Source organism: Stieleria maiorica, from assembly GCF_008035925.1.
Classification (GTDB): domain Bacteria; phylum Planctomycetota; class Planctomycetia; order Pirellulales; family Pirellulaceae; genus Stieleria; species Stieleria maiorica.
In genome coordinates this window covers 3,709,745-3,767,415 of sequence record NZ_CP036264.1, presented here as the reverse complement: position 1 = coordinate 3,767,415, position 57,671 = coordinate 3,709,745, and the positions used below count along the sequence as shown (strand labels likewise).

Sequence of the window (57,671 nt, the reverse complement as noted above, 5' to 3'; positions counted from 1 at the left end):
TGAACACGCCATCAGGCAAATCAAAGGCATCACGATCAACTTCATCAAAGCCCGTTTTCTCATGTGAATCTCCAGCAACGTTGGCGGGGGGAAAAAATGCAGTCGCAGATTCTACTTGATGGGACGTGAGTGGTGGCCAAGCGGCCGATCGCGATCAATCGGCTTGCGGAGCGGTCGCGAGAGTGAAGCGAAAGACGGCGCCGAACTCCGGTCCGTTGCTCGCTTGCAAGGTCCCCCCGTGAGCTTTCACGATGGTGGTGCTGATGGCCAAGCCCAATCCGAGTGCATTGGTTTTGGTGGAGCAAAACGCTTCGAAGATCGGGACGTTACCGGGCGGCAAACCGGCCCCATTGTCGGCGACCGTCACGGCCACGCGGTCGCCCTGTTTTTCCGTCGAGATGCGCACCACGGGATCGCCGACGGATCGGTTCTGGACTGCATCGAAGGCGTTTTTGATCAGATTGACCAGAACCTGTTGGATGTGCACGTTGTCGGCTTTGACCGGTGGCAACCGCGGGGCGGGGGTGTATTCGACGCGGATGCCGGCGACTTGCGCATCGTGTTTGGTCAGCATCAGCGCCGACTGGATGATTTCGTCAAGATCGAGGGTGGTTTTGTTGATCGGTTCCCGAGACACAAAGCTGCGTAACCGGGTCAAGATTTCGCCGGCGAATTGCGCGGTGGAGGTGATCTTGTCGAGCCACTGGTGCAATCGATCGCGGTCGATGGCTCCCTCGGCGGCGACGAGATTCCCGCAGGCTTTGCCAAAGTTTTGGATCGCGTACAGGGGTTGATTTAACTCGTGTGCCAGTCCGCCGACCATCTCGCCCATCGTGGAAACCCGGGCGACATGTGCCAGTTCGGATTCCAGCCGCTTGAGTGATTCTTCGGCGCGCTTCTTTTCGGTCACGTCGGTGACGCTTCCGCGGATAATGGTGCGTCCACCTTCTTCGAGCGATAGCAACCGGATTTCGCACGGGATTTCATTGCCCAGTGCATCGCGGTGGGTCCATTCGAAGATCGGCGTTTCACCGGCGCAAGCTTTTGAAATGACTTCGCGACTCTTTTCGGCCGACAACTGGCCATCGGCTTGAACAACGGGGCTGATATCCAGCGGCCCCATTTTCAGCAACTTTTCGGCGGGATACTTGTACAGTTTCTCCGCCGCCTCATTGACCATCACAAAGTGCCCGGTTTTGGTGTCCAGCAAGACGACGGCCTCGGGGGCGTGCTGAATCAGCCGGCGAAAACGCTCCTCGCTTTGGATCAGGGACTGTTCAACCCGCTTGAGTTCGCTGATGTCCTGGGCCAATCCGATGGTGCCGATGATCTTTCCGGACGGGTCACGAAGCGGTTCCACGTAGACTTGGAAAACAAGCCCGGCCCATTCAACGACCGACGTGCCGGAGATCCCTTGGAGTGCGCGGATGTGGATCGCGATCGGACCAAAGTTCTCATCATCGATTTGAAAGTACTCGAATAGTGTTTGCCCGACGGATTGGCCCGGCTTCTGATTCAGACTCTTCAGCCCGGCACCGGTGGAATGCGTGAAGCGAAGATCCAGGTCGGTGGTCCACAGCACCGCCGGCAACTGTTCGGTCAGCACCCGCAACCGAGTTCTACTGGCATGCTGAGAGGCCTCGGCGATCGATCGTTCGATTTCGATTGCGGTCCGATCGCCGAACAGCGCGATGATTTCGCGAATGTCCCCGCGATCCTCCATCGGTTTGTCATCCATCACCGCCAGCACCCCCACGACGTCTCCGGCCGATCCGACCAGCGGCGTGGCCAAATAACTTTCGGCATGAAACTCAGCCAACGTGGCGTCATTGGGGAAACGCCGTCGGACGTGATCGGCACAGAATTCCATCGACCGATTGATCACGGTGTTTTGGGTCGGGGACCCGGCGAGTGAATAAACGAAGTTTTCGGCCAAATGCCCGTCGGACCAAAAGGCGATGGTCCGCGCTTGATTGGGATGCTCTTGATCGATGCAGGCGACAAACACGTATCGAAAACTGAAGGACTGGGAAATGTAGCGAACCAGGGCTTGGAAAAACGCCAGCCCCGTCGACCGCGACGTACCGACGGTGATCATCCGCATCGCGTTTTGAAAGTGCTGCATGTGGCTCTCAGCACGCACACGCCCGGTCACGTCGTGGGGCAGCGAGACGACGGCGACGATCTCACCGTGGTCATTGCGTCGAACGGTGTTAAACCATTCGCAATTCAGGACCGTCCCGTCTTTGCGATAGTTGCGATTGAAGCAGGTGTTGAAATCGACATGCCCTTCCAGCAACTCGCGATTCGCCTGTTGGACCAGCGTGATGTCCCGTTCGTGCACCAGGCGAAACTCGTCCCAGCGTTTCCCCAAAACCTCCTCGGCCTTCCAGCCGAAAATCTGTTCCGCCTGTGTGGTCCAGCGGCTGATGGCGTCGTTTGCGTCCCATTCGATCAAGCCCACATCGGCGCGGCCGGGATCGCGTGGCGCAATCCCGATCGATGCAGACGCGTCCGCCGAATGCCTCTCCTCCTCCGCCGCTCGCTCGGGCGGATCGGACTGGTCCAGTCGCGCGAGTTTCGCCTGTATCTCAGCGAGTTGAGCCAGCAATTCACTGCGAGTCTCCTCGACTCTGGGCATCTCCGATTCTCCCGTCGATTCGTGATTCAGCCGCTGTTGAGGCGGAATGATGGCGTTGGCACATCGGCCGGTTCAGGCGAGTGGCCCGGCCGGGTGCGCTGGGCCGGCATTTTAGATGATTCGCCGCCGCATCGCGACGCAGCAGGCGAGGGAATCGCGGCGGCGTTTTTTTCGCTCAAATCGGATCCATCTTCGCTTGGTAGCGGCACCCTCAGCCACCGTGTCCAGTTAGAATCGGACGCTTCTTCGTCGGGCGAATTCTTCGATTGATCCCGATCGGATTGCCCGCTGTTCCTCCCCGCCTTTCCTCTTTCCCCCGCCGGTCACGCCATGCCCCATCGCCTTGTTCGGTTTCTTGTCCTCGTCCTCGCCATCGTGTCCGGCACAATCGCCGTCGCCGACGAGCGTCCCAATATCCTTTGGCTGACCTGTGAAGACAACAACGTCAATTGGGTCGGATGCTATGGCAATCCCCACGCCGACACGCCCAATATCGATGCCCTGGCGGCCGAAGGGTTTCAGTACATGCATTGTTACGCCAACGCGCCGGTGTGTGCACCGTCACGCAGCACGTGGATCACTGGCGTCCATGCGTTGTCGATGGGAACGCACCCGATGCGAAGCCGCTATCCGATCCCCCACGATCGGATCCGGTACTACCCGGACCTGTTGAAGGACGCCGGGTATTACGTCGGCAACGATAAAAAGACGGACTACAACATCGGCGGCCGCGACGACAAAAGTGCTTGGGACACCGACAAGACCGATTGGGACCAGCTGAAGCAACGGCAACCATTCTTTATGGTCATCAACAGCACCAAGTCGCACGAGTCCAGGGCATTCGGCGACGTCAACCACACCACGCACAGCCCCGATGACGTACGGCTGGCGAAATACCATCCCGACATTCCGGACATCCGCAAAAACTACGCACACTACCACGACCAGATGAAGAAGATGGATGCCGACATCGGGCTGGCGCTGAAGCGGCTGGAGGAGTCCGGGTTGGCCGAAAACACCATCGTGATTCACAACTCGGACCACGGCGGCGTGATCGCCCGCAGCAAACGGTTCTTGTTCAACAGCGGAACGCATTGCCCGTTGATCGTCCGCATCCCGGAGAAATTCAAACATCTACGTCCCGCCCAGCCCGGCACCAAGATCGACGATCTGGTCAGCTTCATCGACATGACCAAGACTTGGTTGGACATCTGCGGTGCGGAGAAGCCCGATTATTTGCAGGGCAAGGTGTTCTTGGGTCCGAACAAGGAGTCGCGAGAGTACCACGTCAGTTTCCGCACCCGGATGGACGAACGCTGTGATAACGTCCGAGCGATCCGCGACCGTCGTTTCTTGTACATCCGCAATTACATGCCCTACGCCCCCTGGGGACAGCATCTGAATTATTTGTGGATCATGCGTGCGACCCAGGCGTGGGAGGAGCATCATCGCGCCGGCAAAACCGACGCGGTGACCGGCCGTTTCTTCGGAACCAAGCCGATGGAGGAACTGTATGACACCTCGGTCGATCCGGACAACGTTCACAATTTGATCGACGATCCCCGCTATGCCGAGGACGCGAAACGATTGAGCAAGGCCTTGGACCGCTGGCAATTGGAACACTTTGATGCCGGTTTGCTACCCGAGAGCGAAATCGTCCGTCGCAGTGAAGCGAGCGGAAAGACGATTTTTGACATGGTGCGGACCCCGTCCCTGTACGATCTTCCCGCACTGCAGCAGGCGTCCGCGCGGGCTCTTGAGCAGAATCCAGACAACCTGGGACGCTTGTACGAAGACCTGCGGGCGAAAGACTCCGGCGTTCGCTACTGGGCGATCGTCGGATGTTTCAACCTGCAGGAATCGGCGCCGCTGGACATGTCGGAAATTCGGCCGGCATTGCAAGATGAATCACATCATGTCCGTGCGATGGCGGCCTGGATCCTGTACCGAGACGGGGACAAAGCGGCCGCCCAAGCATGCTGGAACCAGTTGTTACGCGAGAGCTCTTATGCCTCGTTAAAGGTGTTCAACATCATCGATTGGATCGGGGACGGGATCGAACCCTACACCGAATCGATGAAGTTGTGCAAATTTGACCACGGCGGCTACGTTGATCGGATGAAAGAGTACATGGACGTGGCGGACAAGCCGGAAAAGAACAAGCGGGCCAAGTAGGGCGAGTCGTCGACTGCGGCGGAATCACGACCGACGCATCCAATTTCATTTCAAAGAGAACCATGGCGATGTTCAAGCATTCCACGTTGCAACGGTTTACGATCGGCGCGATCCTCACCCTGGGCTTGGCGATTCCATTTTGGGATTCGCTTGGAGCCGCCGAACCGGCGGCCTCGCGGCCCAACATCGTCTTGATCATGGCAGACGACCTCGGGTTTTCAGATCTGGGGTGTTACGGAAGTGAAATCGAAACACCGACGCTAGACGGTTTGGCCCAAAACGGGTTGCGGTTTCGCCAGTTCTACAACACCGCCAAATGCCACTCTTCGCGAATCTGCCTGCTGTCAGGGCTGTACTGCCAGCAAGCCGGGAATGAAGCGATGGACAACGCCGTCACGTTGGCGGAAGTTTTGAATCAAGCAGGTTACTTCACGGCGATGTCCGGAAAATGGCACTTGAAAAAGGAGCCGACCGACCGCGGATTCCAACGCTATTTCGGACACCTCAGCGGAGCGACCAACTTCTTCACCGGCGATCAGACGTTTCGCATCAACGGTGAACCTTTCAACGACTTCGGCAAAGACTTTTACACCACCGATGCCGACACGGATTACGCGATCAAGTTTGTCGACGAAGCGACCGCCAGCGACAAACCGTTTTTTCTGTATGTGGCCTACAACGCACCGCACTATCCGCTGCACGTCAAACGCAAGGATTTTGAAAAATATCGGACACGCTATCGCGATGGTTGGGACACGATCCGCAAGCAACGCTACGCGCGACAGATCGAAAGCGGATTGATCGACCCGAGATTTGCGCTCAGCAATCGTCCTGACTACATTCCCGCATGGGAGGAACTCAGCGAGGCGGACAAATTGTGGGAACAGGAACGGATGGCGGCATTCGCCGGCATGGTGGATTGCCTGGACCAGAACATCGGTCGGTTGGTCAATCATCTGAAATCCGCCGGCCAGTTCGAGAACACGCTGTTCATGTTTTGCAGCGACAACGGGGCTTGTCCGTTCGAGCGGACGCGGGGCAAGGAACTGCGCCCCTGGGATCCGGATTCGTACTGGTGCTATGACACCGGCTGGGCCCACGTGGGGAACACTCCCTTCCGCTGGTACAAGCAGAATCAACATGAAGGCGGGATCTCGTCTCCGCTGATTGTGCACTGGCCAGCCGGATTGCAGACCGATCCGGGATCTTTCACCGACCAGCCCGGTCACCTGATCGATTTCATGCCGACGTTGATCGATGTCGCCGGCGCACAGTACCCGAGCGAATTCGAAGGCCGCCGGATCACGCCGGTGCAAGGGAAGTCCCTGCTGCCCATCCTGAAGGGACAAGAACGAACACCGCACCCTTGGATGTATTTCATGTTTTCCAAGAACCGGGCGATCCGGCAAGGCGATTGGAAGATCGTCTCGGCAAACGGCGGCAAGTGGGAACTGTATGACATCAGCAAAGACCGCTCCGAGCTGAACGATCTGCGCGGTGAGTATCCGGAAAAGGCGAAGGAGTTGATCGCGCTGTGGCACGAGGTCGCCGAGGAGGTTGACCACCTGCCGGCAAAGCAACGGGGAAAGGTGACCGGCAAACCGCCCCAACCGATGAACAGTTACCGCGCCGACATGAAGGCGGCAAAATAGTTCTTGGTCTCATCACCGTGATTTCGAAGGTCGCCAACGGCTTTCGGGGCCTCGGTCCCCCAAGTAAATGGAAGTCGATTGGACGCGATGGGGCTTGCGCGAACCGGTCTTGCTGAATACAGTTGTTCTGGACCGAGACGAACCAACACGAAAGGGTGTTTGATGAAGGCCGGATGCTGCAACCAGTTGTCGAGAGTTCTGGGTTTGACTGTCTGCTTCAGCCTCCTTCCACAGGGTCTAAGGGGGCAGAAGGTTTCCGAAACGCCGGCACAGGTCACGGTAGAGCTTGCGGCGAATGAAACACCGATGCTTGAAGCTCAGCAGCGGGAAGCCGATTGGATTCGCAGCGACGATCCTCGCGCCGCCGTTCTCGGATACTCGTCACGTGCCGTCGAGGGCTGGCCGGTCCGTGTTAGTGAAACACTTTTGAATTCGCACCCGGAAGCGACCGAACGTGCGCTCGAATTGTTGGGCGAACAACTGCGGACGGTCAAACAATTGCTACCGGAATCAGCGGTGTCTCGTTTGATCAACGTTCCGATCTGGTTCTCACCCAAGTACAAGGGGTTCGGTCCGACCGGGGAGTATCACCCGGGGGCGGGCTGGTTGGCCAGGCAAGGCCGGCACCCCAAGCTTCATCGTTGTGTCGAATTCACGAACATCCCGCAGTTTCAACGGGAAGTCGAGCGAATGCCCGTGCTGGTGATCCACGAACTCGCGCACGCCTATCACGACCAAGTGCTCGGGTTTGACAACGCGGAAATCCGTGCGAGGTACGACGTCGCCAAGAGGAGCGGCCGCTACGACGCGGTCCGGCGAGGTAACGGCAAGACGGAGAAGGCCTACGCGATGACAAACGACCGCGAGTACTTTGCGGAGACCTCGGAAGCGTTTTTCGGACGCAATGATTTTTACCCGTTTGACCGCAGCGAGCTTGAAGCACACGATCCCAGGATGGCGGCGTTGCTAAGACAGTTGTGGGATGACCACTGACCGATTGAAAAAGACCAAATCATGCTGCATCGCTCGCTGATTTCTACCCTCTGTCTGGTTGCCGTTTTGAGCCTCGGGGTACCGGTCCCTGTCCGGGCAGCCCCACCCAACGTTTTGTTCATCGCCGTCGACGATTTGAATGATTGGATCGGATGCATGGGCGGGCATCCCCAAGCGGCGACTCCGAATTTAGATCGGCTGGCCGAAGTCAGCATGTTGTTTACCAACTCGCATTGTCCCGCGCCGGCATGTAATCCGTCGCGGACCGCGATCATGACGGGGATTTCGCCGCATGTTTCCGGGCTTTACGACAATCGCCAAAAGATGCGCGAGTTGTTGCCCGATGCCGAACTGCTGCCGAAGTACTTCTCGCGGCATGGTTATTGGTCCGCCGGATCGGGCAAGTTACTGCACTACTTCATCGATCAACAATCCTGGGATCAGTATTACCCGCCCAAGGAAACCGAAGATCCGTTTCCGCGTACGCTGTATCCGGAAAAGCGGCCCGTCAGTCTGCCGGTCGGTGGTCCCTGGCAGTACCGCGAAACGGATTGGGGGCCGTTGGATGTGACGGACGAGGAATTTGGTGGAGACTATTTGGTATCAAAGTGGGTTGGCGAGCAACTGGGCAAACAGCACGACAAACCGTTCTTTCTGGCCTGCGGCATCTATCGTCCTCACGAGCCGTGGTTCGTCCCCAAGAAATACTTTGATCAATTTCCGCTCGATGACATTCAATTGCCGCCGGGTTACCGGGAAGACGACTTGGATGATTTGCCCCCGGAGGGAAAGCGACGCGGACCGAATCGATACTTCGGGCATATTCTGAAACACGGTCAATGGAAGCAGGGCGTTCAGGGGTACCTCACTTCGATCGCCTTCGCCGATGCGATGGTCGGCCGCGTGATCGATGCGCTCGAACGCGGACCGAACAGGGACAACACGATTGTCGTTTTATGGAGTGACCACGGTTGGCATTTGGGTGAAAAACAGCATTGGCAAAAGTACACTGCGTGGCGCGCCTGCACGCGTGTCCCGCTGATGATCCGGGTTCCTCCGGGGACGACGGGCCTGACGGCAGGGACTCCCCCGAACACGATCTGTGACGCCCCGGTCAACTTGCTGTCCCTGTATCCGACGCTGACCGAGTTGGCCGGACTGCCGCCGAAAGAGTCCAACCATGGTCCGTCATTGCTACCGCTGTTGGAAAATCCCGCGGCCGAGTGGCCACACGTCTCGATCACCTATTTGAATCGACCGGGGAACTATGGACTGAGCGAGCGACGATGGCGTTTCATTCAATATGACAACGGGGATCACGAACTGTACGATACCCGAAACGATCGCTACGAGTGGAACAACTTGGCGTCCGAGCCCGAGCATGCGGCACGGATCGCCCGGATGCGTGCGTCGGCTCCCGCGGAGTTCGCCGAGTATGTCGCGCCGAGTGACGAGGCGCTGCAGAAGTTGGCGTGGCACGCCGCAACGGAGTCCGGCGCACCGCCGTCAAAGCCAGACGGCAATCGATTCGATGTCGTGTTTACCAACCGTCGCGACCAGCCGGTGAAAGTGTTTTGGATGGATCGCCGGGGAACCCCCAAGTCCTTCGGGACGCTGGAGTCCGGCTGGCGAAAGCCGCTGCAAACACGCCCCGGCGCGGTGTGGTTGATCACCGACACGAACGAGCACCCGCTGGGATACTTCGTCGTCGGCGACCGAACGGCCCATGCCGTGATCGACGCAGAGTAGCGGGAGTTCGCCCACGGCCTGCTGATTGACTCGCTGGTCAGTGCCACTTTGCACAAGAACCATCGTGAATCGCCGGCCAAACGTAGCTACCTTCGCCAGAAGGTGGATCTCCGGGGTTTTCTACGCTCGCATCGAGCGTAGCTACGTTAAAGTTTTCCACGCTCTGGCGAGCGTAGCTACGTCAAAGTGGCGCTGTCCAGCTAGTCCGCAGCGCGAGCATGGGACAAGACGGATCCACTCACTTGCGATTCGTACTCGCATGGTCCATTTCATTCATCGAAAACGATTGAATCAACTGGGCACCGCGGCGGGCGGACACTCAGCCCAATCGCCGTGCGGTTGCGCGGAGCATCACGCGGAAGTGATCGTCGAGCCAGGTTTGGCCAGCGGCCCACGTCAGTTTCGTCTTCAACGAATCGTCATCCAATTCCGTAATCCGCGTCTCGGTTGCCTGAAGTGCTTTGGCGATCGCGAGCAGGTAGAGCACCGCCGCGACAGGTTTGGGTAGCGGACCATCGGGGGCCGCCCCACTCGATTTTGCAAACTGTTTGACGGCAACCAGATCCTGTGGTGAAGGCCGCTGCGACATCAGCAACGTGTCGATCGAGATCGGCGTCGAATTCGTCTCAGCCGGATCCGTTGAATGTTCGGAGCTCGCTAACTCGGAGACGTCAACGTGCAACTGGTGCTGAAAGATCGAACGGTATTCGTCTGGTCGCCACAATTCGCCCTCGTGATCGAGCTGAAAAAGCTGCGAGAGCGTTTTCGGGTTGGGTTCCATCAGCGTTCCCATAGTGCAGTTGGACGGCGTGACGAGAGAGGAGTGGCGAGTCCGTGAGGCGTAAGGCCTGATCACGCTCGCGACAGGATTTCCTGAAGGTCCACTAATTCCTGTTCGATCTCCTGGTCATTGTGAACATATTGGCTGATCACCAAACGCAGCGATCGCGCGAACATTCGCTTTGCGGTCATCAACGTATTCGAGGCCTGTGTTGGTGAACGAAACTCGAATTGGTCGACGATCGCTTGGTAGCTGATCGGCGGGGCGTTCTCGTAGATCGGCGCGAGGACTCGACCGTAGAAGACCTGCCACAACGTGTCCCGACTGCTGAGGCGACAATCTTGCTTCATGCGATCGGCGGCTTCCCACAGGACGGATCGTGCCCATTGAACGTCAAACGCGTTGCCGATACCAGCCGCCGCCGACGAACCGACGCCGATTTCGTGGTCGGGGATTGGAAACGCGTAATCGGCGGCACGTTTTTTGGCCCGACGCTTTGCCAGTTCGTTCTTGGCGTAGTTGTCCAACGAGTGGATCAATAGGCTTCGGAAACGTCCACGCGACGGCTCGGCGACCGCCAGCAAGTCGCGTTCGAGAATCTTGTATTCGATGAATCCCTGGACCAGGTCATCGGCGTCACTGGATTGGACCTGACGGGATTTGACGAGATGGACCTTCAGCGCGGACCAGTAGCGCGTGAGCAGTTCTTGAAGTGCCGCGGATTGTTCGACATCGTCTCGATCGCCGGCATGACGTACGATCGACCAATTGGTGGTCGGAAAGAAGTTCTGGTCTCGGAATGAATCATCGGCCATCGGGCACTTGCCGATGTGAGTGGTACGGATCGTCGCCGGGGTGTCAAAAGTGACGAATCAACGACAGCATGAATTCGCCGTCGAAGAATCGTTCGGGTTCTTCGGACAGCGGAAATGCGCCGCCGACACGCAACTTGGTATGGTAATCCAATTCGGCATGCAATCCGATGGTCAGGTTTGAGATTCCCAGATCTTGCGGCGTCCCGAAGGATGCAAAGCCGGTTCCCAGCGTGACGAAATCTCCGTCGCCGAGCGTGCTGTTGAGGTGATACTCGACAACACCTGCCAGCCCTGTCAGCCGGCCCAGTCCCAGACGCCCCCTTCCGGGACATCGACAAGATTCACGAAAAAACCAGTACCCTGCCGAGATGTCAAAATAGAAAAACGACGTCTCGTCCAGCACGCCCCGCTCGATCAATCCGCCGGTGTCTGTTTCGATGGTGTTGCCGTTGATCGGAATGTCCAGTTGAAACGACATGTGATAGAACAGGTCACCGGGGGCACCCACGACCCCGATGTACGGCAGCAGGTGAATCGAATCGTTGTCGACTTCAAATTCGACGCCCTGAAGCGGTAGTTCGCCCCGCACATCAGATCCGGTAGGAGTGTCAAACCCGATGCCCGCCGCGATCGCGCGGGTCTGGGTTTGGTGGATCAGCCGCTTGAAGATGATCGCCAGGTTACCGACGTTTCCCCCGACCAAACGATAATCCGGATCGTCGATGGTGAATCGTTCCGCGAACGGCAAACGGAATTCCACCGACGCGCGGCCCTGATCGTAGGTTTTTTCGAACCCGACGGTGAATCGATCCACGGCGTTTTCGTCCAAGACGCCGGATCGCCGTTGGTTTTGGGCGGCCGAAAAGTGGTGGTAGTTGATGAACGCACGGTCGACCGGATAGGCCTTGTTGTGATCGGCGATCTTGGCGCGACGGCTGGACGCTGCCAACGGAAGATCGTTTCGCACGATAGCCAGACCGGTGTCCACGACCGAGTCTCCGCCGACCAGGATGTCACCGAAGAATTCGGGTGTCCGTGCGAAACGGTTCATCGGACCTCGTGAGCGGGCACGCGATTGGCCGAGCAACGAATCGAGCATGCTGGTGGGCTGTGTCGTCGGTGCAAACGAAGCAAACGGCGATGGGGATGGGGGCGCAAGCGAGGGGACTGGCGCTGGTGCAACCGACTGCGACGGTGTCGCCGGTGGCTGTTCACCATCGGATGGCGACGGGATGGGGGACTGGGGCGACGGCGTGGCGGGAACCGGTGGCACCGCTTGATCGCTTCGGTCGGCACTGGTGATCGGAGCCGGTGACGACGCCGGTTCGTCGGGTTGTTGTGCCCTGATCGATGTCTCGACGCTCAGGCAAAGGAAGAGCGTGGCGAACGCGAATCTGGCCTGCAATCCGTTCATGGCAAATCCCTTCCGTTGGAGTTTGGTCCTCACAAGAAGGGTATCGGAGCCACTGAAGTGATTCGCTTCGAAATGTCAAGAATCTCTTCCGGACCACGCAGCGACACCCACATCGACGGTCATCATCGACACAGGGGGCGTGACCCGACTAATTTGACAGCGACTCGACGCGGGAATCGATTTCCTGAACGAGCTGCGTCAGGGTCGGCGATTGCGGCAATTCTTCAAGCGCATCGGTGGCCAGCCGTTGATAGTGAATCCACATCGCCGTTTCCCCCTGACCCGATGATTCCAAACGCGCAAGTTCCAGCAGGATGCGTGCGACTTCCTGCGCGGAACGGTCATCCCGCCGGGCCAGCGCGATCGCGGTGCGGCTTGCCGACCGCAGCGTCGACGCGGCGTCATCGATCTGCCCCAGCTGCTCGTAGCGGAAGGCGATCTCGAACCCGCAGTTGATCAGCATCATTTGGTACTTGTCGACATTCGGATTGATGGCCGCAACGGGAGCCATTTCGCGCATCGCACGACGGAAGCCTTCGATCGCGCCGGCGGGCTCTTCCAGCAGCCCGGCCCGCGCGAAATGGCTGCCGCTTAGCAGGTAGTGATCGTCAATGGCCCCTGGCATCTGCACCAGCTGTGAAAATGAATCGATGGCGCGATCGTAGTAGGTTCGAGCCGAATCCATCATCCCCTGCTGGGCGTAGACACCGCCAAGGGCGTAATAGCCTTTGGCGACATCACGCAGCACGCTGGGATGATCAGGGTGTTCCTGCGACAGTTGTTCACGAAGCTCTGTCGCCGCTCCCAACGCATCGAACGCCGCCGGGAGGTTTCCGCAGCGTTTGAACACGATGCCAAGATTCATGTCGGCGTTGGCCAGCAGCCGCCGATACTCGATGCTGTCGCTTTGAAGCTCGACGAGTTGTTGCCTCAGCCGTTTCGACTGGCGAAAGGAATTCAGCGACGATTCCCAGCGACCGAGGTGATACAGGCTGTCGCCACGGGCGTTGTATGAATTGGCGAGTTCCCGCAAACCGACTTGCGATTGCGGACGATCCTCCAGGCCGCGACGCTGGATTTCGATCGCCCGGTCAAAATGGTCCAGTGCGGCTTCGTGGGATTCGATTTCGGCGGTGATCAAGCCGACGCGGTAATGCGTGACGCCCATCAGGTCGGCGATCGTGGGATCATTTGCCCGCTGGACCAGAAAACGGTCGTAATACTGCAGGGCTTGACGCATCAGGTCGTGCCGCAGGGGTTTTAATCCCGGTTGATCGAGCAGGGTTTCTTCGCTGACGGTGGTGAAGAAATCGTTGACGGCGTCGAGCGCTTGTTTGAAACTCAGCTCCGAACGCTCGAACGCCGAACGGGTTTGCACCAGTGATACACTGACGGCAATGAACGCGAACACGAGACACCCCAATGCCGTCGCGGCGCTGGCGGCGATCAATCGATTGCGTCGACTCCAACGCCGCAAGCGTCCCAAGGTGCTGATCGGACGTGCCAGAATCGGAACGCCGGAAAGGTAACGATCCAGTTCGTCCGCAACGTCCCCGGCACTCTTGTAGCGGCCGGTGGGATCCTTCTCCAGACACTTCAGACAGATCGTATCAAGGTCCAAGTCGATCGCGGGATTCAACTGACGCGGTGAAACCGGTTGACGATCCATCACTTGGCGAAGCGTTTCCCAAACGGTCGCGGCCTGGAAGACGGGCCGAGCGGTGAGCATATGATAGAGCGTCGCGCCGATCGCGTAGACATCCGACCGGACCGTCACGCCGGCCGAATCACGGGCCTGTTCGGGCGACATGTACTGGGGCGTGCCCATCACATCGCCGTCGCGTGTCAGCCCGTCCTCCTGTTCGGTCAGTTTGGCCAGTCCGAAGTCCGTCACCAAGGCGCGATCTGTCTTGGCATCAATCAGGATGTTCTGCGGCTTCAAGTCGCGATGCAAGATGCCTTGCCGATGGGCTTCGTCCAACGCCCGACAAACCTGGCGGATGTAGGTCGCCGCAGGACGATTGTCGATCGGTCCGAAACGCAGGATCTCCGCCAACGAGCGGCCTTGGACGTACCGCATCGAGAGAAATTGTTGACCATTGGATTCACCGACGTCATACAGCGTCACCATGTTCTCATGGTCCAGCCGTGCCGCCGCTTGGGCTTCGGTGCGAAACCGGGTCAACGCCCGCTCACGTTGTTCGGCGGTCATGCCGGCCAGGTGCTCGGGGCGAATCACCTTCAGCGCGACAGTTCGATTGGCCGCTTTTTGACGCGCCAGATAAACAATCCCCATGCCACCCTTGCCGAGGGTTCCGATGACATCGTAGTCCCCGATTCGGTCGGGGACCGGATCGTCGTCTGGATCGGACGCAGGTGGGGCGTCGGACGTTTTGCTGAAGAAGCTGTCGGGGATCGGAGCCTCGGCATGGTGCGAGGATTCCAGCGTCTCTTCGCCAAACGACGTCTCGCCGTCCCGATGCGATGTCGCATCAGCAGGCGGGTCAATCGGCTGGTCACTGGTCATCGCTGGCGGATCCGTTATCTCAGTGCCGGTCGCTTAGTGGCCCGTCAATCGCTTGGCGTGACCGATCAAATCCGGGCGTCGTTTGGAAGGGTGACGATCTTGCTGCTGGGCGTAATCGAATTTAATTGCGGTTTCGATTTCCGGCAACATGAACAGTATACCGACTGCCGACGACAGGCCTTTGACGCCGACCCGTGCGATTTTCAAGTTGCGAAGATTTCTACCGGTATTGGCTACATTGGCGCGGGCTCGCCGGAGGGCGCCTTGCCGTGCCTGGCGAGTGCGTGATTGTTCGATCCGCTCCAGGCGGCGGGCGGCCCGCTGGTGTGCTTCCTTGGAGGCCTGAAAAAACTCATCGCTGATGTCCTTGCCAAAGCTCTTCAGCATGCTTTCACTGGCGATGCCCGATGCCGATGCCAGCGTCATCGCGGGCATCATCGACAACGCGACCAGTTTGGCGCCTTTGCCCTCGGCGACCGTCTTGGCAACGCTACAGGCGATCGAGTATCCGACACCGGCGCCCATTGCCCCCAGGAACGTCAGCCCCGCTCCGCCGGAGACGACGACAAACAGGACACTCATCGACGTTTGGACGCCGTAAGCTGCGTTGATCGACAGATTCAATTGGCGAATCACGTCGTCGTTGACGGCGTTGGCCATTTTGCGTTTCATCGCAATCCCTTTGCGATTGAGCTGGATTTCGAGTTGTTTGGTCCGCAAATAGGCCAGGGCGGCGGCGGGGCTTTCTTCCATTTTCTCGAAGAATCGACGCGAATAGATCTTCAATGCCTCTTTTCGCCGCGCCCGATACAAGTTGGCATCCAGGCTGGTCTTGGTGAGTGATCGCGGCGTCCCCCTGGCCCAAAAGTTCGCCACGTTGGCAAAGAATCCCTCGTCTTTTGCCGTTTCGATGGTCAGCACGTTGTTCATCGCGAACGCGCTGGCGGCGGTCGAGAGCAATTCGGCGACCTTCTTGCCGTCCAATATCAGGGCCATCGGCTTTTTTCCGGATTTGGAATCCTTCGAATCCTGGGGCGGTTTGGGTGTGGGCGTTCGTTTCTTGGGAGCTGTTTTCGGTGTGGGCATCGGCAGATCCTCTTCGGGGCTGGGCAGGAACGTGGTCGCAATGAGCTCGATCGGGCCGGGCTCACTGCTTCCTACCGACGTGTTGCGGCGGGCCTGCGCGATTTGAGATCGAAAACCGCAGAAAACTTTTTTGAATGACGGCGCAGGATCGGAAACGACAGTCGGTATTGGTGTCGAACGCGGGATTCTGACCCGCCCCATCGCCGATTTAACCAACGAGTTCAAATCATGAAAACTAAAATGCTCTGTCTGGCTACCGCACTCGTCGTGATGTTGCCGCGTGCCACCACTCCAGCCGCGGATGTGTTGGTCATCGTCGATTCGTCCGGCAGCATGCAAGAAACGACCCCCGAGGGAATCTCCAAAATTGATGCGGCCAAGTCGGCGTTGCTGGGATTGCCTGCCACGCTCCAGCACCACGACGTGGGTGTGATGCTGTTTGGACACCGCACGACGTCTCGACAACCGGGAGCCTGCCAAGACATCGAACTGCGGATGCCGATCGCCCCATTCGTCCAGGCGGAATACCAGTTGACCGTCGCCGCCTTGAAACCACTTGGCGCGACGCCGATCGCGAACTCGCTGCTGCTCGGTCGCGACGTCTTGTTGGCCCGCAACCGCGACACGCCAAAATCCGTCATCGTGGTCACCGACGGCAACGAAACGTGCGGCGGTGATCCGGTCGCGGTGGCCAAGTCGCTTCGCGAAGCCGGTTTCAAGATCAAGATTCATGTCGTGGGTTTCGGCGTCGATCCGCAACAGGAAACCCAGTTGCGATCCATCGCGTCAGCCGGCGGTGGGGAGTTTGTGCTCGCACGCGACGCATCGGGACTGCGGACGGCGTTGACAGAGGTCGTCCGCACGGCGCTGCGAACCACCGAAGTGCAAGAACTGGAACGCAACGAGCTTGTGGTCGACCGATTCGATTCGGAGGAATTAGGAGCACAATGGACGGTGCTTCGGCCCGACGTCGATCGATACGCGGCCATCGACGGCGAACTGTTGATTCTTTCTCAACACACCGACGACGCAAACAACAGCCCGCACGTCGGGGATTGGCACGACACCGATCAGACCAAGAACGTGGTCCAACGCACCGATCCGATTGTCGCCGACGACTACGAGGTTTCGGTGGACTTGGATTTTGCGATTTCGTCACTCGGACAGGGAGCGGCCTTACAATTGCGGGCCGATGACCGACACGTGATCGAATTGGCGTATTCCGCACATCCCTACGGAAACAACATCGAACGCAAATTCACGATGTGCAAGGTCTTGGGCGACCATGTTGCCCCGGTCTCCAACTCGCTCGCGACCGGTGTCGCCGCCGGGTCCGACTTTATGACGCTCAAGATCGTCAAACGCGGGTTTGTGTTCACCGGCTATGTCAAGGTCGCTGACCCCAAGACCGGCAAGGTGGATTGGCGTGAGGTCGGAGCACAAGCAGCCGCGGGATTCGATGCCGCCCGACCCGCGTTGATCGCCGCCAACGGTTGGCAGAACAAACCCGAGGCGACGGCCACGTTTGATAACTTTGCGGTGATCGAAAATGTCTTTCGACGAACCGTCTCGGACACGCCGCCCACCGACGCAGCCTTCTTCACCGTGTTCGACGATGTCGAGACGTTTCACGAAGAATTCGAAATCCTTGAACCGTCTGCCAGCCACATCGGCATCCAACATGGACTGAACATCGTCTCGCAATTCGGGATTCCGGGTGACGAAACCGATCCGCTAAAGAACCTGGTGTTGCTCGACCGGGAACTGCCGAGTGGGAATTATGAAATCGAGGTCCAGGCCACGACGCGGCTGACCAATCAAAACAGTGATGTCGGAATCGCCTTGTTTCAAGATCATCAATCAGCACTGTTCCTGGGCCATGCGGCCTTCGGAGGTGGCGGCTACAACTACAACCCGCAGCTGCAGTTCGAAAAAGTGCTCGGCGAGGACCGAACGGGCACGCGGCAGTCGCTGCCCCACGTTCGTGGAAAACAAGTCACGATGATCTTCAAAATCACCAAAAAGGGACGCAAGTACACCGCCGAAGTCTATGCACCCACGGAGCAGAAGGACGAAATGGAGTGGATACGTATCGGTGAACAAACACTGCTGCGATTCAAGCCGCGTCTCGGATTCTACGCCTGGAACCGATCCGAAACGACCTACGGCCGGGGCCCGGCACACGAAGTCAACATTTGCTTCGAGCGTGTGGTTGTGCGGTCGATCGACTGATTCGACGACGTGATTTTGAAATGCCAATCGACCGGCCGATTGGCTTGGGATTTGCTCCGACGTGTCATTCCGGCGGCAGCGCGGGCGGGAAACCAATCTCGCCAAATTGAAGACTGCTCGCGCTGCGTGTCTCGGCAGACCGCTATATTGAATGGAGCAAGGGGGGTAGAAGTTGCGATCATGACCAGCACACATCATTCATCCAGGCACACACAAGCCGCCGCGTCCTTAGATCAGGTCACGGGAACGGGGCAGGGGATCGGGATCGTGGAAAGTCTTTCGATCGGCTTGAACACGGTCCGTGATCTGGTATTCCACCGGATTCATCTCGACGTCGAACGCTATTTCGGAATGGACTCGATGAGCATTCCGATCTCACTGGATCAAAGTGAATACAACGCCAAGGCCGAGATCGATATTTGGCAAATCATCGAAGCGGCCGACTTCGCTGGTAACGCGGGTTTCGTCGCCGATCACAACTGGGTACGCGGTTGGTTAGGGGAACTGCGACTGGGCGGCAGTTTCGGCAACGGCCCGATCAGCCAACGGGTCAATGAGTATGCCCAACAGGACGAAGACGGTCGGCGTCGGCATTTTGCCAGCTGTCTGGAACGCGTGTATCCGGAGGCGCGGAAGTGCCCGTTGGTGCTCTATCAATTGATGCCGTCGGCGGTACGGATCGTGGTCGCGGTTGCGTTCGGTGCCACCCAGCTGGCGGCCAAGGAACGCGACCGCCAAACATTCTTGCTGCCAGGCATCTCGGACTGTGCCAGTTGCAAGGCGGGGGTGTTGGACAACGGCGAGACCTGTGTCGACTGTGGCAACCCGATCTGGAACTACAACTGGCTGTTGGCGGACGACTAGTCGTCTACGGCAGCATCATTTTCGATTGGGCCGGACAGTCGCCGTCCTCTCCGAGGTCGGCGCGGGGCAACGCTCCGCTTTTGTGATCCGCCGAGTTCGGAGAACACGGTGACACTCGGAACACATCGTCTAAAACGAAAATGGAGTTGCGGTCGACGAAGCACGAGGTGTCTTTAGCGCGGCTTGTTTGGCGGTCCGGTGATCTCGGCTTTCTCGGCGTCCGCCTCGGTGGCTCGACACGAGCGGAGAACGACGACCGATCGCGCGGCTACGGAGAATTGTCGTGACCGGAGACGTGGCCCCTGCCCGCTGTCGTAAATGTCATCGGGCGTCGCGGCGGCGGTGTTGACGGCGACTTCCCAATCAGATGACTCGTAGTGCTGGATCGAAAACGTATGCGGCCTCCAGTCGGCGTTGACCATCACGTACAAATCGATGTCGCGTTGGGATTCACCGCAAAGGAAGTAGGCGAATTGCCGGGCATCGTACGACCAGTCGACGTCCGCTCCGGTGCCGTACCAACGAACGTCCTCACGCCAAAAACGACTGCGTGCGATCGTCGGGTGTGACTTGCGAAAGGCGATCATCATGCGAAAGAAACGATGGAACACTGCATGTTCCTGCAGTCGGTCCCAGTCCAGCCAGCTGAATTTGTTGTCTTGGTTGAAGGGGTTGTTGTTGCCGTATTGGGTCTGTAAAAACTCATCACCGGCGCGAAACATCGGGGTGCCGTTGGCAAGCATCAACAGACAACAAAAGTTTTTCGCCTGTCGGATTCGCAGCTTGATGATTTCATCGCTCGCGCCCGCATCCCCCTCGACCCCACAATTCCAACTATGGTTGTCGCGGTGCCCGTCCCGATTCTGTTCACCGTTGACCCAATTGTGACGTTGGTTGTACGAAACCTGATCGTACAACGTGAATCCGTCATGCGAATTAATGTAATTGACGCTTTGGTAGGGATGGCAGGCTTCGTTCAGCGAATCGGGGAACAAGTCGTCACTGCCATACATCCGCCGGACCATCTCGGCTAACAACCCCGCATCGCCTTTGACGAAGCGGCGAACGTCGTCACGGAACCGCCCGTTCCACTGCATCCAGCGTTTGCCCGGGAATCCTTGTCCGAGTTGGTTCAGCCCCGCCGCGTCCCAGGGTTCGGCGATCAATCGCACCTTTCCCAGCACCGGGTCGGCGCGAATGGCGGCAACCAACCGCGACTGGCTTGACGAAACCGAGCCGTCGCCGCGTCGATTGAAGACCGATGCGAGGTCGAACCGAAACCCGTCGACATGGTAGTTGCGGACCCAACTGCGCATGCTGTCCAAGATCATCCGCACGGTGTGACGGTTCTTGGTATGCAGCGTGTTGCCCGTGCCCGAAAAATTGGCGAAGGGATGTGCGGGGTCACCGGTGGTGATGTAATAGCTGCTGTTGTCGATTCCCTTAAAACTGTAACAGGGACCGTGCTCGTCGCCTTCGGTCGTGTGATTGAACACCACATCCAATAGCACTTCGATGCCGGCTTGATGGAACGCGCTGACCATTTGCCGAAACTCGCGGGCGGCATTCCGCTGATGCGTGGCATATTGAGAATGCGGTGCGAAAAAATTCAGCGGCATGTAGCCCCAGAAGTTGTTTTCTTGGGGATCAAACTGAAAAACCGGCATCAGCTCCACGGCGGTGATGCCCAGTTCGACCAGGTAGGGAATCTTGTCGATCGCGCCCAAGTAAGTCCCGCGTCGCTGGGAATCGACGCCGCTGTTGGGGTTGCGAGTGAATCCACGGACATGCAATTCATAGATCACTAAGTCGTGTTCATGAAATCGAACGCGGTCGGCTTTCCAGGGAGAGGCTTCCTGTTCTTTGACGCTGGGAAGGACGCCCAGCGGTGCCTTGCCGACATTCGATCCCGGTCGGATCGCCGCCGCACGATCAAAGCTGTCGGGAAAATGGATCTCCGTCGCGTACGGATCGATCAACAGTTTCTGATCATCGAACGCGTGAAGGTCATACTTCCGACCGCCCGCGGGGCCTTGGACCTGGTAGCCGTAATAGATCGCACCGCCCAATTCCGACTCCGGAACGCGGCAATGCCAGATGCGACCGGATTTGTTGACCAAGTGGTTCAGGTCGATTCGTCGACAGGGCTGGCCGAGCTGATCGGGGGTGAACAACAGCAGCGAGACGCCGGTCGCGTGATTGGAATAGAGCGCGAAATTAAACGCCCGTTCTTCTTCCAACCAAACCACGCCCAACGGATGCGCGCTCCCCTCAATCGTAAACCAACTGGTGGGCAGATTCGTGTTGCCAATCGCTCCCACAGCGCTGCTCTCTCGTGTTCGGGCTGCCGCCATCAAGTTGCTGGTGACCTGGGAATGAAAAACGCGATGCAGACCGCGATTGATGAACTGCCCCGTCGCTTGACGACATCGCGTCGTGCAAATCCCACGCCAGGCGCCGGCCTACGACGTCGGTCATGTCGGCGGACGACTGCCAGGGCAGCAACGGAACGAGGCGGATCGGCCCATCGCAGCGGTGTGCGTCTATCGATCACGCCAAAACGACAAGGAGGAACAGACGCGCCGCTTCTTGAAACGCGGCGATCGGCAGTGTGATGAATGGTCGTGTGGACTGTGCGAAGAAGCACATGTCTGCGGTCAACTGGGCGGCTACGGGATTGTGAACAACGCGGCGATCCCCCAACGCGGTGCATTAGGAGACGCCGCTGTGAGGGAATGTTTTTGGGGGAAAAGCTGCCTTGGCATGTTGGTGGCGTCTATACTGGGCGGCCATTAACTGGTCCTACCGAGGGAAGACATCAATGAGAAAACTAAGAATTGCGGCTGGCTTGTTGCTGATTGTGTTGATGCAAGGTCCGCCGCTACATGGGGCGACCGTCAGTACGATCTTGACGCTCGATCCAGCGACCCCGACCGTCAACACACTCGATTTGGCGTTGTCGGCAGGCGGGTTTCCGATCGGCGCGTCGGTGACCGAGTTGTCGGGAACGATCAATGCTGAGATCGAGATCGATTTTGCAACCGGGGTGATCTCGTCTTTGAATTTGATCGGCGGCAATCTGATCAGCAGCGACTGGACGATGGAGAACGTGCCGACGGGCAATCCCAACGACCCGACCGAAACGATGACGTTGAATGGAGTGGGAACAACTGCGACCGCAGATACGACGCCCGCTTCGAGCGTCGTGAACGGGGGTTCGTTCACTGGCACAGAACACCTGATCCTGCTGACCGGCGGGACAGTTTCTCCTGTCAACGTCACACTCGCCGGCACCGAAATCAGCGGAGGCGGAACGGGAACGTTGACGGCGACAAAGAACGGCGATCAGTACGACCTGTTCTTTAGCATGGGAATCAGCGACACCGAAACGCTCGCCGGCGGGGACCTGGGGATCACGGGAACGATGGTGGCTCGCGGCACGGTCACGGCGATCCCCGAGCCGACCTCCGCTTTGGCACTTTCGCTCGCCGTCGCTGGAATCGTGCTACGCCGTCGGCGGAGTTGACGGCACGTTGTATCGCCGACCGGCCGCCCCATTAAATACCCAGACCCGGGCATGTAAAACACGCCCGGGTAACTGGGATCTTCTGGCCCAGGCAAGAGCCGAGAAGGTTCAATCATTCACGACGATGTCGTCACACCACGGTTTCAAGCGGTTTCGAAACCGTTGTAGGCAGCCATGCCGTGTTCACTGATGTCCAATCCGAGGGTTTCCTCTTCCAGGCTGACTCGAACACCGAGCGTGACCTTCAGGATTCCGAAGACGATCGCGGAGAACGCGAACGCGAAACCGCCGATGGCCAAGGTGCCGATCAGTTGGGTGACGAAGCTGTGGCTGGCGTCCATCGAGAAGATGCCGACGGCGACGGTGCCCCAGATGCCGCACACGCCGTGAACCGAAATTGCCCCGACCGGATCGTCGATCTTGATCTTGTCGAATCCGAGGATCGCGACGACGACCAACAGACCTGCGATCGCACCAATCACGATCGACGATTCCTCACCGACGGTGTCCGCTCCGGCCGTGATGCCGACCAGACCGGCCAGGATCCCGTTGAGTGCCATCGACACGTCAGGTTTCTTCAACAGCACGTACGATCCGACGATCGACGAAATCGCACCGGCTGCAGCTGCAAGGCTGGTGGTCACAAACACGTAGGAGACTGCTTTGGGATCCGCCGAAAGGGCCGATCCGCCGTTGAATCCGAACCAACCCAACCACAGCAGGAACACGCCGATGACGGCCAACGGCATGCTGTGACCGACGATCGGCTTGATGCCGCTTTCGGTGTACTTGCCGGTACGCGGGCCGAGCAGCAGAACACAGGCCAGAGCCGCGAAACCGCCGAACGCGTGCACGATGCTGGAACCGGCGAAGTCATAGAATCCCATTTGATCCAACCAGCCGCCGCCCCACTTCCAGCTGCCGATGATCGGATAGGCGAAACCGACCAAAAGGGTCGAGAACAGCATGAACGTCGGCAGCTTGACGCGTTCGGCAACGGCACCGGAGACGATCGTCGCGGCGGTCGCAGCGAACATCGCTTGGAAGATGAAGTCACCCCACCAGGTGTACCCGGCGTTGTAGTCGGCCGTCGTCATCGACACGTCGTTCAGCGACGCGCCGAACCAACTGCCCATCGCGAAGTAGCCGTTGAAGTCGCCGGGGTACATCGCGTTGAAGCCCCACATCGCGTACAGCAAGATACCCGTGCAGACGATCCAGACATTCTTGAAGATGATGTTGACGGCGTTCTTTTTCTGCGTCAGACCCGCTTCCAGGGTCGTGAACCCGAGGTGCATGATGAACACCAGGGCGGCGGAAATGCAGATCCACAAGTTGTTGACCGCAAACACGGCGTAGCCGTCCGATGCGACGTACTCTTCGGACGAATAGGCGCTTTCCGCGACCGCCTCTTCGGCTTGGGCCATCACCTCGGGGGTGAAGACCGCTCCTAGACACAATGCCCCCGCAAAAACCAAACCTGTGAGCAGTGGTGCTCGCAATAACTTAGACATTCGATTCCAAACCTTCTCGAAATTGGGAAATAGGTTGAGTGGTCCCGGATACGCCGGGACGCACACTCGATCGGCCAGCAACCAAGCCGCCGGAAACTCCTACCTGGGCCATCTATCACGATGCTCAAGAGTCGAAAGCGGGCTTAATGGTGTGGCATCCACATCGGTGGCACTGAGTTGGCAAGTGCTGGGCCAATGACTCGTCAGATGCCCACCTTGGTGGCGCAACGTGTTTCTGGGTAACGATTTAAAAACCCAAGAAAAAAATACAGATTGGCTCAACTTGGACAGTGCCTCCTGAACGTGCTTAGTCGCTAAGCAGAAATCCCGGAATTGCTAGTTTTGTGAGCAGGCGTGTTTTCGCCTTCCGGCGGCGTGCAACTCGACGGCCAGTCTGTGGATCGCCGTTGGCCAATTGATCTCGGTTTTCATGTGGACCTTGGGCGATGCCCAAGGCATACGGGTGTGAACGGCCCATGGCCGAACGATCCCGAGGCCGCCCCAGGGTCTGTCCCCGATCGCCCCGGGACGGCCGCCCCGGGGTCTGTCCCCGATCGTCCGGGGTCTGTCCCCGGCGGGATGGCAGGGTGGGCGGAGTGGGTGGAATTTCGAAGGTAGGTGGTCTTGGGGTCTGCCCCGGTGGTCTGTCCCCGATCGCCTGGGGTCTGTCCCCGGTGCTCTGGGGTCTGTCCCCGGTGGGATGGCAGGGGTGGGCAAAGTGAGTGGAATTTCGAAGGTAGGAAGATTGGCTAGATGCAATGGATGGTGTGATTCGTCATTTTCTTACCCCGAAATCTTCTTACCCGATCTCCGCAGCGGGCTACTGGAACAGCGGCCGCGGTGGTCTGGGGTCTGTCCCCGGTGGTCTGCCGCGGCGGTCTGGGGTCTGTCCCCGGTGGGTTGGCAGGGTGGGCGAAGTGAGTGGAATTTCGAAGGTAGGAAGATTGGCTAGATGGAATGGATGGTGTGATTCGTCATTTTCTTACCCCCCAAATCTTCTTACCCGATCTCCGCAGCGGGCTACTGGAACAGCGGCCGCTGGCGAACCGGCGGATGTCCGCTGTGCCTCCATGCCCGACCGTCACATGTTCGTCCGTGGTCGATCGCGGAATCGGATTGGTCGAGATTGGTTGATGCAGGCCCGGCGATTTCGCGCATCTCAGGCGAAGCGTATAATGCCGCGGCTTGGAACCCGCAGCTTCTTCTTATCTCCCCCCCTCCCTTTCCACTCGTCAAAACGCATGATCGGATCACTCGGTTTCTTTTTCATTGGATCGGCGTTGTATGGCGAGGTCGGTTCCCACGTGACGGGCGCCGAATCGGGTGGCAGCGGCCGGACGTTGCTGTTTCTTGCGATCGCGGTCTTTCTGATCGTGTTGAACGGCTTTTTCGTGGCCGCCGAATTCGCGCTTGTCAAAGTGCGTGTGTCGCGGATCGACCAGCTCGCTCGTGAGGGAAAGCTGTTTGCCGGGACGGCGCGCTGGCTGGCCGAGCGGTTGGACGAATCGCTGTCGGCCTGCCAACTGGGCATCACGATGGCCTCGCTGGCACTCGGCTGGGTCGGCGAACCGGCGTTTTCGAAGCTGGTCGAACCGATGCTGGGATGGGTGGGGGTGACCGATGAAGCGGTGATCAAGGTGATCGGATTCGCGATCGCGTTTTCGGTGATCACCGGGTTGCACCTGGTTGCCGGCGAACAATTCCCCAAGATCTTTGCGATCCGCCGTCCCGAACAGGTTCTGTTGTGGTGCGCGATCCCGCTGAAATTCTTCTACGCGGTGCTATATCCGTTTTTGACGATTCTGAATGTCGTCACCACGTTTCTCTTGACGTTGGTGGGCATTCGGGGAGCGTCGGATCACGAATCGGTCAGCACGGAGGAGGAGATCCGCGCGCTGCTGACCGAAGCGCATGTTCACGGCAACCTGACCCGCAGTGAACACCGGCTGATTAACAACGTGTTTGAGTTCGACGATTTGATCGTCCGGCGGGTGATGTTGCCTCGCGGGGACGTTGTCTTTTTCGACGTCAACGAACCGATTTCCAAGCTCCGTGAACTGGTGCGGACCACGATGCACACACGCTACCCGGTGTGTGATCGGTCGCTGGACAAGGTGTTGGGGGTGGTGCACATCAAGGACCTGTTGACCGTCCCCGAAACAGACGCCCAGTTCGATGTCAGAAGCATCATTCGCCCTCCCAAGAAGGTCCATGAGACGATGCCGATCAGCAAGGTGCTGCGGCACTTCCAAGCCACGCATCAATTGCTGGCGTTTGTGATCGACGAATATGGCACGATCACGGGAATCGTCACCCTGGAAAACGTGTTGGAGCGGATCGTCGGTGAAGTGGACGACGAATTCGACAACGCCGATCCAAACATCGTACCCGAGGGAAGGGACCAGTTCCTCGTCAACGGCACGACGTCAATCGATGAGGTGCGACGTCGGCTGGCAATCCCGCTGAACGAGTCCGACGAGGCCGACACGATCAGCGGCATGTTGATGGACTATCACCAAAAGATTCTCACTCAGGGTGACCGTATCGAGTTGGAAGGGGCTGTCGCGGAGGTTCTGGAGATGAAGAACGATAGCGCCACGAAAGTTCGGTTTCGACTGAATCCGCCGCAGTAGCAGGGGTGAACTGCCAATCGTCACGCCGACCGAACCGGCCCTGCCGAAGAACGCATCCGAAGCTGCGATCGAACCCGGTAGCGGACGGTGGCAATCGGATGACCGCCGGTAGAAAAATATTTTCCAGTGGCGTGCACCACGATGGGATCACGCTGAGATTTCTCGGGCCGGCCCCCAGCGTCGCCGCCGGTCATCCGTTGACGGATGCTTACCCAAGCGTTCGCAGAGTCGAGCGATCCTCACGCGGGTCGGCATTCTGGCATGGCGTATGCGTGCACAACGGTCGGACCTGTCGGCGGTGACGAAACCGCACATCGGTCGGTTGATTTAGCCCGCACGCGCAAGTCAGGGACACCAAGCCCCCTGGCTCACGTTTCGCGCCTGGCATGATCACGTCTCGGGGGAAAAGCGGAATGGTCGATCAGATTTGGACATCGGAGCGTGGCGATGGTCCGTTGGTGGCAACGGCCGTCCACGACGGGCACGCGTTGCGTGACGATGTGATGTCACACATCAAGCTGGACGATCTCGGCCGGCTACGAGAAGAAGACCCGTTCACCGGTGTTTGGACGAACTGTGTTCCCACGCGTGTGATCGGTTTGCGGTCACGGTTCGAAGTCGACTTGAATCGTCCTCGTGAGAAAGCGGTTTACCGAACCCCCGAGGACGCCTGGGGACTGACGGTTTGGAAAGACAATCCGGCCGACGAGATGTTCGCCAAATCGCTGAGCGAGTACGACGCGTTCTACCATGCGATGCACGAACTGTTGACCCGGATCGTGATCGAACAGGGCCACTTCGTGCTGTACGACTTACACACCTACAACCATCGACGTGCCGGGCCGGACGGCGAGGTTGCCGACCCCGAAGCCAATCCCCAGGTCAACATCGGCACCGGAACGATGGACCGACATCGATGGGGCCATGTGGTGGATGCGCTGATCGGTGCACTGCGAGAATTTGACTTTCCCGGCGGACGGCTGGACGTCCGGGAGAACGTCAAGTTTCGTGGCGGGAACTGGCCGCGATGGATTCATGAGACGTTTCCGACGACCGGCGTCGCGATCGCCATCGAGTTCAAAAAGTTCTTCATGGACGAGTGGACCGGTCAGCCGGACCCATCCGCCGTCGATGCCATTTCGCGTGCCCTTCAATTCTCGGTGCCGTTTGTCATGGACGCCTTAAACCGTCCTCAGCTGATTTAAAACGATGTCCACGACCACCCCCGGAATGAGAAAGATGGACGAAGCCGGCGCGAGCGATTTGCCCCGCTCCTTGATCCAGGCCGTCCGAGATCGATTGTCGCGAAACGTGCGTGTCCGCCGGACGCTACCGCACAAGGGCCGCGTGCACATCGATCGGCAAGTCCCGTTCTTGTGTGTGTACCGCCAACCGCCCGAGGACGAGGACCCCGGAACCGAGCAATTGGTGCGTGGTGAAGCGTCGTATCTGATCGGTTCGGGTGGAGCGGAATTCCATGGCGGTCTTACCGAACTGGTCGGGACGGTCGTCGAAACGTTGTCGGCAGAATTTGGTGCGTTCCTGATTGTCGAGCTCTGGTCGGCGCCCGATGGCGGCAAAGCCAACGATCCTGCAGTTCCTACGGTGTTGCCCAGCTTCACGATCCGCGCCCCCGGCACGGCCAAATTGGACAACACGGTCGAAGCGTTTCGAAAGCGTTTGCAGAAAACCAAGGTGCTCAAACAGGGTGTCGAAGTTCACGTCCAGCGAGGCGTCAACGGCTATCCGCCGGACATGAAACCTCTGATCGATGCCGCACGCGCTCGGGCGGCGAATTGTTGGCAGATCGGATTGGTGGTTCCACCGGTGTTTCGAAAAGCCGGCTCCGCGATCAAGTTCCCCTTGCTGATGGGGCAATTGCGCCGGAGTCTGAGCGTCTCGCTTCGGCACGCTTATTATCAGTTCGCTTGTGACCGTACGACACACAGCCCGCCCCACTTTCACACACTAGGGCGAAAAGCGGTTGTCAAAGCGGTCTGGGACATCGACCGTCAACTGGCCGAGGTCAGCAACCAGTTCGACTACCTGGTCCAACTGACACCGGTCAATCCGACCAGCGCCTGGAAGGAGTTTGAAGCCGGACACTGCGAGCATCCTCCCGAATTCCATTATCGTCCACTGCCGGTCGATCCGGCGTTGCTGAAACGCCAGTTGTACAAGATTCCGATCGAACGCGTCGAAGACCCCACGTTGCAGCGTCTGTTCGAGGAAAAACAGGAGGAGCTGGAACTGAAGCTGACGATGCTCCGGGACCGTGACACGCCACGATTCAAACATCTGAGTGTGGCGTTGTTCGGCGGCGTCAGCGACAGCGTGCTGGGCGTCGCGAAGGAATTGTTGACGACGTTGCCGTCGAAGAATCCGGCGGGAAAGCCGCAGATGTTTTCCGCCAAACGATTCGCCCAATGTGTCCAGCGAGAGATCGACCATTACCGCGGCAGTTGTCCGGAGTTCAAGGCAAGGGTCGTCATCTCCGACGAAGCGAGCGGGTTGATCGTTTCTCGCGGCAAACTGATGGTGAATACCGATCTATCGCTCGCCGAAGATCGTGTGGCGGCATTGTTGGCCCATGAAGTCGGGACGCACCTGGTGACCTATTACAACGGCCGATTGCAGCCGTTTCAACAACTCTATTCGGGTTTGGCCGGCTATGAAGAATTGCAAGAGGGGCTGGCGGTGTTGTCGGAGTATCTGGTCGGTGGACTGACCGTTTCGCGGATGCGGCAGTTGGGGGCCCGCGTGGTCGCGGTGCGTCAGATGGCCGAAGGCGCATCGTTTGTCGAGAACTATCGTTCGATTCACGGTGAATTCGGCTTGAGCAAACGGGCGGCGTACAACGTCGTGATGCGGGTCTACCGTGGTGGCGGTTTGACGAAGGATTGCGTTTATCTGCGCGGATTGGTTGCGATCTTAAAATACGTGCAGAAAGGAGGCGACTTGGATCCACTCTTGGTCGGCAAAATGGCGGTCAAGCACATTCCGATTATCAAAGAACTGCAATACCGCGGTGTACTCAGCAAGGCGCCGATCACGCCGCGTTACATGGAGGATCCGGTGGCCGTCGCCCGTTTGGCCGGATTGCGGGGCAGCACTTGCTCGGTCGTCGATCTGGTCAAGCAACTCCAGACGAACGAACACAAGACGAACGGCGGTGCGTGATGCGAATGGGAATCGTCGTCAATTTCACCCACGCGGTGCTCGAGTCGCTGGGAGGAAAAGTTGACTACATGCGTTTCTACCGGCGCAACTTTAGCAACGTGGAACTGGCCACACATTAATGCTGTTTCCTATTCTCCAGACCCAAAGGCGGATCGATGAAGATTGGATTTGTTGTCAACGACGTTTTGACCGAGGAGGCGGGTTATTCGACGACGCGTCTGGGCTGTGAAGCGGTCAATCAGGGGCACGAAGTCTATGTCATCGGGGTCGGCGATTTCGCCTACGATCCGGACGAATCGATCCGCGCTCGGGCCCGCAGCGTGCCGCAGAAAAAGTACGGGAACCACGAAGCGTACCTGAAGGACCTGCAGGGTCAAAAGTCGGTCAAGTCAAGGATCACGGTCGACGATCTGGACGTGCTGATGCTCCGTAACGTGCCGTCGGATGATTACTTGAAACGGCCCTGGGCATCCTCGTCGGCCGCCGAATTCGGACGCGTCGCGATGCGTCACGGCGTGATCGTGGTGAACGACCCCAACGGTTTGGCCAAGGCATCGACCAAGATGTATTTTCAGTTGTTCCCCGAGGAGGTGAGGCCACGAACGCTGATCACGCGAGACCGCGACGAGATCAAAGACTTTGCCAAAGCAGAGGGCCGCTGCGTGCTCAAACCGCTGCAGGGTTCCGGCGGGGCCAGCGTGTTCCTGGTCACCGAAAGCGACATTCCGAACCTGAATCAGATGATCGACGCGGTCAGCCGCGACGGCTTTGTGATCGCCCAAGAGTATTTGCCTGCCGCGGCCGACGGCGACACGCGGCTGTTCATCATGAACGGGCGACCGTTGCAGGTGAAGGGCAAATACGCCGCGTTCCGCCGCGTCCGAAGCGGCGGCGACATGCGCAGCAACATCCACGCAGGCGGAAAACTAGCGGCCGCGGAAATCGGGGAGGTGGAACTGAAAATTGCGGAGATCGTGCGTCCGAAACTGGTCCAGGACGGCATGTTTCTGGTCGGTTTGGATATCGTCGGCGACAAGCTGATGGAGATCAATGTGTTCAGCCCCGGTGGTCTGGGGAGTGCCCAGAAGTTTACCAAGATCAACTTCAACCGCTACGTGATCGCCGCGCTCGAACGCAAAGCGAACTACATGCAATATTACGGGCGGAACTTCGACAACGTTGATCTGTGTACGCTGTGATGTTGCGATCTGAAGCTCCCGAACGTGAGGAAGTGATTAGCGATTCGGTCATCGAACGTGTTTGTCAACGTTTGGCCGAAGACAAACGCGTACGGCAGCCGTTGCCCGGCGGTGGCATGCTGCAGATGGATCGCCTGTTGCCGTTTCTGTGCGTCTATCGCCGTAACCCTCGGCGGCGCGATGAAGGAACCGCGCGGCTGGTGATGTCCGAGGCGTCATTCTTGTGTGCCCCGGGGACCGCGACGGAGCGCAAAGGATTAAAACGGCTCGTCCGTCGAGTGGCTGAAACAGCGATCGAGCGTCTGGGCGCGTTTCTGATCCTGGAAATCTGGTCCGGTGAAGATCACGCGGAGTACGACGCGTCGACCGGCGAGGTCGAATTGCCGCGACCGGCGTTTCGATTGTTGACACGGCGGCCACATCGCCCCGAAGGCACGGTGGCGACGTTGCAGTTTTCGTTGCAGCAGATCAGTCTGCACCGGAAAAAGGCGGCCGTGGAAGTCAACATGCACGCGGAAAACCACCCGCCCGGAATGTCGTCGTTGATGTCCGAGGAAGTGGAAACCAAAATCGGATGTCACATCTTGGGGATGGAGGTCCGGCCGGTCTATCGCGATCCGGAATCGGGCGACGTTTACGATCGCGTTGCAAGGTCGTTTATTCGCGATGTTTCCCATTCACTGAAAAAAGGGTTCTTTGCGTTCGCGCTCAATCGAACCGAGGTGCGACCGCAGCACTACTTCTCGCTCGGTGACAGTCGTCTGTCCAAGCAGGTCTTGGTGATCGATCGCCAGTTGTCCGATTTGAGCGGGCAATTCAAGTTTCTGTTGCTGGTCACACCGATCAACGCGGAGCGGGCTTGGGAAAAATATTCTGAATCCGGGTTTCGCAAGACGCCCGTGTTTCAGTACCGGCCGCTGGACGTCGATCCGTTGCTATTGAAACGACGGTTGATGAAGATCGCGACCGAACGCGTGCCCGATCCGACGATGGCCTATGTGCTCCGGCAGACGCAATACGAACTGGATCGGCAGATTTCGATGTTGGCAGACATCGGAACGCGTCGTTTCTTGCCGGGCAGTTTGCAAGTGTTCCAGGGAGTGAAGCCCAAGCTTCGCGAATTGGCGTTCGCAGTCCTGCAAGCCCTACCCGATCGCAACGGAGCATCGCAAGCTCCGTCGATGCTGGACGCCCCCGCCTTCGCCGAACGGGCGAAAGCGGAAATCGAATCATATCGGGCTCTCTCGCCCGCGTTCCAGGCGAAAGTCAGTCTGCGTGACGACCTGTTTTCGGGATTGATGGTGTCAGGGTCTGAGTTGCTGATCGGCCGAGAAACTCGTATCGCCGAGCGTCGTGCCGATGCGTTGTTGCAACACGAAGTCGGCACGCATTTGGTCACCTATTTCAACGCCGCAAGCCAACCGCTGCGGTTGCTGCAGATCGGATTGTCCGGCTACGACGCGTTGCAAGAGGGGCTGGCCGTGCTGGCGGAATACCTGGTCGGCGGCTTGGGGGAAGCACGAATGCGAACATTGGCGGCGCGGGTGATTGCGGTCGACCAGTTGATCGGCGGAGAGAGCTTTGTGAGCGTGTTTGAACAACTGGTCGACGGGTTCGGATTTGAGCCACGGACCGCGTACACGATCACGATGCGTGTGTTCCGGGGCGGCGGATTAACGAAGGATGCGCTGTATCTGCAAGGACTGGTCGATATCCTGGATTACTTGGGCAGCGGTGGCGAGGTCGAGCCATTGTTGATCGGCAAGATCGCCGTCGAACACGTCCCGATCGTTCGTGAGTTGTTGTTTCGAGGCATCTTACGCGAGCCGTCACTTCGGCCGCGGTACCTCGACCGCGCCGAGGCACAGCTTCGATTAAAGCAGATCACTCCTCGCACAACGATTCTTGATCTCATCAATAAAGAAAGGGGAACATGATGCGCATCGGCTTTCTGGTCAACGACGTCGCGACCGAAGAGGGGAAGTTCACGACCAGCCGTCTAGGACATACGGCGGTCAATTGCGGACACGAAGTCTGGGTCATGGGAGTGGGGGATTTAGCCTATGACCCGGACGGGATGATCCGTGCCCGCGCCCGATCGGTTCCCAAGGCCAAGTACGGCACTTCCGATAGCTACACCACCGTTTTGCAGGGCAAGAAGGCCATCCGCAGTCGAATCACGGTCGATGAGTTGGACGTGTTGATGCTCAGGAACGTTCCCTCCGATGACTATTTGTCTCGGCCTTGGGCCGCGACCACGGCCAGTGAGTTTGCAAGAACGGCGATGCGGCACGGGGTGATCGTGCTCAGCGATCCGACCGGTTTATCCCAAGCATCCAGCAAGATGTACTTTCAGTTGTTTCCCGAAGAGGTTCGTCCGAAAACGCTGATCACCCGCGACCGCGACGACATCAAACATTTTGCCCACGAACAGGGCAAGATCGTCATCAAACCGTTGCAAGGGTCCGGCGGGGCGAGCGTCTTTTTGGTGCGTCCGGAAGACATCCCCAACCTGAATCAAATGATCGACGCGGTCAGCCGAGACGGGTTCGTCATCGCCCAGGAATTCTTGCCCGCCGCCGAACAGGGTGACATGCGGTTGTTTGTGATGAACGGCCGCCCGCTGAGTGTGAAACGCAAGTATGCGGCGTTTCGGCGTGTCCGCAGCGGCGGCGACATGCGCAGCAACATCCACGCCGGTGGGACCAAAGCGGCCGCGGAAATCGATCAAACCGCACTCCGGATTGCCGAGATCGTGCGCCCCAAGTTGGTCCAGGACGGCATGTTCCTGGTCGGGTTGGACATCGTCGGTGACAAACTGATGGAAATCAACGTGTTCAGCCCCGGCGGGCTGGGCAGCGCCCAGCAATTCGAAAAGGTCAACTTTTCGGCGCATGTGATTGAGGCGATCGAGCGCAAAGTGCAATACATGCAGTACTACGGCAGAAACTTCGACAACGTCGAGATGTGCACGCTGTAGAAGAAGTTGATTCTATGAACACGGCATTTGGCAACCGGCTTTAGCACTTTCCCTTTGGGAGAAGTTCTTTAGGCAAAGTGGTTCGTGATACGCTGAACCAAAGCAGACCAAATGGGACGAACAGCAGCGTTACTTCGGCGGCCAAAGGGAACCTTTTCTGTTTGTGAGGCGCCGCGTGAGATTTAACCGCCCCGCTAATCTTCCTCGATCAGCGCCTCGGGAGTCTTCCATGGAGTCCCGAGGATGAGTCCGCCCGGACGCGCGTAGATGTCAACCTCGAAATCGTAGACCGGCGTAAACTGAGTACGGAAGTCCGAAAGGCCACACTGGAAGAAGTCAATGGGCAGCTCATCGCCAATACGCCAGTCAAGGACCCAGTGGTGGTGTTCTTGCTTCTGACCGAATGGGCTTCCCGAGGCCATCTTCAAGACGGAGGGAAGAAAGCCGCTTGACGGATGCTTTTTCCACTTGATCTCGGTTTCGCCGAAATGGTGAGGCCTGCTCGTGTCTTTACTTTTGAACGTGACTTTTACAGGGAGGTAGTCGTATGCTTTGCCCTGGACTAACTCAATTTCAAAATCGTGAACTCCGGATTTCCACCGCCATTTGCTTCTCACATCTCCCTGGGTCACCTTCGCTGCTTCGAGCAGTTCTGATTTTTGCAGGTAAGTCCTTTCGATCCAGCCGTATTGGTCATCCCCGTTCCCGACAAACATCGGGTGAATGATCAGCGTGTCGAAAATGGAAATCCGGACGCCGGTGAGACGCTGTTTCTCCATGAAATCATTGATGGACTGGTTTGCCTCACGCACCTTGTATGGTCGTCGCGAAGCCGAGCCATAACGTCCCATCGCTTCATCCTTGCATTTGTAGAACTCCACCCAGTACTGATGTTCATACGCTCGGCTGGTGGATTCTGGCCCCATCACCTTGCAATGGGAAAGATACTCGAGCCCTCGATTGCTGTCGGCGGCAAGGAACTTGTAGATTCTGTTGATCTGTAGAGGCGGCCTTGCGACAGACGCATCGTAGACGATTTGGCTTTCTCCTTGGATCATCAAGGAGTACCTTTTCAGCGTGCTGTCGCGTAACAGGGCAAGATCAGCGAGTCCCTGTAATGCGATTTCCTTCGCAGTGCTGGGCGCTTTGCGGTCGTCGGCGAGGCTTGGTGTAGAGACAAGAAAGTAGATGAAGCACAGCGTGCTTGAACGGAGAGACATGGGAGTCCTCATTTTTGATTCTGCTCACGGTGACTGCACTCTACGCGATTGGTCTCAACGCCACTGATTGTCACCTCGCCAGTGCAAGCAGGCGTTCGAATCGGTCGCGTGTTTTTGTTTCGTCGGGGGGCAGGTGCAGATCGTACAATCATTCGGATTGCCTAGCTGGACAGCGCCACTTTGCACAAGAAACATCGTAAATCGCCGGTCAAACGTAGCTACCTTCGCCAGAAGGTGGGGCACCGGAGATTTCCACGCTCTGGCGAGCGTAGCAACGTCAAAGCGGCGATGTCCAGCTAGCCATTCGTGGGTGATTCGGCGGTGGCGATCTTCTTGCAAGGGACGACGTGATGGATTGTCCCATGGCCGGTCACTGCGATCAACCAACTGCTCGCTCCCCCGCTGCGGGCAATCCGCTGCGATTCTCGCTAGAATGGAAATCACATCCTTCCGCTCCTTCGGTTCTGGGACCGATGTGCCCGAGGCGAGGTCATCGTGGCAAAGAACATTCTTGTATTCGAAATCGACGAGCGTCCGCTGGGGGTTTCCGCCGATTTGGTGGTCGAAGTCGTCCGTGCGGTGACGCCACTTTCCTTGCCCCGAGTGCCAGAAACCGTGATGGGGATCATCAATCTGCGCGGCGAGGTTGTTCCGGTTCTGGATACGCGAAAGTGTCTGCGGCTCCCCGCGATGCCGGTCCGCCACACGGATCATTTGGTGATCATCCGCGACGACGGGTTGCGCTACGCGTTGCACGCCGATCGCGCGGTCGATCTGGCGACGCTGCAGTCCGAGGCATCCGATGACGGGGACGAGTCCGCCACACCGACCGGACAGCTCGTCAAGACCACGCTGGGCTTTGTCCAACTGCTCACTCCGTCAGACCTGTTGGATGCCGAAGACCGCAGCGCGTTGGCATCCATCGTGTCGTCGTCGCCGACAAGTGAGAAGCAGGGCTGATGGACGCGGCGGAAAATGATCCCGAGTTTCGAAACCTGTTGAAATGGTTGACGAAGCACACCGGGATCAAATTCCGCGAGGATCAACTCCGTTACACGATGGCCACCTTGCAGCAGCTGATGAAGCGTGCCGGGGTGGGCCGGTACGCGGAGTTTCGATTGACCTTGGCCAAACGTCCACCCTTGCTGTCCGACTGTATCGATCAACTGACGGTCGGGGAAACCTATTTCTTTCGCGAGCCACAGCATTTCGAGTTCATCCGCCACACGGTGCTTCCCGAGTTGCGATTGCGTCGTGGTCCGCTCGAACCGATTCGGGCGTGGTCGGCCGGATGTGCGTCGGGTGAGGAGGCGTATTCGTTGGCGATCGTGTTCACGCAGGAACATGTTTCATCGGCCTCGACCATCTTGGCCACCGATCTATCCAACACGGCGCTGGAGAAGGCTCGCCGGGCCGAGTTCCGCCCCTGGTCGTTTCGCGGCGAAGCATCCGATGTGGTTCGATCATTCGCAAGCGTCTCGGGAGATCGCTACACGTTGAACGAACGCATCAAACGACGTGTTCGGTTTCATCGTTTGAATCTGGCTGTCAACACATATCCGTCGCCTGCCAGCGGAACCTGCGACATGGATCTGATCCTCTGTCGCAATGTGTTGATTTATTTCGGGTCTGAGACCGTCGGCGAGATCAGTCGGCGGTTGTATCAGTGCTTGGCGCCGGGCGGATGGCTGATCACGGCTTCGGGCGATCCACAGCTTGCCGGGCACGCCGAATTTGAAGTGGTGTCCAGCGATCTGGGCGTCTTCTATCGTCGTCGCTTGGAGGTGCCACGCCAGTCGAGTCAGCCCGCCGGAGACACATTCCGCGTTCAACGGCCGGGTGACGCAACGACCGGCGAGTCGAATGTCACGAGCAACCGTCCCGAAACTGCGTCGCAGCAAAAAGCGTTGGCAGTCACATCGACACCGTCGCGTTCCAGGGGAGTGTTTGCAAAACGCGCGCCCGGCGAGGTCACTCCGACAACGCCGGCCGGGAAGATCGCCGCGGCGGTGGCGGCCTTGGACGCCGGTGACTTTGCGCGGGCCGATAGGCTGACGGAGGATCTGGTCGATCATTCCGAAGCCTGCCTGGTGAGGATCAAGGCGGTCGCCGCGATCGACCCGCGTCGCGCCACGGAGATTTGCCGAATGGCGACCGTGCGTCATCCGTTGGTCGAGGAACTGCACTACTTGTACGGCGTCTTGCTTTCCGATGCGGACCAGCCGCTGATGGCCCTGGAATCGATTCGAAAGGCGATTTTTCTGAATCGATCTTCGGTGATGAGTCATTTTCTGTTTGCGTCGATCCAGCTGCGGCGAGGACAATATGATTCAGCACGCAAACACTTCCGTCGGGTCTGTGAATTGTGCGCCCTGGGCGATGCCGATGACGTTTTGCCCCTGTCCAATGGTGAAACCGTCTCCGAGATCGCCGTGGCCGCCCAGTCACAACTCTCCCGCATCGAGTTGAGGCGAGATTCATGATGATGAATGACGGATCGCGCAAGGAACCATTCGACTGGGCCGGGATCAAGGCGCGTCTGTCCCGCGCCCAGGAGTCGCTCCGCAGTGCCGAAAGTTTGAACGAAGCGCAGATTAAGGCGCTGATGGCCGAGCGGTCACGACAGCTGGCGCGGATTCCCGATCGAGCGATCGACACGAGCGAGTTGATCGAGGTCGTTCGGTTTCGGCTCGGTAGCGAAGAAGCGGCGATCGAAACGCGGTTCGTGTTGGCGCTGATGCAACCGCAGTCGATCACGCCGATTCCCGATACCGACGATTTTTTCTTGGGGCTGACCAATCTGCGTGGCGAGATCACTGCCATCATCGATCTCGGTTCTTTCCTGGGTTTGTCGGGAGAAACCCGGCGCGACGCACAGGTGTTGGTTCTGGGAACCGCAAAACCCGAGTGTGCGATTTTGGTCGACGAATTGGAGCACGTGACCACGATCCGAAAGCAGGATATCCGCCAACCCAGTGGCGGATTGGGCAGCGTCGTGGACCTGCTGGTCGGGTGCACCGCCGACGCGATCATGATCTTCGATGGCGATGCGTTGCTGCGCTGCGACCGGATTTATATCGACCAGAACGACCAACCATAGATGCAACATCCAGCTTCGACCTGAAGGCCACCGCATGAACCTGTCCGAGCGAATCCAATCGATTTCATTAAGGTGGCAGTTCACTGCGTTAACGGCCGTCGCGATCGTCATCTCGATGGCCGCGATGGGACGCATCGCGTTTGATCGCAGCCGAGACGTGGTGACCGACATGACGCTGGACAAGATGCAGGCGGAAACCGATGCGATCGCCAATCAGATCATGAGCGTGGTGGCCCAAACCCGGGCCGACACGCTGACGATTCCTACGTTTCCACCGATCCCTGGAATCGTGCGTTGTTGGGACAACACGCTCAATCCCGGTCAGGACCCCGTTCAGCAAGGATCGACGACGGAGCTTTGGATCGCCCGTCTGGGCCAGATCGTGTCGGCGCAAATGCCGTTTTATCCCGAACGGATTCGCTGTGCGGTGTACGATGCCGAGGGCGAAGGCGTCATGGTCGTCGAGGAACAGGGGGCATCTACGGTGCTGCGAACCGAAGACCTCGGGTCGATCGGTACCGAGCCACACTTTCTATCGGCGGCCGAATTGACCGAGGGACAGGTTCACATTTCACCCATGATGCAGGATCGAATGGGCAACGTCGCGGTCTATTTCTGCACCCCGTTTTTCGGCAGCGGCACCGGACGCGATTCCCAGACACTCAAGGGCGTGTTTGTCATTACGGTCGATGGCCGCGAATTGCTCCAGCGTGCCGTCGCGTTCAACCCGTCGATCAGCCACTTGGATCGCCAGAACGACGACCTGCAGGTGGAGGTTTCCGATCAATCGATGCAGTTTCTGTATCGGAGCGACATCGACGAATTGCCGTTGTTCAGCCCGAATGTTTTCGCCGACCTGCGACCTGTACGTGCCGAGCTTCTCCTGCGCCGCGACGCCGCGGGACGCTATGATCGTCAGCTTGACACCTACGCCGAATCCGTCGACGCGGCCGATCGACCGGACAACCGCGGGATGGTTGCCACGCATCGACGGATGTTTTACAGCGCCCCGGAAGACACAAACCGGTTTTGGTTTGTCGCGCTCAGCGAGTACAGCGATACCTCGCTGGCTCGCGTCAACGATTTGGCGACGACCTACTTGTTGATCGGAACGGTCGTTTCTGTCATCGCCTTGCTGGTGGTTTTCTTTGTCGCCTGGAAACTGACCGCGTCTCTTTCAACCCTTTTGGATTCCGCGGACAAAATCGCCGAAGGGAACCTGGACACGGAGATTCCGATGTCGCACGGGATCGGAGAAGCGGGCAAGTTGGAAGCATCGTTTCGCTCGATGACCGAAAAACTGAACACGATGATCCGTGAAGCGTCCGATCAGCAGGCACGAACCAAAGCACTCTTCAACGCGGCGGCCGATGGTTTGGTGACGATCAATTCCGCAGGCGTCGTCACCTCGTTCAACTTGGCCGCGGAAACCTTGTTCGGGTATCGCGCCGACGAAGTGATCGGAAATAACGTCTCGATGCTGACCCCCTCGCCCCACCGTGAGCAGCACGACGGCTACCTGCGTCGCTATCTGGAGACCGGTGAAGCTCGCATCATCGGTCACGATCGCGAACTCGAGGCGGTTCGCAAAGACGGATCGACGTTTTCCATTTCACTCCGCGTTTCCGAGCTAAAACGCAACGGTGAGATCGTTTTTATCGGTCTGGTCCAGGACATCACCGCTCGGAAACGTGCCGAAGTCGAGCGGATGCAGTTGTTCCAAGCCATTCAAGACGCGGTGCATCGCCTGGCCGTGGCGACCCAGCAAATCCTTGCCACGACCAGCCAGCAATCCACCGGCACCCAGGAACAGGCGGCAACGGTGGCCGAAGTGGTCGCGACAGCCGATCAGATCGCACAGTCTGCGGCCCAGGCGGCATTGCGGGCCGATGAGGTCGCTAAATCGGCACGCCACACCGACGAAATCGGAAACGTCGGGCTCCGCGCGATCGAGGATTCCGTCCAGGCGATGGACAAGGTACAGCATCAGGTCGAATCGATCGCCGACAGCATGTTGTCGTTGGCCGAACGCGCCAATGCGATCGGCGAAATCACGGCGACGGTCAGTGAAATCGCCGAACAAACCAACGTGCTGGCCCTGAACGCTTCGGTCGAAGCGTCGCGCGCCGGCGAACATGGCAAGGGATTCGCCGTCGTCGCCGCCGAGGTCAAATCGTTGGCCCAGGAATCCAAACGCGCGACCGCCCAGGTGCGTGTCATCCTGAGCGAAATCCAACAAGCGACCAATGCCGCGGTCATGTCCACCGAACAGGGGACCAGGACCGTTCACGAGGCGAACGAGATCATCGCCCAGGCGGGCGGAACCATCAACTCTCTGGCGACGACATTGGCCGAGTCCGCGCAAACGGCATCACAGATCTCCGCGACCGCCAACCAACAAGCCGCCGCCGTCACGCAATTAAACCACGGCATTCGCAACATCGATACCGTCACCAAACAAAGTGTCGAAGCGATCCGTCACATCGAAAACGCCGCTCAAAACCTGGCCGGGTTGAGCAACGAGCTGGCATCGTTAACCGACCGCTAACCCCCATGTGAATCTGGTGCGATGAATCGTGACCAACTCGTTCAGCAACTGATGGCGACCTTTTTGGACGAACTGCATGTGCACGTCAACACGCTCGGCCGCGACCTGTTGGCGCTGGAAAACAATCTCTCCGAAGACGAACGGGCGGAAGCATGGACCTCAATCTTTCGCGCCGCCCACAGTCTCAAGGGCGCCTCGGCCGTGGTCCACATCGATCCGATCAACACCGCCTGCCACCGCCTGGAAGACATCTTCGAGCACTATCGCAATTCCGACCAGACGCTGTCCCCCGAAATGACATCGATCTTGTTGAAGGCCGTCGATGCGATCGAAGAAATCGGCATGCGGATTCGCGCCGAACAGGAACTCGACGATGCACCGTTGATCGCGATGTTACCGCAATTGGACCGTCTGGCCGAACAGGTTGCCGCCGGAGACACGCCGAGCGTTGCAGCCGACCAACCCGGTGACGCCCAGGAAGCCGGTGCCGAAACGAGTCGTCCCGAAACGAGCCGCAGTGAAGATGAGGATCTAGACGAAGACGACTTTGATTTTGACGAAAGTCCCGCCGTCGCTGACGCCGCGATGACGCAGCCGCCCCCTGACTCCAAGCCCAAGATGCCGCCGATCAACCAGGCGCTGCTTCCGGTCTTCTTGGAAGAGTTGGAGGACCGCTGTGCCAGTCTGACGCGAGATACGATTGCGATAGAAAACGTCACCGATGACCAACAGCGCGAGACCTTGCTTGCGAACCTGTTTCGTTCCGCACACAGTCTGAAGGGTGCCGCGGGGGTCGTCAAACTCGGTCCGATCCAGGCCCTTTGTCATCGGCTGGAAGACGAACTGGAATCGATCCGCGGCGGAACGTGCCCGTTCACGACGCAGACGGCCACCGCCATGCTTGAAGCCGTTGACGTGATTCGTGACACGGGGAATCAGCTGCGCGACGGCGTTCCGTTGGACTTGGAGGAGATGGAATCCAGGACCTCCAAGATCGACGCGCTGCTTTCCGGGGCCTCGTCCTCGGACGCGTCGTCCGGGAGTTCCGCCGCGGATTCCGCGCAGATGCGGCCATCTGCAAAGCCACCGGGCGATCCGCCAAAGGACGCTCCGCCACCGGAGGTTAAGACCAAAAGCGATCCCGTTTCGACACGTGAGTCCGCCCCGTCCGCGGCGGAGCATGCCGGAGGGCGCAAACCGCAACCGAAAGGCGGACGGGAAACTCCGGTCGCTAACCGAGTGAACTCCGATCCGGGGGCTTCGATCCGCGTTCCGGCTCAGAAACTCGACGCATTGCTTTCGCACAGCGGCGAGTTGCTGGTCGCCCGCGGCCGGTTAGCGTTTCGCGCCAAGGACGCCGCGGCGGTTCGAGATCTGGCGTCCGAACTGCGAGGAACCTGGCGCGAGAACGAACAGGCGATGCGTGATTTGGGGCAGCGTGTCTCGGACGAGCGCGACGTCGCCAACCCGCGTCGGATCGCGGCGGTAATCGAGCAAACCGCCAGCCGCTTGACCGCCCTGACGTCACGGCTCGATGCGTTGGCAAGCGCGATGGAGTCCGACAACCGGATGCTCCAACAAACCTGTGGGTTGCTCGATGATGAAGTGTACAACGTGCGGATGTTGCCGTTCTCGGATGCCTGTGGCGGATTGCAACGGGCCGTGCGTGATATCGCGACCGGTGGAAACAAAAAGATCGAACTGAAAATCGTCGGCGCGGAGGTTGAAGTCGACCGATCGGTATTGGAGGGTTTGAAGGACCCGTTGCTGCATCTGGTGCGTAACTCGGCCGACCACGGCGTCGAGGTCCCCAGCCGCCGCAAGGAGCTGGGGAAACCGGAGCGGGCGACGATTACCGTTTCAGCCGAGTTGCGCGGCGGGCTGGTCCAAGTGCGAGTGGAGGACGATGGCGGCGGGCTGGATTTGCAGCGAATCTGCGACATCGCGCGAAAGCGAGACATTGAGATCCCAGACGACCCCCGCGAACAAGCGCGGTTGATTTTTGCGCCCGGTTTTTCGACAGCGAAACTGATCACCGACATCTCCGGCCGTGGTGTCGGTTTGGACGTGGTCCAAAGTCAGGTGGAATCGCTGCACGGTTCGGTCGACGTGACGTTCACGCCGGGACGGGGAACCCGATTCACGCTAAACGTGCCGCTGACCCTGACGACGATCCGATCGATGATGGTTGTGGTCGCCGACCAGACATATGCCATTCCCACCTCCGCGATTCAGCGTTTAGTTCGATTCGGCCGCGACGACCTGAAATCTTCCGCGGGACGGGATTCGTTGCTGCTGGGCGAGGCGCCGATGGTGGTCGCTTCGTTGGCCCAGACGTTGCGATTGCCATCCAAGGGGCTGTTGTCGGGCAAATCGGCCAAGGGGATGGCGATCGTGTTGAACGTGGGGGACCAATCGGTGGCTGTCGTCGTGGACGAAGTGCTGGCCGAGCAGGAAGTGTTGGTCAAAAACCTTGGTTCACGGGTGCGACGTCTGCGGCATTTTTCCGGCTGTACGCTACTTCCGACAGGCAAGATCGCGTTGGTGATCAATGCGGCAGGCGTGGTTCGAACGGCATTGGGGTTGAAGGTCGACAACGAGCCTGCGACACGATCGGCCCCCAAGTCGACCGGCCGTGCCGCGGCCGGGCCGGATACGGCCGGGCGGATGCTGTTGCTGGCCGAAGACTCGGTGACCACGCGTGTCCTGTTACGCAATATCCTGGAGTCGGCCGGTTATGAAGTCACGACGGCCGCCGATGGCCAACAGGCCTGGGAGCTGATCCAGGAGCGGTCGTTCGACATTCTTGTCACCGACATTGACATGCCCCGCATGAACGGCTTCGACTTGACCGCCGCACTGCGTAGTCGCGAGGCATCGGCAGATTTGCCCGTCGTGCTGGTCACCGCGCGAGGTTCCGATGCCGACAAACAGCGGGGCGTCCAAGTGGGTGCCAACGCGTATATCGAAAAAGGAAATTTCGAGCAGCGAAATCTGCTGGAAACCGTCGCCCAACTCATTTAGGAAACCGCAGAACATGCCGAGGGTCTTAATCGTCGACGACTCGCCGACGGCGCGCGATGTTCTGGCGAACATTCTGGGATCCGACCCGGACCTGGAGGTCGTCGGCTTTGCCCGCAACGGACTCGAAGCAGTCGCACAGGTCAAGAAACTGAAACCCGATGTCGTCACCATGGATTTGGACATGCCGGTGATGGACGGGTTCGCCGCGACCCGGGAAATCATGATCGAGCATCCCACCCCGATCGTGATTGTTTCCGCGGCCAGTCGCGCCGGTGAAGTGGAAACGGCGATGGAAACGTTGCGGCTGGGGGCGGTGAACCTGTTGCTCAAGCCGGTCGGGCCTTCGTCACCGGAATACGAGGCCCGCGCCAAAGAGGTCGTCCGAGCGGTCAAGGCGATGGCCGGCGTCTTTGTCATCCGTCGCCGTCGGCATCTGATGTCGCATCAGCCCGACCAGGTCAATGCGGTTTCACCCCCGGAATGCCTGAGTCAACCACACCGGATCCGCGTGATCGCGATCGCCGCGTCGACCGGTGGACCGCCCGCCCTGGTTAAGGTTCTGGGCGCCCTGCCGACCGACATCGCCGTCCCGATCCTGGTCGTCCAACATATTGCCGCCGGATTCATGAACGGGTTCGCAAGCTGGCTGGATGAAGTGATCGCGTTGAAGGTCAAAATTGCAACCGACAAGGAGACGTTGCGAGCGGCGACGGTCTATTTTGCCCCCCAAGACCTTCACCTGGGAGTCACGCGGACTCGCATCCGTCTTTCCGATGCGCCGCCGATCGCGGGATTTCGCCCCGCGGGGACCCATCTTTTCGAGTCGGTTGCCGATGCGTTCGGCTGCGACGCCGCCGGTGTGATTCTGACCGGGATGGGCGATGACGGTGTTCGGGGACTGATCAAGGTGCACGAGGCCGGCGGTGTGACCATCGCCCAGGATGAAGCATCCTGTGTCGTGTTCGGGATGCCGCGTGCTGCGGTCGAGGCCGGTGCCGTCGACACCGTGTTGCCGCTCGATGCGATCGGCCCACGACTGGACCAATTGGTCGCGAATCGAACATAGTCGACGAGACGGCGAGTCCCTTCGGATTGTCAACTGCGATGACTCCGCGCGTCATCAAAACGGATACAATGACAGAAAGAGGACTTTTAACGAACGCATGCGTTACGGCGAATGCCACCTGCTGATTTGCAACGTCGACCTTGGATGGAAATCGATGACGCCAGAGCATCGCAACGAGACGATTGACGAACTGTTCTCCGAAGCGATTCGGTTGGACCGCCAAGGCCAGATGGAGTTGCTGGAATCTTCCAATCTTCCCGACGACATCCGCCGCGAGATCGAGGCGTTGTTGGAAGCCGAGCGAGAGATGAAATCGGAGCAGCAGAGGGATCCGGACCAGACCAAAGGAATGGTTAGCGTCGATGCGGTCGGATCCGAAACGGGCGAGTTTTCGGTCTCAGAGCAATACCCGGCCGGCGTCACCATCACCGACAATCTCGAGACCCCTTCGGCCGGGACGACCGATTCGATCGAGTCTGCCGGACGGCCCAGTTCGATCGGAAAATTCCGCCTGCTGCAATTGCTCGGTGTCGGCGGTTATGGACAGGTCTGGAAGGCCTATGACACCGTTTTGGATCGCTTCGTCGCGCTAAAAATCCCTCGCGACGACGTCAGCTATCGGTTCAATCGCAAGATGGTCGAGCGGGAAGCGCGTGCGGCGGCCCAGTTTCAGCATCCGAACATCGTCACCATTCACGAGGTCATTTTTTATGGTGACCGCGCGCTGATTGCGAGCGAGTTGATCGAAGGGGTAACGCTTTCCAAGTCGATCGCCGCGTCGTCGCTTGCGATCAAGGAAACGGCGGAAATCTGTGCCAAGTTGGCAGACGCGATCCACTACGCACATTGCCGCGGCGTGATTCATCGTGACTTGAAACCGTCCAACATTTTGGTCGACCATTCGGGTGAACCCCATGTAACCGACTTTGGGCTGGCCAAGCGGGAACTGGCACACACGACACTTTCGGCCCAGGGAAATGTCCTGGGCACCCCCACGTACATGCCGCCCGAGCAGGCCCGCGGGGACTCGCACACCGCCGACTCTCGCAGCGACATCTATTCGCTCGGCGTGATCCTGTTTCAAATGTTGACGTCGGAGTTGCCGTTTCGCGGCGACCGCCAGGCGGTGATTCAAAAGGTCATTTATGTCGACCCACCGAGTCCCCGATCGTTGAAGCCGGACATTCCGCGTGACCTGGAAACGATCTGTCTGAAGTGTCTTCAAAAGTCTCCTTCGCGGCGTTACCAGACCGCCAAAGAGTTGGCGACCGACCTGGAGCTTTGGCTGCACAAGAAACCGATCCACGCCCGTCCGGTCACGCGGTTGGAACGGGGCATGCGTCTGTGCGCCCGCTATCCGCTCGTATCATCGATGGCGTTGGCGATCGTTTTATTGGTTTCGGTCAGTTTGATCACGATCACCAGCTTGTGGATTCGAGCCGATCGAAATGAAAAGGCGGCGCTCCGACACCTGGAACGCCGCACCGCAAACTTTGAAAAGACGATCCAGGCGGTGGAGGTCATGCTCAGTCGTGTGATCGAGCGAGAGGAGCCGGAGTTTGTCGGCATTCAACAAGACTTGCTGAATGAGGCCTTGCATCTTTATGAGCAACTGGTCGATACCAACGGCGATGACGCAGATAGCTTGATCGAAAATGCCCGAATCAAGACCCGGATGGGATACCTGTATGATGCACTGGAGCAACCGGCAGACGCATTGGATGCGTTTCGATCGTCTGCCGACCAGTTTGAAACCGCGTTGGCCGGCACGAAACAGGCCGCCACAAGCGAAGAGCTTGCCGAGTGTTATCGCAGTGAGGCACGGATGCTGCTGGAGATGTCGGCCGAGGGTCAAGCTGACTGGGACGCATTTGAAACCGCGATCGAGCGTGCGATTGAAATCGACGGTGCGGCGCTCCCCGTCGCCCCTGATCGCCGTTTTTCGCTGGTGAAGTCACACAATCTTTGTGCCCGGATGTGCGTGTCCCGCGGCGATTTCGAACGTGCCGAACAAGAGTATTTTCGCACGATCAAGCTGTTGGAGGACACGAAGCCCGACGTCTCCGAACCCGGCGTGGACACGTTGTCGTTGATTTGGAATCGACACCAACTGGCTGACATGTATTGCCGGCAAGGCAAATTGGATCAATCCAGGCAGATCCATGAGGAATTGTTGCAGCAGCGGCTTCAATTGCAACGTGTGCATCCCGACGGTTACCGGTTTCACCCTTCCACGGTGGTGCATTACCCGTCGCCCAAACAAACGTTTTCCATCCGACGTGACTTGGCGGCGAGCCACCGAACGCTGGGACAGATTTGTGAGGCGGAAAACGACGATGTTGGCGCCGAAGTTCATTTTCGTGCGGCCGTGGAGCTCATTGATGACGTCGTCAAAGACTACCCCCATCGCCGCAGTCATCGAGACGTCAAGGGCGGGTTGCACACGCGGTACTCGCAAATCCTGATGCGGTTGGGAAAACGGCAGGAGGCGCTTGACCACTGTGAAATCGGGTTGCAAAGTTGGTCCCAGGCCGCTGCGGATGCGCCCAGCGAAAGTCGGCTGAAAGTGTTTGCGTCCCACCACGCGACGGCCGGTTCGCTGGCCCAGCAGATTAAGAACCATGAAGCGGCGATGCTGCACTTCGTGGCTGCACTACGGTTCTACAGTCAACTGATCGATCTGGTCCCCGAGGACCCTACGATGGCCTTGGCTTCCATCCGAATCTCGCTGGACTTGGCAGAGTTGCGCCGCCAAAGTGGTGATGAAGGTGCCGCGTCGGAATTGGTCCGGCAAGCCGTCCAGTGGACCGAATCGATGAAGCAAATCGATCAACCCGATCAGACGCGACTCCGCGCGATCGAGTCCGCCGAGCGGCTGCTTCGAAAACACGCGGCCGATCAGATCTAGCTGGCGGCAGCACACGATCCGTTGTCGATTTTTGACGATCTGGATGCCAACCTCGAAGCGACTTTGATGTAAGATAGCCGCATCGGTCGATTCATCCCTCCATGAGTTTGCACCATGAGCAAGAAAAAGCGACAACGGGCGCTGCGACGAGAGATCCAACCGCTGGTGGAATTGTCGGATCGATTGGGGACGACGCGCCTGCATTCGGCTCGGATCCGCGTTCGCCGATCCGAGTTGCAGCTCAAACGCGAACGCGTGCGGACGATTCCGGGCGAGCGTTCGGCGCTCAGCACGACCGAGTTCACCGCGCGGATCAATCGCTTGGCCGACCGTTTACGCGAGAATCGGCGGCGGATCGGTCGGATTCGCCGCGCCAGGCAGCGTGAGGTGCAGAATTTGCTCGGCGCCGAATTCACGTACCTGGAGATCGCCCGGTCCAACGAAGAGTTTTCACTTTACGCAGGATACTTTGGTGGCAATGAGTGACGGCGATGAGATCAGTTTCCAGGACGGGACGATCATGCTGGTCGCCGATGCGGCGCCGTTTTCGACGCGTGATGTGTGGGAAGGATATCTGGAAGGATTGACCGAGATCGGTGCAAATGTCTTGCCCTATCCCACCTTCTCGATTCTGGAATTGCTTAGCCCGAATCTGTTGGGCAGCGACCTGATCGGCAAAGCGATGGACATTCGCAACGGCGTTCAGGCGATCGTGTTCATCAGCGGGATGTATTTTCGCGACTCACGCAGTTGGGTCGTCGAATCATTGACACATCGCGGGATGCCGACCGTGTTGATCGCGACCGACGATCCGTACGAGCCGATCGGCATGCACGATGGCTACAGCATGCGGTTTTCTAACGAGTTGTCCTGCGTCAACGGCCGAGCGAAGTATCTGCCCACGGCAACCATGCTGCCACCGGCGTTGGACGATGATCCGTGGGTGCGAGATCTGGTCTTCGTCGGCACCGTGTTCGAAGACCGCTGGGAGATGCTCCGCCAGATCGCCATGTATTGCGAGATCAACGAGTATCGTTTCGACATCTTTGGTCATTTTCCGTCCAGGTGCGACGGGTTGCAGGATTTGGAATTCGTACGATTGATCCCCGGGACGGTTTCGGCCGAACAGAAGTGGAGTCTTTACAGCCAGAGCAAAATGGTGCTGAACCTGTTTCGAGACAGCGGTGACCAACCGGCTCGATCGGCCAGTCCACGGGTCTACGAAGTCGCGGCGTTGGGGCGCCCGGCATTGATCAGCAACCGCCGTGAGGAGCTCGAGCAGATCTTTGGCGATTCAATCTATCTGTTTGACGACATCGACGGCTTCGGCGAAAGGTTTGAAGAAGCGATCGATTCGACGGCCGAGCGAAAACAGAAAGTCGATCGAGCCCAGCAGACCGTATTCCAGGGGCACCTTTATCAACACCGCGCGTCACAGTTACTCGGCGCGATTCGAGATCACCTGGCGGAATAAGGCAGGCTCGTTCACAGCCGTCGCGATCGGATTCAGACGTCGTATCCGGCTTCGGTCAGCAGTTCGCCAAACACATCATTGCACAGCACCTGCAGTTTCGGCGGAAGATCAGTTTTCCATCGGCCCACCGACGCAAGTTCGTCGGCGGTCGTGCGGTGAAAATCCAGGTCATCGGAGACACGGTGGTGTCGCTCGATGATGTCCGCAACTAACGTCGGTGTATCGTCGATCTGTAAATATTGAAAGATTCGCGTCAAGCTGGCTTCCGTGTCCAGCACCAGATCTTCGTAACGCACCAGTAGGATTTTGGCCTGTCGCTCCCTTGCGACTGCCATCAGCCGTCCCACGTCATGCCGCTTCATCCGGATGAATTCCCCGTCGCTGTCAACGTTTTCGCGGCCGAACGTTGCGAAGCCTCGCTTGCGATTGAATGAAATCATCGAGCAAACCATGTCGCGAAAATCGCGAACCAAGATGATTTCCTTGGCGTCCTCGTACAGTTCTCGGGCGATCCATTGCAGATGGCAGGGAAGCGATTTTTCGGCAAAGTACTGAGCGTCGGCTTTCCCCTGCGTGGCCGCGATCTCCTGGTAAAGCTGGTCGATATTCCGCTGGGCAAACTCGGCGGTGCGATTGACATAGGTCGTTTCGAACCAGTTTCGAAGCGGCGGCCGATTCGCGGTGACTTCGCTGTGAAAGGGGCACGGTGGCAACGTCGTCAGGTCCGCTTCGAACGTGTTCTTTCCCGAGGAAGGTTCGGCAAGAATCTTCAGCATGTGAAACCAATACCCGGCCGGGCGGGCTTCGAACGGATACTGATTGTCCAGCACGATCGACGGATGTTGATGCAGGGTCTGCATCATCCGCGTCGTCCCCGTTCTGGCCAGCGACGTGATCGTCAGCGGCGAGAGCCGCGGGGCGTAACCCGTCGGCGCGCTGTGACGCGTTCCTGTGATGACGGCACAGTGCAGGCGTTTGCCGTTTTGCATCACCGCAAACACGTCGATGCGAAATTGTGGCGGCAATCCCAGTGTGCCGAAACTGCCGCGAAACCCACACGTCGAGCTGCCCCGAACGTCCGCGTGCCGGTTCGCCGCGACGCTGCTGTGTAGCGTCACCGGAATCGATTTCCAGGGCACGCCGCCATGCATCAATTGCAATCGGCGGACCTTGCCCCGCCGAGCCAAGGCCCAGCCGTCCAGCCGAATGCTGTGGGAATCCGAATCCGCCCCTGATCGCGGTTCGTGTATCTCAAACCCATGCAAAACTTCATCCAGATTCGGCTGATAAGTGACGTCAATGTTCTGAATCGTCAATGCAGTCTCTCCGACCTATCTTTGACCAACCGATTGGATGACGGACAGTCCTTTTCGGATGTCTCGGCGGCTGGTGTACAAGCCGAACGAGAATCGCATACAAGGAATTTTGTAAGGGTTTGCGCTGGCGATCACGCCGTTGCGAGCTAATTCCGTTTCCAGGTCATCGGGTTCCCAGCCGTCGACATTGAAACAGACGATCCCCGACGAAAGGTCCTGCGACATCGGCGTTAAAAGTCGCACGTGAGGCATGGAGGCCAAACGCTGTTTGCAAAACTGTGCCAGGCGATGGATTCGGTGTCGGATGCGTTGTTTCCCGATTTCCAGTTGAAAGTCAAAGGCATCGGCGAGCGCCCAGCGGTTTTCATAGCTGTGGTAGCCGCCGGGCGTCATCCGTCGACCGATCGCCCCGATGTCCGCTTTGCCTAGGCGCCAGCATTCGATGCGATCGCGACCGAAGGGCGGAATCGTGGGTCGCATTCGATTCCAACCCGCCGCACTTCCCCAGATGATGCCAGTCCCCCTCGGCCCGCACAGCGTCTTGTGGCATCCGGCGATGAAAAAGTCACAACACCCTTCCCGCAATTCGAAGTCTTCCACGCCCAACGCGTGGACTCCATCGACGACCAGTAAGATCTTTCGCTCGGCCGGACGTTTCTCGTTGATCTGCCGAAGGTGTTCGGCGATCCGCTGCAACGGAAGCTTGACACCTGATGATGAGTGCACCCAGGTGATCACCACGACGCGCGTGGCATCGGTGATTCCGGACATCAATTGATGAACCATTTCATCCTGGCATGCTTCAGCCGGATCGTCGGAGTCGTAGAGCGTTTTCTTGACGCGGACGGCATCATACCGATCGCAGGCGTATCCGATCGCCGCGTCGGAAGAGTAATGACCGTGTTCGCTTTGCAGAATCTGATCGCCCGCACTGAATTTCAATGACGTCAGGACCAGTCCCAAACCCATGGTCGTGCTGTCGGTCAATGCAATTTGATTCGGCGAGCAGCCGAAATAAGACGCGGCGGAACAGAGGACGCGGACATCGTTGATTTCCAGATCGTCGTGAGCCCGCTTCGGATTGCGATCCAGAACTCGACGATGCTTGGCGATGGCGCGACGCACAACGCGCGGATGTGACGCGAATAGCATCGGCGCCAGGTGTGCGACGTTGGGGGCCAGCCGAAACTCGCGACGCACTTCACGCCACGAACAGGGGCGTTTAAGATTCGAGTTCGACTTCTTTGACACTTACATCTCCGTCTCGCACGTTCTGAGATGAACACATGGATCCGAGAATATACTCTAATTTGAAGGTGAAGACTTTCTCGTGATCGATCCGATTCGTGCGCCCTTTCGTCAGGAATTCCGTGTCCCGCGATTTACTGCTGACCGTCAGCATTGGAAACGATGAAGCCGCAAGGCACACGATGCCGCGAATGCGCCGCTATGCGGAATCACATGGTGTGGACTTCCGTGTCATGAACCGGTGCGACGCGTACCGCCGTCCTGTGTTCGCCTACTGGGAAGCGATCATCGAGCTGTGCGATTCGGACTACGAACGGATCGCGATCTTGGACAGCGACATCCTGGTGCGACGTGGGGCTCCCAGCCTGTTCGACGTCCCGTTCGCTGACATCGCGATGAAGCCGTCCGGTTGGGTTTCGCCGCGGTTCCTGCGCCGCATTCACGAGAAGATCGCGGACGATTTTGTCGTCGCCGACATGTACAACAGCGGCGTGATCCTGGCTTCGCGAGCCTACCTGCGGACCATCGCCGGGGCGATCCGATCACTCGGTCGCGATGTCGAACAGACGCGATTCGCCGACCAAGTCTACTTTTGCGTGATGGTCAAGCGAACCGGCGTCACGCCAACCCCTTTATCCTGGCGCTGGAACCAACACGACCAGGTGCCAAACTTCCGGGCCGAATTGGCACATTTCCTGCACTTTCGCGGCCCCGAAAAACTGCCCCGTGTCGAATCGTTCTTGCAAAGGAATCAAAACGACGAGTGGGGAATCGATGCTGTCGGGGCGGGCTAGTACTCCGCCGCAGCTCATATTCGATTTGGCTGGACAGTCGCCGTCCTCTCCGAGGTCGGCGCAGAGCAAAGCTCCGCTTTTTCGCGTGCGCCGAGTTCGGAGAACACGGCGACTCTCCGAACGCATCGGCTACCCGGAGATCAAGCTGTGGCGGAATACGAGTGCTCTGTCAGCATCAAATTCGCGGGTAGCCTTTTTCCAGACTACTGCCACTGAAAGTCGTAGTTGTCACCTTCGTAGGAAGTGTAATCCATGAAGCGGTTTCCGCTGATCAGCGTGTAGCGGCGTGATCCGATTCCCGTGACTGAATTGGTGCGGTGAATTGTTTGCTGACACCCTTTCAAGTGGAGATCGGTGAGGTCTGTTTCAGAGAACTTGCCCCTGCCGCAACGAGAATTCCGGCAGTGGCCGACGGCGGGCTTGCCTACGCGGGCGATCCGGCAGCCGGGACAACTGGCCGATCCCGATTCCGATCAAGGCGAAAAACAGCACCGATTCGGATCGTACGGGCCCCATGAACGACGTGCACAACAGCGACCAGCCGAGGTACCAGAGGGCAAAAACGGCGAGTGCGGCGGCGAAGGCTCTCTGGCGCGGAGCGCCGCCCGTCAATCGGATCAGATGGAAGAACAGGTTGGCCATCGCGGCGGTGAACAGCGCCATGCCGATCACGCCCGTTGAGACGAGAATTTGAAGCTGGATGTTGTGGGCCGGATGGTTGGTCTTCATCGACCAGACCTCGAGTTCGCCGGTCTCGCTGGTGATAAAGTACCCGTGTCCGATCCATTTGGATTTGGTGAACTCTTGCCACACCTTGGTCCACATTTCTTCGCGACCAGAGACTTGGCTTAATTGTCTGGCGGACTGGCCGCGGGTGAGGTATTGGACCGTCGAGCTCTTGGGATCCAGGACGGATGCGAACGACGGATCGATCAGCACGACGGTGATCAGCCCCAGCGCGAAAATACTGATCGCGGCGGCGCGGACCACGTTTCCGGCGTAAACAAACAACACCAACCCGACCGTCACGGCAGCCATCAACAACGCCATCCGGCTGTTGGCGACATACAACACCGCCCCATGAACCAAGCTGCCGAGGATGGCCGCGCGCAGCGACCACGTGTACCTGCCGACAAACAGGCAGAGGACACAGGCCAACAGCCCCAGCGATGCGTTGGCGCCTGCCGCGGTGGGGTGAACGATGCCCGAATGGCCGCCCATCATGAGGCGGCGGTTCAAACCGGATAGATCAGGGAAAGCCAAATGCACCACCAGCACAAAAACGCTGAACACAAACAGCATCCGCACCAGCAGTCGCATCATCGATTCGATCCGATCCTGGCCGCGGGTCAGCAACGCAACCAGCGAGGCGAGCACCAGCAGGCTAGCCAATCCGCCCGCCTGGCCGATCGAGACGGCGGGTCGCGGTGTCCACAGCAGGCTCAAAACCGCCCAGGCGAAAAACAGGTAGAACGGGACCAAGGGACGCAGGACCGCACGGGAGCTGCGGTCCCCGATCCGGGCCAGGATCAAGGCCGTGCCGCCGAAGAAGACGATCAACAAGATCACCAGTTTGACCATCGCCAGCGGATCAAGCGACGCGATCGTCACCGCTTCCCAGCGCGATGGAAGGGTGAACGTCAGCAGGGGCAACGCGCAGACCCCAAAGGTCGTGAGACGTCGCAACGAGGTGTCAGAGCGAAACATGACGATCCGAAAGGGACGGGATCAACGTGGACGCGTCGCCGCGGAAGATTCAGCCGGGGCTTCATGCGAAACGACCGCCTTGTCGATCCGAATCGGGACCGATGTTCGGACGCGGTCCGGTTCCTCGGCACTCTCCGGCCGTGATTCGTCCCAGGAGTCGTCTGCCGATTCGTGGTCGTCGGATTGGGGGAAATCATCGGTCGGCCAGTAGGATCGAACATCCATCAGGACGGGAATGCCGATCGCCAAGGCGAATGCGGCGATCAGCCCGGCCAACGCACACAGCGGCTTGTTCGGCGAGACCGGTCGCTCCTCCAGCGTCGCGGGCTGGGAAACATTGATACTGGTGATCCGGTTGGCTTCCAATTCCTCGTTCAGTCTGGCCTGTTCCAACATCACCGAATGCACCTTGTAACGCTCCTCCAACACCTGTGAATCGCGTTGCAGTTTGGAAAGCAGCTGCTCGTGTTCGTTGATCGAATTGATTTCACCGATCAAGTAACGCTGCTGCTCGCGCAGCTTCTTCTGCCGCTCGCGGAGCGATTTTTCGGTGGCGAGGTCGACGACCTGGTTGGCGAACAATTGCTGATGGGTCGGATTGATCAGCTCTCGCGATTCGGTGCGATCGGACTCCTGTGCTTCTACAATCTTCCGTGCCTCGTTGAGCTGTTCGCGAATGGACGTCAACTTGGGGTGCCCGGGTTTGTACTTGGCCGCGTATTCGTTTTCGAGCACCTCCAATTGGAACAACGCGCTCCGCATTTCATCGTGTGAACTGCGTTCAATCCCCGTGGTTTCCTCCTTGACGGTGGGCTGGACGGTGGTGGTCAACAGATCGGCGTAGGCTTGGGCACGCATCGAAGACTCGACCAGGTCCGCTTCGACCTTGAACAGTTCGCCCGAAACCTTTTCCAATTGCGATTCCAGCAGTTTTTGGTGTCCATCCAGCGTTGCAAATCCTGCGGCATTTTTTGCGTCACGGATTTTTCGGTGAACCTCGTCGAGCTGGTTTTTCAGCTCCGCGTCTTGCTCCAAGAAAAACGCGTAGGTTCCACGGGTGCGATTGACCTGTGCGTGGTGATCCAAGTAGGCGTCCACCCAAGCCGAGACGATCGTCTGGGCGACCTTCGGATCTTTGGATTTGAACTGCACCGTCACCAGGCTGGATCTTTCCGATGCAGAAATGTCGATGGATTGCTCCAGTGTCCGAATGGCTCGTTCCCGGCTTCCGATCGGGTCGATGTTACTGGCCCACGTTTTCAGTGCCCCGATCCATGCCGCCACCGGGTTCTGGGGCTCCTCGGAGACATCGCCAGACTGGGAAAGCTGATCTTCGAGAATCAAATCCGTCCCCAGCCGATCGACGACGTCATTCATGATCGTGCGGCTGTGCATCACATCCAGTGCCGTCTCGATCTCGTCCTGACGTGTATTCAGCGGCGCATTAGGGTCACCGACAACCGACATGGTCGGGTCCAGCGACCCGCTTTCGTACCCGACGCGCAGCAACAGCTTGGAAACCGACCGGTACTGCCGCGGTGCATACAAAATCACCGCCACCGCGATCGCAAGGACAGCGGCAAACGCGAATGAAGCGGCAAACCAGTGACGTCGAAGCGAAGCGCGCCACAAAATGAGGGAGTTCATGGAATTCGTGCAAAGAGCTTGAACGGACAGAAAAAGCAACCTGGATGCTAATATCGCCTTTCCACTACGAACCGGAGCCGATCGCGTTGACGGACAGATTCACGGGTGAGACGTTCGTTTTTGCGATTCGGATCGATTATTCCGGCCCCCTTCGGTGCGTTCATCACGGACAGTGCCCGATCGGCGTCGACACCAACATGGCAAGCCGCTCGGTCCTAGACGAAGCTCGCTCGAAGCCGCCGGTCGGGCCCGTTGGAGGCCGGTAGGGGGTCCAGTTTAGCGTGATCGGCCGATCACACAGGACGGCAACCCCACCATCCCTCTCAAAAAATCGCCGGATCGGCAGCGGTTCCTAAGTAAAACGCCCCTTCCGGGCTGACGGCAGCGGCTCTGTGGAACGCTCCTCAGAAGGACGTCGTCTGACCATCTGCTGACGGCGTCTCGTTCCACCGGCCTGATGGCCTGATCAATGCGATGGGCCGCGATTCGCTACCCGGCGTGTTGATTTACTATCTGTAAGGCGCCACTTTAATCAGGAAACACCGTGAATCGCCGGTCGAACGTAGCTACCTTCGCCAGAAGGTGGATCCCCAGGGTTTTCCACGCTCCCATCGAGCGTAGCTACGCCAAAGTGGCGCTGTCCAGCTAGCCCGCGAGCTTTGCGTAGAAAAAAAACAAAGGGATGCGAGCGCTGGCGCCGCATCCCTCTGTCGAATGATCAGGTCGTTGAAGGATCAACTACTGATTGAGCTGTTCCTGAATGGTCTCTTTGGAGGCCTTGGTTCCCAAGGCACCCCACAAACCATACGGGCTTTGCCTACCTGCTCCGCGGACGCCGAAGTTCGGGTCGTTGTTGCTGTAGGGAACTTGGTTTTGGTCACCGGCATCGATCGAGTCGGTCATGAACACGACTGCCCCGTCGGCCATCAGGATGTGGGCACCGCCTTGGTGAAGGCTGGAGGCTGAACCGTAGCCGAAGTCACCGTGGTTGCGGTAAACACTGTAGCTGTTCGGCGGACGGACCGTGTTGAACATCGAGAACTGGGGGCGACCGTCGGGCCAGCGGCGACCGCGTCCGTGGTTGGCCGGATCGTCCAACCCGGGGGTTGCGTTGCTCGCGACACTATCGTCCCAGTACTGCGGACGATCGGGGTCCAGGAATTGTTCCCAGTGGTTGGGCGGCAACGCCATGTTGCTGGTGTTATCCCGATACGGGGTGGATGCGGCCAATCGCTCGCGTGCGTCGACGATATTTTCGCCGGCTGCAATGGTATTGGACAGACCGTCAAGGATGTCGCGGAACTTGGTGAAGTGGTGGTTGCGGAAAACGCCGCGCGCCCAGCGAGCTTGCGCTTCATCGCCCCAAGTACCGTCGGTTCCCGGAACACCGTTCCAGTTGATTCCGCCGTGGTGGCCTTCGAAGTACGCGTCGCCCTGGCAGACCGCGTAGTTGGTGAAGGCGACACGGGCAGGCGTGCTTTCGGTCGGATCGCTGGGGCAGCGGTAACCGGGGACCTGGGTCAACCAAGGTTGATAGTTTTCATTCCACGGCACCGGACCCATCGGCGGGAACACGTCGGCCGGGGGCCGAATCGAACCGTCGCGGTTGACGTTGTAGGGGTTGCTGATTCGGTCCCACATCGCCTGTTGCTCGATAA

40 protein-coding genes (2 of these 40 running past the window's edge) are annotated in these 57,671 nt (G+C 58.7%); 24 read left to right on the top strand and 16 right to left on the bottom strand.

Going from position 1 to position 57,671, the window contains the following annotated elements; translation table 11 throughout:
- Both Mal15_RS12975 and Mal15_RS12970 read right to left on the bottom strand, forming a co-directional pair.
- Positions 1-63, bottom strand: the 5' end (the start) of a protein-coding gene (locus Mal15_RS12975; RefSeq protein WP_147868158.1) for a sialate O-acetylesterase. 2,127 nt of this gene lie to the left of the window's left edge; 63 of the gene's 2,190 nt are visible here — the first part of the coding sequence; its start codon is at positions 61-63; the stop codon falls past the left edge of the window.
- A gap of 91 nt (positions 64-154) precedes the next feature.
- Positions 155-2,641 (bottom strand): PAS domain-containing sensor histidine kinase, encoded by a 2,487-nt coding sequence (locus tag Mal15_RS12970; protein ID WP_147868157.1) that lies wholly within the window; start codon positions 2,639-2,641, stop codon positions 155-157.
- Between the two features lie 330 nt (positions 2,642-2,971).
- Between Mal15_RS12970 and Mal15_RS12965 the strand changes: the two genes are divergently transcribed.
- The 4 genes from Mal15_RS12965 (at position 2,972) to Mal15_RS12950 (ending at position 9,210) form a co-directional block, all read left to right on the top strand.
- Entirely contained in the window at positions 2,972-4,816 is a 1,845-nt protein-coding gene (locus Mal15_RS12965; protein WP_147868156.1) for a sulfatase-like hydrolase/transferase, read from the top strand.
- Between the two features lie 62 nt (positions 4,817-4,878).
- Positions 4,879-6,468: an arylsulfatase gene (locus Mal15_RS12960; protein WP_147868155.1), complete on the top strand. Its 1,590-nt coding sequence runs from the start codon at positions 4,879-4,881 to the stop codon at positions 6,466-6,468.
- Positions 6,469-6,774: 306 nt separating this feature from the next.
- Positions 6,775-7,461, top strand: a complete 687-nt coding sequence (locus tag Mal15_RS12955; RefSeq protein ID WP_147868154.1) for a M90 metallopeptidase family protein — start codon at positions 6,775-6,777, stop codon at positions 7,459-7,461.
- 21 nt (positions 7,462-7,482) lie between these two features.
- Complete coding sequence (locus Mal15_RS12950) at positions 7,483-9,210, top strand: sulfatase-like hydrolase/transferase (protein ID WP_147868153.1); 1,728 nt, start codon at positions 7,483-7,485, stop codon at positions 9,208-9,210.
- A gap of 319 nt (positions 9,211-9,529) precedes the next feature.
- Here the strand turns inward: Mal15_RS12950 and Mal15_RS12945 are convergent, their stop codons facing one another.
- The 5 genes from Mal15_RS12945 to Mal15_RS12925 form a co-directional block, all read right to left on the bottom strand.
- The gene (locus Mal15_RS12945; RefSeq protein WP_147868152.1) at positions 9,530-9,991 is read right to left on the bottom strand and encodes a hypothetical protein; all 462 of its coding nucleotides are present in this window, start codon (positions 9,989-9,991) and stop codon (positions 9,530-9,532) included.
- A gap of 71 nt (positions 9,992-10,062) precedes the next feature.
- Positions 10,063-10,806 (bottom strand): hypothetical protein, encoded by a 744-nt coding sequence (locus Mal15_RS12940; RefSeq protein ID WP_147868151.1) that lies wholly within the window; start codon positions 10,804-10,806, stop codon positions 10,063-10,065.
- A 43-nt stretch (positions 10,807-10,849) separates the two neighbouring features.
- Positions 10,850-12,220 (bottom strand): hypothetical protein, encoded by a 1,371-nt coding sequence (locus tag Mal15_RS12935; RefSeq protein WP_147868150.1) that lies wholly within the window; start codon positions 12,218-12,220, stop codon positions 10,850-10,852.
- A gap of 148 nt (positions 12,221-12,368) precedes the next feature.
- Entirely contained in the window at positions 12,369-14,747 is a 2,379-nt protein-coding gene (locus Mal15_RS12930; protein WP_147868149.1) for a protein kinase domain-containing protein, read from the bottom strand.
- A 33-nt stretch (positions 14,748-14,780) separates the two neighbouring features.
- Positions 14,781-15,833 carry a hypothetical protein gene (locus tag Mal15_RS12925; RefSeq protein WP_147868148.1) on the bottom strand — a complete coding sequence of 351 codons (1,053 nt, stop codon included), beginning with the start codon at positions 15,831-15,833 and terminating at the stop codon, positions 14,781-14,783.
- 228 nt (positions 15,834-16,061) lie between these two features.
- Here Mal15_RS12925 and Mal15_RS12920 point away from each other — a divergent pair, with 228 nt between their 5' ends.
- Both Mal15_RS12920 and Mal15_RS12915 read left to right on the top strand, forming a co-directional pair.
- Positions 16,062-18,065: a vWA domain-containing protein gene (locus Mal15_RS12920; protein ID WP_147868147.1), complete on the top strand. Its 2,004-nt coding sequence runs from the start codon at positions 16,062-16,064 to the stop codon at positions 18,063-18,065.
- 180 nt (positions 18,066-18,245) lie between these two features.
- On the top strand, positions 18,246-18,929 hold the full coding sequence (locus Mal15_RS12915) for a hypothetical protein (RefSeq protein WP_147868146.1): 684 nt from the start codon (positions 18,246-18,248) through the stop codon (positions 18,927-18,929).
- A gap of 173 nt (positions 18,930-19,102) precedes the next feature.
- On the opposite strand, the gene Mal15_RS12910 is transcribed toward Mal15_RS12915, so the two are convergent.
- On the bottom strand, positions 19,103-21,250 hold the full coding sequence (locus tag Mal15_RS12910) for a glycogen debranching protein (protein WP_233903428.1): 2,148 nt from the start codon (positions 21,248-21,250) through the stop codon (positions 19,103-19,105).
- 115 nt (positions 21,251-21,365) lie between these two features.
- Between Mal15_RS12910 and Mal15_RS12905 the strand changes: the two genes are divergently transcribed.
- Complete coding sequence (locus tag Mal15_RS12905) at positions 21,366-21,725, top strand: hypothetical protein (RefSeq protein ID WP_147868144.1); 360 nt, start codon at positions 21,366-21,368, stop codon at positions 21,723-21,725.
- Positions 21,726-21,750: 25 nt separating this feature from the next.
- Positions 21,751-22,455, top strand: coding sequence for a PEP-CTERM sorting domain-containing protein (locus tag Mal15_RS12900; protein WP_147868143.1), 705 nt, complete (start codon positions 21,751-21,753; stop codon positions 22,453-22,455).
- 143 nt (positions 22,456-22,598) lie between these two features.
- Here Mal15_RS12900 and Mal15_RS12895 read toward each other — a convergent pair whose 3' ends face one another.
- Positions 22,599-23,969 carry an ammonium transporter gene (locus Mal15_RS12895; protein ID WP_147868142.1) on the bottom strand — a complete coding sequence of 457 codons (1,371 nt, stop codon included), beginning with the start codon at positions 23,967-23,969 and terminating at the stop codon, positions 22,599-22,601.
- A 1,241-nt stretch (positions 23,970-25,210) separates the two neighbouring features.
- On the opposite strand from Mal15_RS12895, the gene Mal15_RS12890 reads away from it, so the two are divergent.
- The 6 genes from Mal15_RS12890 to Mal15_RS12865 all read left to right on the top strand — a co-directional run bounded on the left by Mal15_RS12890 (position 25,211) and on the right by Mal15_RS12865 (position 33,961).
- Positions 25,211-26,602 (top strand): hemolysin family protein, encoded by a 1,392-nt coding sequence (locus Mal15_RS12890; protein ID WP_167546771.1) that lies wholly within the window; start codon positions 25,211-25,213, stop codon positions 26,600-26,602.
- 413 nt (positions 26,603-27,015) lie between these two features.
- Positions 27,016-27,807 carry an N-formylglutamate amidohydrolase gene (locus Mal15_RS12885; protein WP_147868140.1) on the top strand — a complete coding sequence of 264 codons (792 nt, stop codon included), beginning with the start codon at positions 27,016-27,018 and terminating at the stop codon, positions 27,805-27,807.
- A gap of 4 nt (positions 27,808-27,811) precedes the next feature.
- Positions 27,812-29,782 (top strand): flavohemoglobin expression-modulating QEGLA motif protein, encoded by a 1,971-nt coding sequence (locus Mal15_RS12880; RefSeq protein ID WP_147868139.1) that lies wholly within the window; start codon positions 27,812-27,814, stop codon positions 29,780-29,782.
- Positions 29,783-29,937: 155 nt separating this feature from the next.
- Positions 29,938-30,981, top strand: coding sequence for a glutathione synthetase (locus Mal15_RS12875; protein ID WP_147868138.1), 1,044 nt, complete (start codon positions 29,938-29,940; stop codon positions 30,979-30,981).
- Positions 30,981-32,918, top strand: coding sequence for a flavohemoglobin expression-modulating QEGLA motif protein (locus Mal15_RS12870; protein ID WP_147868137.1), 1,938 nt, complete (start codon positions 30,981-30,983; stop codon positions 32,916-32,918). Before Mal15_RS12875 ends, Mal15_RS12870 begins: the two co-directional genes overlap by 1 nt.
- Positions 32,915-33,961: a glutathione synthetase gene (locus tag Mal15_RS12865; RefSeq protein WP_233903427.1), complete on the top strand. Its 1,047-nt coding sequence runs from the start codon at positions 32,915-32,917 to the stop codon at positions 33,959-33,961. Before Mal15_RS12870 ends, Mal15_RS12865 begins: the two co-directional genes overlap by 4 nt.
- A 194-nt stretch (positions 33,962-34,155) precedes the next feature.
- On the opposite strand, the gene Mal15_RS12860 is transcribed toward Mal15_RS12865, so the two are convergent.
- Positions 34,156-35,181, bottom strand: coding sequence for a hypothetical protein (locus tag Mal15_RS12860; RefSeq protein WP_147868136.1), 1,026 nt, complete (start codon positions 35,179-35,181; stop codon positions 34,156-34,158).
- Positions 35,182-35,676: 495 nt separating this feature from the next.
- On the opposite strand from Mal15_RS12860, the gene Mal15_RS12855 reads away from it, so the two are divergent.
- The 9 genes from Mal15_RS12855 (at position 35,677) to Mal15_RS12815 (ending at position 49,301) form a co-directional block, all read left to right on the top strand.
- The gene (locus Mal15_RS12855) at positions 35,677-36,141 is read left to right on the top strand and encodes a chemotaxis protein CheW (RefSeq protein ID WP_167546770.1); all 465 of its coding nucleotides are present in this window, start codon (positions 35,677-35,679) and stop codon (positions 36,139-36,141) included.
- Positions 36,141-37,664, top strand: a complete 1,524-nt coding sequence (locus Mal15_RS12850) for a CheR family methyltransferase (RefSeq protein ID WP_147868134.1) — start codon at positions 36,141-36,143, stop codon at positions 37,662-37,664. The genes Mal15_RS12855 and Mal15_RS12850 overlap by 1 nt, the downstream gene beginning before the upstream one ends.
- Positions 37,661-38,281 carry a chemotaxis protein CheW gene (locus Mal15_RS12845; protein ID WP_147868133.1) on the top strand — a complete coding sequence of 207 codons (621 nt, stop codon included), beginning with the start codon at positions 37,661-37,663 and terminating at the stop codon, positions 38,279-38,281. Before Mal15_RS12850 ends, Mal15_RS12845 begins: the two co-directional genes overlap by 4 nt.
- Before the next feature lie 34 nt (positions 38,282-38,315).
- Positions 38,316-40,829 (top strand): methyl-accepting chemotaxis protein, encoded by a 2,514-nt coding sequence (locus Mal15_RS12840; protein WP_167546769.1) that lies wholly within the window; start codon positions 38,316-38,318, stop codon positions 40,827-40,829.
- 21 nt (positions 40,830-40,850) lie between these two features.
- Positions 40,851-43,853, top strand: coding sequence for a hybrid sensor histidine kinase/response regulator (locus Mal15_RS12835; RefSeq protein WP_147868131.1), 3,003 nt, complete (start codon positions 40,851-40,853; stop codon positions 43,851-43,853).
- Positions 43,854-43,866: 13 nt separating this feature from the next.
- Positions 43,867-44,919 (top strand): chemotaxis-specific protein-glutamate methyltransferase CheB, encoded by a 1,053-nt coding sequence (cheB, locus tag Mal15_RS12830; protein ID WP_147868130.1) that lies wholly within the window; start codon positions 43,867-43,869, stop codon positions 44,917-44,919.
- 154 nt (positions 44,920-45,073) lie between these two features.
- A complete protein-coding gene (locus Mal15_RS12825; RefSeq protein ID WP_233903426.1) occupies positions 45,074-47,827 on the top strand; it encodes a serine/threonine-protein kinase in 2,754 nt (917 codons plus the stop codon).
- A gap of 114 nt (positions 47,828-47,941) precedes the next feature.
- Entirely contained in the window at positions 47,942-48,313 is a 372-nt protein-coding gene (locus Mal15_RS12820) for a hypothetical protein (protein ID WP_147868128.1), read from the top strand.
- Positions 48,306-49,301, top strand: coding sequence for a glycosyltransferase family protein (locus Mal15_RS12815; protein WP_147868127.1), 996 nt, complete (start codon positions 48,306-48,308; stop codon positions 49,299-49,301). The genes Mal15_RS12820 and Mal15_RS12815 overlap by 8 nt, the downstream gene beginning before the upstream one ends.
- Before the next feature lie 32 nt (positions 49,302-49,333).
- Here the strand turns inward: Mal15_RS12815 and Mal15_RS12810 are convergent, their stop codons facing one another.
- Entirely contained in the window at positions 49,334-50,617 is a 1,284-nt protein-coding gene (locus tag Mal15_RS12810) for a sulfotransferase family protein (RefSeq protein ID WP_147868126.1), read from the bottom strand.
- Between the two features lie 15 nt (positions 50,618-50,632).
- Positions 50,633-51,868: an aminotransferase class V-fold PLP-dependent enzyme gene (locus Mal15_RS12805; protein ID WP_147868125.1), complete on the bottom strand. Its 1,236-nt coding sequence runs from the start codon at positions 51,866-51,868 to the stop codon at positions 50,633-50,635.
- A gap of 119 nt (positions 51,869-51,987) precedes the next feature.
- Here Mal15_RS12805 and Mal15_RS12800 point away from each other — a divergent pair, with 119 nt between their 5' ends.
- Positions 51,988-52,659 carry a glycosyltransferase family protein gene (locus Mal15_RS12800; protein WP_147868124.1) on the top strand — a complete coding sequence of 224 codons (672 nt, stop codon included), beginning with the start codon at positions 51,988-51,990 and terminating at the stop codon, positions 52,657-52,659.
- A 203-nt stretch (positions 52,660-52,862) separates the two neighbouring features.
- Here the strand turns inward: Mal15_RS12800 and Mal15_RS34040 are convergent, their stop codons facing one another.
- The 4 genes from Mal15_RS34040 to Mal15_RS12785 all read right to left on the bottom strand — a co-directional run.
- Positions 52,863-53,003 (bottom strand): hypothetical protein, encoded by a 141-nt coding sequence (locus Mal15_RS34040; RefSeq protein WP_167546766.1) that lies wholly within the window; start codon positions 53,001-53,003, stop codon positions 52,863-52,865.
- Positions 53,004-53,025: 22 nt separating this feature from the next.
- Positions 53,026-54,366: an O-antigen ligase family protein gene (locus Mal15_RS12795; RefSeq protein WP_147868123.1), complete on the bottom strand. Its 1,341-nt coding sequence runs from the start codon at positions 54,364-54,366 to the stop codon at positions 53,026-53,028.
- A 21-nt stretch (positions 54,367-54,387) separates the two neighbouring features.
- A complete protein-coding gene (locus Mal15_RS12790; protein WP_147868122.1) occupies positions 54,388-56,013 on the bottom strand; it encodes a GumC family protein in 1,626 nt (541 codons plus the stop codon).
- 738 nt (positions 56,014-56,751) lie between these two features.
- Positions 56,752-57,671: the 3' portion of a DUF1559 domain-containing protein gene (locus Mal15_RS12785; protein WP_147868121.1), read on the bottom strand. The gene runs 298 nt beyond the window's last position; 920 of the gene's 1,218 nt are visible here — the last part of the coding sequence; the start codon falls outside the window, past its right edge — the gene reads right to left on this strand; its stop codon occupies positions 56,752-56,754.

What these genes read in the sequence shown, in the direction of transcription:
- Mal15_RS12970 (WP_147868157.1), bottom strand. Translation starts at nt 2,641, where the DNA reads ATGCCCAGAGTCGAGGAGACTCGCAGTGAATTGCTGGCTCAACTCGCT.
- Mal15_RS12965 (WP_147868156.1), top strand. Translation starts at nt 2,972, where the DNA reads ATGCCCCATCGCCTTGTTCGGTTTCTTGTCCTCGTCCTCGCCATCGTG.
- Mal15_RS12960 (WP_147868155.1), top strand. Translation starts at nt 4,879, where the DNA reads ATGGCGATGTTCAAGCATTCCACGTTGCAACGGTTTACGATCGGCGCG.
- Mal15_RS12955 (WP_147868154.1), top strand. Translation starts at nt 6,775, where the DNA reads ATGCTTGAAGCTCAGCAGCGGGAAGCCGATTGGATTCGCAGCGACGAT.
- Mal15_RS12950 (WP_147868153.1), top strand. Translation starts at nt 7,483, where the DNA reads ATGCTGCATCGCTCGCTGATTTCTACCCTCTGTCTGGTTGCCGTTTTG.
- Mal15_RS12945 (WP_147868152.1), bottom strand. Translation starts at nt 9,991, where the DNA reads ATGGAACCCAACCCGAAAACGCTCTCGCAGCTTTTTCAGCTCGATCAC.
- Mal15_RS12940 (WP_147868151.1), bottom strand. Translation starts at nt 10,806, where the DNA reads ATGGCCGATGATTCATTCCGAGACCAGAACTTCTTTCCGACCACCAAT.
- Mal15_RS12935 (WP_147868150.1), bottom strand. Translation starts at nt 12,220, where the DNA reads ATGAACGGATTGCAGGCCAGATTCGCGTTCGCCACGCTCTTCCTTTGC.
- Mal15_RS12930 (WP_147868149.1), bottom strand. Translation starts at nt 14,747, where the DNA reads ATGACCAGTGACCAGCCGATTGACCCGCCTGCTGATGCGACATCGCAT.
- Mal15_RS12925 (WP_147868148.1), bottom strand. Translation starts at nt 15,833, where the DNA reads ATGCCCACACCGAAAACAGCTCCCAAGAAACGAACGCCCACACCCAAA.
- Mal15_RS12920 (WP_147868147.1), top strand. Translation starts at nt 16,062, where the DNA reads ATGAAAACTAAAATGCTCTGTCTGGCTACCGCACTCGTCGTGATGTTG.
- Mal15_RS12915 (WP_147868146.1), top strand. Translation starts at nt 18,246, where the DNA reads ATGACCAGCACACATCATTCATCCAGGCACACACAAGCCGCCGCGTCC.
- Mal15_RS12900 (WP_147868143.1), top strand. Translation starts at nt 21,751, where the DNA reads ATGAGAAAACTAAGAATTGCGGCTGGCTTGTTGCTGATTGTGTTGATG.
- Mal15_RS12895 (WP_147868142.1), bottom strand. Translation starts at nt 23,969, where the DNA reads ATGTCTAAGTTATTGCGAGCACCACTGCTCACAGGTTTGGTTTTTGCG.
- Mal15_RS12890 (WP_167546771.1), top strand. Translation starts at nt 25,211, where the DNA reads ATGATCGGATCACTCGGTTTCTTTTTCATTGGATCGGCGTTGTATGGC.
- Mal15_RS12885 (WP_147868140.1), top strand. Translation starts at nt 27,016, where the DNA reads ATGGTCGATCAGATTTGGACATCGGAGCGTGGCGATGGTCCGTTGGTG.
- Mal15_RS12880 (WP_147868139.1), top strand. Translation starts at nt 27,812, where the DNA reads ATGTCCACGACCACCCCCGGAATGAGAAAGATGGACGAAGCCGGCGCG.
- Mal15_RS12875 (WP_147868138.1), top strand. Translation starts at nt 29,938, where the DNA reads ATGAAGATTGGATTTGTTGTCAACGACGTTTTGACCGAGGAGGCGGGT.
- Mal15_RS12870 (WP_147868137.1), top strand. Translation starts at nt 30,981, where the DNA reads ATGTTGCGATCTGAAGCTCCCGAACGTGAGGAAGTGATTAGCGATTCG.
- Mal15_RS12865 (WP_233903427.1), top strand. Translation starts at nt 32,915, where the DNA reads ATGATGCGCATCGGCTTTCTGGTCAACGACGTCGCGACCGAAGAGGGG.
- Mal15_RS12860 (WP_147868136.1), bottom strand. Translation starts at nt 35,181, where the DNA reads ATGTCTCTCCGTTCAAGCACGCTGTGCTTCATCTACTTTCTTGTCTCT.
- Mal15_RS12850 (WP_147868134.1), top strand. Translation starts at nt 36,141, where the DNA reads ATGGACGCGGCGGAAAATGATCCCGAGTTTCGAAACCTGTTGAAATGG.
- Mal15_RS12845 (WP_147868133.1), top strand. Translation starts at nt 37,661, where the DNA reads ATGATGATGAATGACGGATCGCGCAAGGAACCATTCGACTGGGCCGGG.
- Mal15_RS12840 (WP_167546769.1), top strand. Translation starts at nt 38,316, where the DNA reads ATGAACCTGTCCGAGCGAATCCAATCGATTTCATTAAGGTGGCAGTTC.
- Mal15_RS12835 (WP_147868131.1), top strand. Translation starts at nt 40,851, where the DNA reads ATGAATCGTGACCAACTCGTTCAGCAACTGATGGCGACCTTTTTGGAC.
- cheB (WP_147868130.1), top strand. Translation starts at nt 43,867, where the DNA reads ATGCCGAGGGTCTTAATCGTCGACGACTCGCCGACGGCGCGCGATGTT.
- Mal15_RS12825 (WP_233903426.1), top strand. Translation starts at nt 45,074, where the DNA reads ATGACGCCAGAGCATCGCAACGAGACGATTGACGAACTGTTCTCCGAA.
- Mal15_RS12820 (WP_147868128.1), top strand. Translation starts at nt 47,942, where the DNA reads ATGAGCAAGAAAAAGCGACAACGGGCGCTGCGACGAGAGATCCAACCG.
- Mal15_RS12815 (WP_147868127.1), top strand. Translation starts at nt 48,306, where the DNA reads ATGAGTGACGGCGATGAGATCAGTTTCCAGGACGGGACGATCATGCTG.
- Mal15_RS12795 (WP_147868123.1), bottom strand. Translation starts at nt 54,366, where the DNA reads ATGTTTCGCTCTGACACCTCGTTGCGACGTCTCACGACCTTTGGGGTC.
- Mal15_RS12790 (WP_147868122.1), bottom strand. Translation starts at nt 56,013, where the DNA reads ATGAACTCCCTCATTTTGTGGCGCGCTTCGCTTCGACGTCACTGGTTT.